This is a genomic window from Actinomadura rupiterrae (genome assembly GCF_024172125.1).
GTDB classification, from domain to species: domain Bacteria; phylum Actinomycetota; class Actinomycetes; order Streptosporangiales; family Streptosporangiaceae; genus Spirillospora; species Spirillospora rupiterrae.
Genome location: NZ_JAMZEA010000017.1, coordinates 113,844 through 167,269, shown reverse-complemented (window position 1 = coordinate 167,269; position 53,426 = coordinate 113,844). Strand labels below are relative to the sequence as shown.

At 69.3% G+C, this 53,426-nt stretch carries 59 protein-coding genes, 1 pseudogene and 1 CRISPR repeat array (1 of these 61 only partly in view); of the genes and pseudogenes, 22 read left to right on the top strand and 38 right to left on the bottom strand.

The features are described from left to right. Positions 1-714, top strand: the 3' portion of a protein-coding gene (gene pdxR, locus FHU30_RS42380; RefSeq protein ID WP_253883388.1) for a MocR-like pyridoxine biosynthesis transcription factor PdxR. Its footprint begins 708 nt before the window's first position; 714 of the gene's 1,422 nt are visible here — the last part of the coding sequence; the start codon falls outside the window, past its left edge; its stop codon occupies positions 712-714. 2 nt (positions 715-716) lie between these two features. Here the strand turns inward: pdxR and FHU30_RS42375 are convergent, their stop codons facing one another. From FHU30_RS42375 to FHU30_RS42360, 4 genes are all read right to left on the bottom strand, one after another. Next, positions 717-1,703 carry a WD40 repeat domain-containing protein gene (locus tag FHU30_RS42375; protein WP_253883387.1) on the bottom strand — a complete coding sequence of 329 codons (987 nt, stop codon included), beginning with the start codon at positions 1,701-1,703 and terminating at the stop codon, positions 717-719. Between the two features lie 91 nt (positions 1,704-1,794). After that, positions 1,795-1,986 (bottom strand): hypothetical protein, encoded by a 192-nt coding sequence (locus FHU30_RS42370; protein WP_253883386.1) that lies wholly within the window; start codon positions 1,984-1,986, stop codon positions 1,795-1,797. A 118-nt stretch (positions 1,987-2,104) separates the two neighbouring features. After that, positions 2,105-2,725 carry a hypothetical protein gene (locus FHU30_RS42365; RefSeq protein WP_253883385.1) on the bottom strand — a complete coding sequence of 207 codons (621 nt, stop codon included), beginning with the start codon at positions 2,723-2,725 and terminating at the stop codon, positions 2,105-2,107. A 130-nt stretch (positions 2,726-2,855) separates the two neighbouring features. Further along, entirely contained in the window at positions 2,856-3,566 is a 711-nt protein-coding gene (locus tag FHU30_RS42360; RefSeq protein WP_253883384.1) for a helix-turn-helix domain-containing protein, read from the bottom strand. 12 nt (positions 3,567-3,578) lie between these two features. Between FHU30_RS42360 and FHU30_RS42355 the strand changes: the two genes are divergently transcribed. Together FHU30_RS42355 and FHU30_RS42350 are read left to right on the top strand one after the other, a co-directional pair. Continuing rightward, positions 3,579-3,941 (top strand): DoxX family protein, encoded by a 363-nt coding sequence (locus FHU30_RS42355; protein ID WP_253883383.1) that lies wholly within the window; start codon positions 3,579-3,581, stop codon positions 3,939-3,941. A gap of 60 nt (positions 3,942-4,001) precedes the next feature. Then, positions 4,002-4,481 (top strand): DinB family protein, encoded by a 480-nt coding sequence (locus tag FHU30_RS42350; protein WP_253883382.1) that lies wholly within the window; start codon positions 4,002-4,004, stop codon positions 4,479-4,481. Here the strand turns inward: FHU30_RS42350 and FHU30_RS42345 are convergent. Continuing rightward, positions 4,468-5,262, bottom strand: a complete 795-nt coding sequence (locus tag FHU30_RS42345) for a methyltransferase domain-containing protein (RefSeq protein WP_253883381.1) — start codon at positions 5,260-5,262, stop codon at positions 4,468-4,470. The two genes, FHU30_RS42350 and FHU30_RS42345, sit on opposite strands and share 14 nt — an antisense overlap. Before the next feature lie 79 nt (positions 5,263-5,341). On the opposite strand from FHU30_RS42345, the gene FHU30_RS42340 reads away from it, so the two are divergent. Then, positions 5,342-5,779: a MerR family transcriptional regulator gene (locus FHU30_RS42340; protein WP_253883380.1), complete on the top strand. Its 438-nt coding sequence runs from the start codon at positions 5,342-5,344 to the stop codon at positions 5,777-5,779. Between the two features lie 49 nt (positions 5,780-5,828). Here FHU30_RS42340 and FHU30_RS42335 read toward each other — a convergent pair whose 3' ends face one another. Continuing rightward, positions 5,829-6,737: a LysR family transcriptional regulator gene (locus FHU30_RS42335; RefSeq protein WP_253883379.1), complete on the bottom strand. Its 909-nt coding sequence runs from the start codon at positions 6,735-6,737 to the stop codon at positions 5,829-5,831. Between the two features lie 183 nt (positions 6,738-6,920). Here FHU30_RS42335 and FHU30_RS42330 point away from each other — a divergent pair, with 183 nt between their 5' ends. Further along, complete coding sequence (locus tag FHU30_RS42330; RefSeq protein WP_253883378.1) at positions 6,921-7,649, top strand: alpha/beta hydrolase; 729 nt, start codon at positions 6,921-6,923, stop codon at positions 7,647-7,649. Here FHU30_RS42330 and FHU30_RS42325 read toward each other — a convergent pair. Next, positions 7,625-8,605: a helix-turn-helix transcriptional regulator gene (locus FHU30_RS42325; protein WP_253883377.1), complete on the bottom strand. Its 981-nt coding sequence runs from the start codon at positions 8,603-8,605 to the stop codon at positions 7,625-7,627. The two genes, FHU30_RS42330 and FHU30_RS42325, sit on opposite strands and share 25 nt — an antisense overlap. Positions 8,606-8,721: 116 nt before the next feature. On the opposite strand from FHU30_RS42325, the gene FHU30_RS42320 reads away from it, so the two are divergent. Further along, positions 8,722-9,117, top strand: coding sequence for a RidA family protein (locus FHU30_RS42320; RefSeq protein WP_253883453.1), 396 nt, complete (start codon positions 8,722-8,724; stop codon positions 9,115-9,117). 62 nt (positions 9,118-9,179) lie between these two features. Here FHU30_RS42320 and FHU30_RS42315 read toward each other — a convergent pair whose 3' ends face one another. The 4 genes from FHU30_RS42315 to FHU30_RS42300 all read right to left on the bottom strand — a co-directional run bounded on the left by FHU30_RS42315 (position 9,180) and on the right by FHU30_RS42300 (position 12,765). Then, the gene (locus FHU30_RS42315; protein ID WP_253883376.1) at positions 9,180-9,917 is read right to left on the bottom strand and encodes a VOC family protein; all 738 of its coding nucleotides are present in this window, start codon (positions 9,915-9,917) and stop codon (positions 9,180-9,182) included. A gap of 62 nt (positions 9,918-9,979) precedes the next feature. Next, positions 9,980-10,747 carry an NAD(P)-binding domain-containing protein gene (locus FHU30_RS42310; protein ID WP_253883375.1) on the bottom strand — a complete coding sequence of 256 codons (768 nt, stop codon included), beginning with the start codon at positions 10,745-10,747 and terminating at the stop codon, positions 9,980-9,982. A 28-nt stretch (positions 10,748-10,775) separates the two neighbouring features. Next, positions 10,776-11,726, bottom strand: a complete 951-nt coding sequence (locus FHU30_RS42305) for an alpha/beta hydrolase (protein ID WP_253883374.1) — start codon at positions 11,724-11,726, stop codon at positions 10,776-10,778. Positions 11,727-11,754: 28 nt separating this feature from the next. Then, positions 11,755-12,765, bottom strand: a complete 1,011-nt coding sequence (locus tag FHU30_RS42300) for a threonine ammonia-lyase (protein ID WP_253883373.1) — start codon at positions 12,763-12,765, stop codon at positions 11,755-11,757. A 102-nt stretch (positions 12,766-12,867) separates the two neighbouring features. Between FHU30_RS42300 and FHU30_RS42295 the strand changes: the two genes are divergently transcribed. Further along, positions 12,868-13,368 carry an Lrp/AsnC family transcriptional regulator gene (locus tag FHU30_RS42295; protein ID WP_253883372.1) on the top strand — a complete coding sequence of 167 codons (501 nt, stop codon included), beginning with the start codon at positions 12,868-12,870 and terminating at the stop codon, positions 13,366-13,368. A gap of 36 nt (positions 13,369-13,404) precedes the next feature. On the opposite strand, the gene FHU30_RS42290 is transcribed toward FHU30_RS42295, so the two are convergent. Continuing rightward, the gene (locus FHU30_RS42290) at positions 13,405-14,454 is read right to left on the bottom strand and encodes a helix-turn-helix transcriptional regulator (protein WP_253883371.1); all 1,050 of its coding nucleotides are present in this window, start codon (positions 14,452-14,454) and stop codon (positions 13,405-13,407) included. 102 nt (positions 14,455-14,556) lie between these two features. On the opposite strand from FHU30_RS42290, the gene FHU30_RS42285 reads away from it, so the two are divergent. Both FHU30_RS42285 and FHU30_RS42280 read left to right on the top strand, forming a co-directional pair. Next, entirely contained in the window at positions 14,557-15,402 is an 846-nt protein-coding gene (locus tag FHU30_RS42285; RefSeq protein ID WP_253883370.1) for an SDR family oxidoreductase, read from the top strand. Between the two features lie 180 nt (positions 15,403-15,582). Beyond that, the gene (locus FHU30_RS42280) at positions 15,583-16,320 is read left to right on the top strand and encodes a dienelactone hydrolase family protein (protein WP_253883369.1); all 738 of its coding nucleotides are present in this window, start codon (positions 15,583-15,585) and stop codon (positions 16,318-16,320) included. A gap of 86 nt (positions 16,321-16,406) precedes the next feature. Here the strand turns inward: FHU30_RS42280 and FHU30_RS42275 are convergent, their stop codons facing one another. The 3 genes from FHU30_RS42275 to FHU30_RS42265 all read right to left on the bottom strand — a co-directional run bounded on the left by FHU30_RS42275 (position 16,407) and on the right by FHU30_RS42265 (position 19,472). Further along, a complete protein-coding gene (locus tag FHU30_RS42275) occupies positions 16,407-17,189 on the bottom strand; it encodes a hypothetical protein (RefSeq protein WP_253883368.1) in 783 nt (260 codons plus the stop codon). A 95-nt stretch (positions 17,190-17,284) separates the two neighbouring features. Next, positions 17,285-18,241: a cyclase family protein gene (locus FHU30_RS42270; protein ID WP_253883367.1), complete on the bottom strand. Its 957-nt coding sequence runs from the start codon at positions 18,239-18,241 to the stop codon at positions 17,285-17,287. Positions 18,242-18,353: 112 nt separating this feature from the next. After that, positions 18,354-19,472, bottom strand: coding sequence for an FAD-dependent oxidoreductase (locus tag FHU30_RS42265; RefSeq protein WP_253883366.1), 1,119 nt, complete (start codon positions 19,470-19,472; stop codon positions 18,354-18,356). A gap of 96 nt (positions 19,473-19,568) precedes the next feature. Here FHU30_RS42265 and FHU30_RS42260 point away from each other — a divergent pair, with 96 nt between their 5' ends. Both FHU30_RS42260 and FHU30_RS42255 read left to right on the top strand, forming a co-directional pair. After that, complete coding sequence (locus tag FHU30_RS42260) at positions 19,569-20,324, top strand: TetR/AcrR family transcriptional regulator (protein ID WP_253883365.1); 756 nt, start codon at positions 19,569-19,571, stop codon at positions 20,322-20,324. 126 nt (positions 20,325-20,450) lie between these two features. Further along, entirely contained in the window at positions 20,451-22,040 is a 1,590-nt protein-coding gene (locus FHU30_RS42255) for an MFS transporter (RefSeq protein ID WP_253883364.1), read from the top strand. 1 nt (position 22,041) lies between these two features. Here the strand turns inward: FHU30_RS42255 and FHU30_RS42250 are convergent, their stop codons facing one another. Then, positions 22,042-22,710, bottom strand: a complete 669-nt coding sequence (locus tag FHU30_RS42250; RefSeq protein WP_253883363.1) for a TetR/AcrR family transcriptional regulator — start codon at positions 22,708-22,710, stop codon at positions 22,042-22,044. A gap of 142 nt (positions 22,711-22,852) precedes the next feature. On the opposite strand from FHU30_RS42250, the gene FHU30_RS42245 reads away from it, so the two are divergent. From FHU30_RS42245 to FHU30_RS42230, 4 genes are read left to right on the top strand one after another with little or no spacing between them, the layout of a single operon-like run. Next, positions 22,853-23,245 carry a GntR family transcriptional regulator gene (locus tag FHU30_RS42245; protein WP_253883362.1) on the top strand — a complete coding sequence of 131 codons (393 nt, stop codon included), beginning with the start codon at positions 22,853-22,855 and terminating at the stop codon, positions 23,243-23,245. Then, positions 23,242-24,141 (top strand): ABC transporter ATP-binding protein, encoded by a 900-nt coding sequence (locus tag FHU30_RS42240; protein ID WP_253883361.1) that lies wholly within the window; start codon positions 23,242-23,244, stop codon positions 24,139-24,141. Before FHU30_RS42245 ends, FHU30_RS42240 begins: the two co-directional genes overlap by 4 nt. Then, positions 24,138-25,106, top strand: coding sequence for an ABC-2 membrane transporter-related protein (locus FHU30_RS42235; protein WP_253883360.1), 969 nt, complete (start codon positions 24,138-24,140; stop codon positions 25,104-25,106). The genes FHU30_RS42240 and FHU30_RS42235 overlap by 4 nt, the downstream gene beginning before the upstream one ends. 51 nt (positions 25,107-25,157) lie before the next feature. Continuing rightward, positions 25,158-26,039 carry a PhzF family phenazine biosynthesis protein gene (locus FHU30_RS42230; RefSeq protein ID WP_253883359.1) on the top strand — a complete coding sequence of 294 codons (882 nt, stop codon included), beginning with the start codon at positions 25,158-25,160 and terminating at the stop codon, positions 26,037-26,039. Positions 26,040-26,046: 7 nt separating this feature from the next. Here the strand turns inward: FHU30_RS42230 and FHU30_RS42225 are convergent, their stop codons facing one another. Beyond that, positions 26,047-26,535 carry a MarR family winged helix-turn-helix transcriptional regulator gene (locus FHU30_RS42225; RefSeq protein ID WP_253883358.1) on the bottom strand — a complete coding sequence of 163 codons (489 nt, stop codon included), beginning with the start codon at positions 26,533-26,535 and terminating at the stop codon, positions 26,047-26,049. Positions 26,536-26,610: 75 nt separating this feature from the next. Here FHU30_RS42225 and FHU30_RS42220 point away from each other — a divergent pair, with 75 nt between their 5' ends. From FHU30_RS42220 to FHU30_RS42210, 3 genes are all read left to right on the top strand, one after another. After that, positions 26,611-26,949, top strand: a complete 339-nt coding sequence (locus tag FHU30_RS42220; RefSeq protein ID WP_253883357.1) for an antibiotic biosynthesis monooxygenase family protein — start codon at positions 26,611-26,613, stop codon at positions 26,947-26,949. A gap of 17 nt (positions 26,950-26,966) precedes the next feature. Beyond that, positions 26,967-27,590, top strand: coding sequence for an isochorismatase family protein (locus tag FHU30_RS42215; RefSeq protein ID WP_253883356.1), 624 nt, complete (start codon positions 26,967-26,969; stop codon positions 27,588-27,590). Positions 27,591-27,694: 104 nt separating this feature from the next. Next, positions 27,695-28,240 (top strand): GNAT family N-acetyltransferase, encoded by a 546-nt coding sequence (locus FHU30_RS42210; protein WP_253883355.1) that lies wholly within the window; start codon positions 27,695-27,697, stop codon positions 28,238-28,240. A gap of 37 nt (positions 28,241-28,277) precedes the next feature. Here FHU30_RS42210 and FHU30_RS42205 read toward each other — a convergent pair whose 3' ends face one another. From FHU30_RS42205 to FHU30_RS42190, 4 genes are all read right to left on the bottom strand, one after another. Further along, positions 28,278-29,210, bottom strand: a complete 933-nt coding sequence (locus FHU30_RS42205; protein WP_253883354.1) for an alpha/beta fold hydrolase — start codon at positions 29,208-29,210, stop codon at positions 28,278-28,280. Positions 29,211-29,362: 152 nt separating this feature from the next. Further along, positions 29,363-29,785, bottom strand: a complete 423-nt coding sequence (locus FHU30_RS42200) for a nitroreductase family deazaflavin-dependent oxidoreductase (RefSeq protein ID WP_253883353.1) — start codon at positions 29,783-29,785, stop codon at positions 29,363-29,365. A gap of 44 nt (positions 29,786-29,829) precedes the next feature. Continuing rightward, entirely contained in the window at positions 29,830-30,735 is a 906-nt protein-coding gene (locus tag FHU30_RS42195; protein WP_253883352.1) for an alpha/beta hydrolase family protein, read from the bottom strand. Positions 30,736-30,930: 195 nt separating this feature from the next. Further along, positions 30,931-31,410 (bottom strand): RrF2 family transcriptional regulator, encoded by a 480-nt coding sequence (locus FHU30_RS42190; RefSeq protein ID WP_253883351.1) that lies wholly within the window; start codon positions 31,408-31,410, stop codon positions 30,931-30,933. Positions 31,411-31,551: 141 nt separating this feature from the next. Between FHU30_RS42190 and FHU30_RS42185 the strand changes: the two genes are divergently transcribed. Beyond that, complete coding sequence (locus tag FHU30_RS42185; protein WP_253883350.1) at positions 31,552-31,998, top strand: MFS transporter; 447 nt, start codon at positions 31,552-31,554, stop codon at positions 31,996-31,998. Here the strand turns inward: FHU30_RS42185 and FHU30_RS42180 are convergent. The 10 genes and pseudogenes from FHU30_RS42180 to FHU30_RS42140 all read right to left on the bottom strand — a co-directional run bounded on the left by FHU30_RS42180 (position 31,929) and on the right by FHU30_RS42140 (position 40,170). Continuing rightward, a complete protein-coding gene (locus FHU30_RS42180; RefSeq protein ID WP_253883349.1) occupies positions 31,929-33,380 on the bottom strand; it encodes an ASCH domain-containing protein in 1,452 nt (483 codons plus the stop codon). The two genes, FHU30_RS42185 and FHU30_RS42180, sit on opposite strands and share 70 nt — an antisense overlap. Positions 33,381-33,400: 20 nt before the next feature. Then, on the bottom strand, positions 33,401-33,973 hold the full coding sequence (locus FHU30_RS42175) for an AAA family ATPase (RefSeq protein ID WP_253883348.1): 573 nt from the start codon (positions 33,971-33,973) through the stop codon (positions 33,401-33,403). Further along, positions 33,970-34,932 (bottom strand): hypothetical protein, encoded by a 963-nt coding sequence (locus FHU30_RS42170; protein WP_253883347.1) that lies wholly within the window; start codon positions 34,930-34,932, stop codon positions 33,970-33,972. Before FHU30_RS42170 ends, FHU30_RS42175 begins: the two co-directional genes overlap by 4 nt. A 238-nt stretch (positions 34,933-35,170) precedes the next feature. Next, positions 35,171-35,746, bottom strand: a complete 576-nt coding sequence (locus tag FHU30_RS42165) for an SMI1/KNR4 family protein (protein WP_253883346.1) — start codon at positions 35,744-35,746, stop codon at positions 35,171-35,173. 6 nt (positions 35,747-35,752) lie between these two features. Beyond that, positions 35,753-36,340: a recombinase family protein gene (locus FHU30_RS42160; RefSeq protein WP_253883345.1), complete on the bottom strand. Its 588-nt coding sequence runs from the start codon at positions 36,338-36,340 to the stop codon at positions 35,753-35,755. Positions 36,341-36,498: 158 nt separating this feature from the next. After that, positions 36,499-37,125: an SMI1/KNR4 family protein gene (locus FHU30_RS42155; RefSeq protein WP_253883344.1), complete on the bottom strand. Its 627-nt coding sequence runs from the start codon at positions 37,123-37,125 to the stop codon at positions 36,499-36,501. A gap of 70 nt (positions 37,126-37,195) precedes the next feature. Further along, positions 37,196-37,822, bottom strand: coding sequence for a hypothetical protein (locus FHU30_RS42150; RefSeq protein WP_253883343.1), 627 nt, complete (start codon positions 37,820-37,822; stop codon positions 37,196-37,198). 91 nt (positions 37,823-37,913) lie between these two features. Then, a pseudogene (locus FHU30_RS47855) lies at positions 37,914-38,462 on the bottom strand (TniQ family protein); the annotation flags it as partial. Then, positions 38,459-39,436 carry a TniB family NTP-binding protein gene (locus tag FHU30_RS42145; protein ID WP_253883342.1) on the bottom strand — a complete coding sequence of 326 codons (978 nt, stop codon included), beginning with the start codon at positions 39,434-39,436 and terminating at the stop codon, positions 38,459-38,461. The pseudogene FHU30_RS47855 and the gene FHU30_RS42145, both read right to left, overlap by 4 nt. Next, the gene (locus FHU30_RS42140; protein ID WP_253883341.1) at positions 39,433-40,170 is read right to left on the bottom strand and encodes a Mu transposase C-terminal domain-containing protein; all 738 of its coding nucleotides are present in this window, start codon (positions 40,168-40,170) and stop codon (positions 39,433-39,435) included. The genes FHU30_RS42145 and FHU30_RS42140 overlap by 4 nt, the downstream gene beginning before the upstream one ends. Positions 40,171-40,248: 78 nt before the next feature. Then, positions 40,249-40,640: direct repeats of the CRISPR family, unit length 28 nt; unit sequence GGACCATCCCCGCGTGCGCGGGGAGCAC. An 892-nt stretch (positions 40,641-41,532) separates the two neighbouring features. On the opposite strand from FHU30_RS42140, the gene FHU30_RS42135 reads away from it, so the two are divergent. The 3 genes from FHU30_RS42135 (at position 41,533) to FHU30_RS42125 (ending at position 46,065) form a co-directional block, all read left to right on the top strand. After that, the gene (locus FHU30_RS42135; protein WP_253883340.1) at positions 41,533-42,774 is read left to right on the top strand and encodes a cupin domain-containing protein; all 1,242 of its coding nucleotides are present in this window, start codon (positions 41,533-41,535) and stop codon (positions 42,772-42,774) included. 829 nt (positions 42,775-43,603) lie between these two features. Continuing rightward, entirely contained in the window at positions 43,604-45,439 is a 1,836-nt protein-coding gene (locus tag FHU30_RS42130) for an ABC transporter ATP-binding protein (RefSeq protein WP_301324436.1), read from the top strand. Next, entirely contained in the window at positions 45,436-46,065 is a 630-nt protein-coding gene (locus tag FHU30_RS42125; protein WP_253883339.1) for a hypothetical protein, read from the top strand. The genes FHU30_RS42130 and FHU30_RS42125 overlap by 4 nt, the downstream gene beginning before the upstream one ends. A 675-nt stretch (positions 46,066-46,740) precedes the next feature. Here the strand turns inward: FHU30_RS42125 and FHU30_RS47505 are convergent. The 7 genes from FHU30_RS47505 to FHU30_RS42100 all read right to left on the bottom strand — a co-directional run bounded on the left by FHU30_RS47505 (position 46,741) and on the right by FHU30_RS42100 (position 53,424). Next, complete coding sequence (locus FHU30_RS47505) at positions 46,741-47,877, bottom strand: sensor histidine kinase (RefSeq protein ID WP_253883338.1); 1,137 nt, start codon at positions 47,875-47,877, stop codon at positions 46,741-46,743. 332 nt (positions 47,878-48,209) lie between these two features. Next, positions 48,210-48,341 (bottom strand): hypothetical protein, encoded by a 132-nt coding sequence (locus tag FHU30_RS46710; RefSeq protein ID WP_301324435.1) that lies wholly within the window; start codon positions 48,339-48,341, stop codon positions 48,210-48,212. A gap of 126 nt (positions 48,342-48,467) precedes the next feature. Continuing rightward, on the bottom strand, positions 48,468-49,622 hold the full coding sequence (locus FHU30_RS42115) for a cupin domain-containing protein (protein ID WP_253883337.1): 1,155 nt from the start codon (positions 49,620-49,622) through the stop codon (positions 48,468-48,470). 150 nt (positions 49,623-49,772) lie between these two features. After that, positions 49,773-50,981 (bottom strand): cupin domain-containing protein, encoded by a 1,209-nt coding sequence (locus tag FHU30_RS42110; RefSeq protein ID WP_253883336.1) that lies wholly within the window; start codon positions 50,979-50,981, stop codon positions 49,773-49,775. Positions 50,982-51,226: 245 nt separating this feature from the next. Next, entirely contained in the window at positions 51,227-51,565 is a 339-nt protein-coding gene (locus FHU30_RS47850) for a helix-turn-helix domain-containing protein (RefSeq protein WP_372504063.1), read from the bottom strand. A 90-nt stretch (positions 51,566-51,655) separates the two neighbouring features. Next, positions 51,656-52,507: an ABC transporter permease subunit gene (locus FHU30_RS42105; RefSeq protein ID WP_253883335.1), complete on the bottom strand. Its 852-nt coding sequence runs from the start codon at positions 52,505-52,507 to the stop codon at positions 51,656-51,658. Positions 52,508-52,512: 5 nt separating this feature from the next. After that, positions 52,513-53,424 (bottom strand): ATP-binding cassette domain-containing protein, encoded by a 912-nt coding sequence (locus tag FHU30_RS42100; RefSeq protein ID WP_253883334.1) that lies wholly within the window; start codon positions 53,422-53,424, stop codon positions 52,513-52,515. Between the last annotated feature and the right edge of the window lie 2 nt (positions 53,425-53,426).

Sequence of the window (53,426 nt, the reverse complement as noted above, 5' to 3'; positions counted from 1 at the left end):
GACGAGCACGGCTTGCGGGTGGACGCGCTGGCCCGCACTGGCTGCCGGGCCGTGCTGGTCACCGCCGCGCACCAGTACCCGACCGGCGTCGCCCTGTCGCCGGAGCGCCGCGCCGAGCTGCTCGACTGGGCGCGCGCCAGCGACGGCCTGGTCATCGAGGACGACTACGACGCCGAATACCGCTACGACCGTCCCGCGCAGGACGCGCTCCAGGCGGCCGCCTCCGATCACGTCGCCTACCTCGGCACGCTCAGCAAGACCCTCGCGCCGGCGCTGCGGCTCGGCTGGATGGCCGTCCCGTCCGCGCTGCGCGGCGCGGTGGCCGAACGCAAGCGCCTGAGCGACCGCGGCTCACCCACACTCCCCCAGGCCGCCTTCGCCGACCTGCTGCGCAGCGGCGCCTACGACCGCCACCTGCGCCGGACGCGCCGCCTCTACAAAGGCCGTCGCGCGACCTTGATCGAGTCGCTCGCGCACCACCTTCCCGAGTGGCGTCCGCAAGGGATCGCGGCCGGGCTGCACGTCGTCCTTCGCCTCCCGGACGGATGCGACGACGCCGAGGTCACCGCACGCCTCGCGCGGGCGGGCATCCGCGTGGCGGCGCTGTCGTCCTACGTCCACGAACACCCCGCCGATCCCGGGCTGGTCCTGGGCTGGGCGCGACTCAGCCCGGACCGGATCCGCAACGCCATCGCGGCCATCGCCGACGCCTGACGTCAACCGACGAACCATGCCTCGATCGCGCCGTCGCCCATACCGGAGGTGATGAGCGCGCGGCCGTCCGGGGTGAAGGACCCCGCGACCAGCCCCGCCGTGGACGTCCACCTGATCCCGCCGTCGGCGGCGTCGAACAGGACGGCCAGGTCGTCGTCGGCGACGAACACCAGCGGCCCCCGATCCGTCCAGGACGCCTTGGCCGAGTACGTCGCGACCGGGGTCGAGGCGTCCATCGCGAGCGCGGGATCGGCGACCGGAACCAGCGAGCCGCCCGTCACCCGTCCCTGCTCCACGTCCATCACGCACGCGGTCGGGCGATCGTCTCCAGCAGCCACCAGACCGGACGCGTCGGGCGCGAACGCCAGCGCGTTGACGCTGCTCAGACCCGTTTCCCACATGGACAGCAGCTCACCGGAACCGACATCACGCACGGCGACCTTCCCCTCCGGAAAGGCGTAGGCGAGCAGCCGTCCAACGGCGTCCAGCGCGACCGCGCCCGTCCCACCCTCGGCGCGCAGAACCGTCCGGGCGCTGCTCGCCTCGGCGACGAGTACGGACCCGGTCTCGGTGCCGCCGCACGCGACCAGCCGCCCGTCAGCGCTCTGGGCGACGCGTCCGAAACTGATGTCGTCGGAGACCGCGCCGGCAGCGTCGAGATCGAGCGCGTACCGCAGCGCACCATCGACGCCGTAGACGACCGGGCCGACACCTTCTCCCAGGTCGGCGAACCCGACCGCCACCTGCGAGCCGTCCGGGCTGAACATCGCATCGACGGCCGTGGCGTCCGTCGCCAGGGTCGCAACCAGCAGCTCACGCTCGGGATCGGACGCCTCAAGGCCCGGCCTGAGCAGCAGCACCTGCCCGAGGTCGTTGTTGCCGGTCGCCCCGGACCCGGCCAGCACCACATCAAGCCCGTTCGGACAGGCCGCGGCGCTGACGTTGAAATACTCGCCGAGCCGGCACAGCGTGCGATGTTCGAGACCCATGGACGATCATGCTTCCACGCGCGCCCGACCAGAACACCCCGTTGACGCCCGGCGCCGCGAACCGGGCGCCGGACGTCAAGCGACCGGGACGCTAGGTCCGTCCCACCCCCATGGCGGTGCCGTCGCCGTCGGTGGAGTTGTGGCCGATGGCCGTGCCGTCGGGGGCGGGCGCCGCGTGGGTCTGCGGCGCGGCGCGGACGGCCCCGTACTCGATCGCCGTGGCGAAGGCCAGCAGCCCGGCCAGGGCGACCGCGGGGGCGATGAACCGTGCTCTGCTCCTCATGGGATTCCTCCTCATCGCGATCCTCCTCTGAGAGAAGTGACCGTCAACAAGGAGATAGGCGCGAGGGTTACACCCCACCAGGTCAAAGCTCGCCCTGACCGGAGCCGGACGCGCCGCCCTAGAACTTGAAGGCCTCCAGCTCCGCGTGCCGGACCGTGTAGCCGCCCTTCGTCACCGGCGCGAACGGCGCGGGCGCCATGCACGTGCCGACCGGGTTCTCGCCCATCCCGCCGGGCTTGCCGTTCCAGAAGTTCATCGCATCCCAGGACAGCCCGACGCGGTCGCCGCGCTTCCCGCCGTCGTACACGCTGAACCCGACCCGCTTGCCGATCAGCTGCTTCGCGCCCGGCAGCGCCGGATCCACCTTGCGCATCAGCGCCGTCACGCTCGCGGTGTGCGGACCGGTCACCAGGCAGTCGACCTCCCCGACGGCCCAGTAGGTGTGCTTGCCGGCGGCCGAGTAGTGCCGCACGGTCACCGTCCCGCGCGCGTCGGTCGGCAACCCGCGCTCCATGTGCGGGTAGGGCAGCGGCTTGGTCCACGGCGCGCCCTGGACGTTGAACTCGAACGAGCGGACGTCGGCGTCCTTGACGTAAGGCAGGACGAAGTCGGCGCGTCCGGTGATGCTCGCCGTAGCAGGCTTGGCCTTCTCGTCAGCCTGGGCGGCCGCCACCCCGGCCACCGAAACGGCCGCAACGGCGGCCACGCCCACAGCAGCGGTCTTGCGAAGGGACTGCATTGGTTTCTCCCTGCTCATCGTTTCCAGTCCCAAGATCTTCTTCCGCACCCCCACCCCCGAAGATCACCCGCAAGACCCGACCCCCTCCCTCCCGGGAGGGAACCCCCGTTCCCGCCCACACCCCTCCGCGCTACCCCGCACTACCGTCCGAGCAGCGCGAACTCGTGCTGTGCGGTTTGAGGGAGGCGGGGGTTCGGCCCAGGAGGGATCGTGTGGTTCTTGCCATGTGGGACTGGTCGGCGAAACCGGCTCGGGCCGCCGCGTCGGCTGCGGTCGCGTGGCGGAGGCCGGTGACGGCGCTGCGGAGGCGCGTCCACTGGCGCAGGCGGACGAGCGGGATGCCGACGGACGCCCGGACCAGCGCGCGCAAGCGAGGTGCCGACAGGCCCAGGCCGGCGGCGATGTCGGTGAGGGGCGTACTCGGGGCGGCGGCGAGGGCTTGGGCCACGCGCGGGTCGAGGGTGGGGGTTTGGCCGGTGAGGGTCGTGATGGCGGTCAGCGACGGAGCCTCAAGAAGGGCCTGGACGACGTCCGGGTCCAGGGTGGTGAGGCCCAGGTCGGGCGGGAGGTTCCATGCGTCGATGAACAGGGCCGTGAAGGCGGAGTCGGTCGCGCAGGCGTGAGCGTATTGCGGCGGCACGATCACGCCGGGGGCGGTGATGGGCCGGGCGTGGGTCGGGTGGACGGTGACCAGGCCGCCGTCCGCAGGCAGGACGACCTTGAACGCCGGGTGCCGGTGTTCGGCTACGCGGAACGGGCGCGCCTCGCTGAACAGGGTGATCCCGCTCGCGACGGTCAGGCGGCGATCGTTTTGTTCAAGCCGCGGAAGGGCGGGCCGCACGAGGGTCGTGCCATGCAGAATCTCATCGCTGACGCGCTGGGCGCCTTCCTGATCGTTGTCGGGGTCGCGCATTTCGTTCTTCCCGGGTACTTCCGCTCGCTGGTGCCGTCCTGGCTCGGAGCCGCCGGGGCCATCGTCGCACTGAGCGGGGTGGCCGAGATCGGGGTGGGCGGGCTCGTGCTCGTCCGGCCCGTGGCGGGCGGCTGGACGGCCGCTGTGCTGATCACCGGGTATCTGGTGTCGCACTTCGACGCGCTTCGGCATGCGAGTCGAGAGCGGGGACGGCTGCTCGATCGGCCTGCGGGGGTGGCAGCGCGGTTGGTGGTCAACGGCCTCTACATCGCATGGGCGGTCGTGGTGGCGACCGTCCACTAGAGCTTGCCGGAACCGCAAGTTTCCGTGCCAGATCGTCGGGCTCCTGGCGACAGTGGGCGCATGGCTACCAGGACACGTCGCGATTCCCCGCCGCCGCGGACGGGGAACAGCGAGTTCGAAACGTTGCGCGGGTTCCTCGACTACCTGCGGGCCTCGATCGCCGCGAAGGTCGAGGACGCGCCCGAGCCGGACGTGCGGACGGCGCTGGTGCCGTCCGGCACGAGCCTGCTCGGCCTGCTCAACCACCTGACCTTCGTCGAGCGCGCCATGTTCCTCGGGGAGGAGGTCACCGACTGGCAGCGGACCTTCCGAGCCGCTCCCACAGACACCGTGGCCGATGTGGTGGCCCGCTATCGCGACGTGGTCGAGCGGGCGAACGCGGTGCTCGACGGGTGTACCGATCTCGGTGCACCGGTCCCCGGGCGGAGGCGGGGGCCCAGTGTCCGCTGGGCCCTCGCGCACATGGTCGAGGAGACCGGGCGGCATGCGGGCCACGCGGACATCCTCCGCGAAATGATCGACGGCGCTACCGGCCGCTGAGCGCAGGACGGGTGGCGGCGGTCAGGAAGAACGGGAGCGCCAGGAAGAGGCGGTCGCGACTGCCGCGGTCGCGCTGCTCGGCGATCCAGGCTTCGGCCTGCTCGTCGCTGATCGCACCGGCCGCGCGGACCTTCCCGGCGAGGTCCGCGAGGATGGGCACCGCCGACGCGCCGGTGAAGATCCAGGTGCGGGTCTCGACGGTGACGTCGGTGAAGTCCGCGTCGAGCAGCAGGTTCCGGGAGCCGCGGACGACGCGGGGCGTGCGGACCAGGTCGGCGCGGGCGTGCACGATGGTCCGGGTGAGTTCGGCGTCGCCGGATTCGATGAGGATGGTGTCCCAGTCCTGCCCGAGGAGCACGATGCGGCCGCCGGGAGCGAGCACGCGGCGCGCCTCGGCGACCGCGCGGGCCGGGTCGTCCAGGACGTGGAAGACCTTCTCGGCGCGGTAGCCGTCCAGGGAACCGTCGGCGAAGGGCAGGGCGTAGGCGTCCGCGAGGCGGAAGCCGGCGCCGGGCCAGCGCTGCGCGGCGACGCCGATCATCCGCTCGTCGGGGTCGACGCCGACGACGCGCGCGCCGCGCTCGGCCATCTCCGCCGCCGCGCGCCCTGCGCCGCATCCGACGTCGACCACCGACGCGTCCGGGACGAGGCCGAGCAGCTCGTAGGAGCGCGCCCGCAGCTCGCGCGCCCCGGGCGCGGTGTCGCCGATGTCGAGGATCTTGATGAGGGCGTCGGTCTCGGCGCTCGTCCGGCCCGTCGCGGCCGTCTGTGAGGTGTCCATGCCGGGGAGCCTGGGCCTTCAAGTGCACTTGAAGTCAAGCGCCCTCCGGGCGGTCGCGTTCCAGTACGCTCGAAGGCCCATGGGTGAGCAGTTGACGATCGGCGAGCTGGCGAGCCGGACCGGCGTCGCCACCTCCGCGCTGCGCTACTGGGAGGAGATCGGGCTGCTGCCCGCGCCCGAGCGCGTCTCCGGCCAGCGCCGCTATCCGCCCTCGGCGGTCGAGAAGGTCGGCGTGGTCCTGCTGCTCCGGGGTGTCGGCCTCACGCTGCGGGAGATCAGGACGTTCATCGCCGCGCGTCCGGCGGACGGCGACGGACGCCGCGAACTGTACCGGCGCAAGCTCGCCGAGCTGGACGAGCGGATCGCGAAGGCGCAGACGGCGCGCACCGCCATCGCGCATGGCCTGGCCTGCCCGCACGACGACATCTTCGAGTGCGACAACTTCACCAGCGGGGTCGCCGCGTTCCTGGCGGGCGCGTCCCTCGAAGAGGCCCACGCGCGGGCGCACGAGCGCTGACCGCGCCGCGGCTAGGGCGGGCGGTGCTCAGCTCCAGCCGTCCATCTGCTCAGCTCCAGCCGTCCATCTGCTTGGTCAGGTCGGACGCGATCTCGACGGCGATCTCGATCGCCCGGGCCGCCAGCGGCGAGTGGGTGCGCCCGGCCCGCCAGTGCAGGCAGACCTCGCGCGGCGGCAGCGCCGGGTGCAGCCGGTGGACGCTGAGCCGGTCGTCGGACTCGACGCCCGCGGCGTGGACGGCGAGCCACGGCAGCACCGCCGAGCCCATCCCCGCGCGGACCATCGACAGCAGCGTCTCGTTGCCCGCCGTCCGGAAGACGATCTTCGGGTCGGCGCCGGCGCGGCGCAGCGCGTCCTCCATCCACGGCTGGTCGCAGGTCGCCAGCCAGGCAACCATCGGCACGCCGTCCAGGCGTTCCAGCGGGACGGGGGCGCCGGTGAAGGCGCCGTCCGCGGCGACCAGCAGGTACGGGTCGTCCAGCAGCTTGACGTGCTCGACGTCGCCGTCCAGCGGACGGTCGTAGAACAGCAGGTCGAGGTCGCCGATCTGCGGCGCGTCCGGCTCCTCCTCGAACAGCCTGATGTCGCAGCCGGGGTGCTCGTCGCGCAGCCTGCTCACCAGGACCGGGAGGATCACCGCGGAGGTGCTCTGGAACGTGCCGATGTCGATGCGGCCGTCGCCGGACTGGAACCGGTCCACGGCCTCGGCCAGCGCCGCCGCGCCCGCCAGCAGGTCGCGGCCGTGTTCGAGGACGACGGCGCCGAGCGGCGTGATCCGGACCGTCCGGGGACCGCCGGGACGGTCGAACACCGGCCCGCCGACCGCCTTCTCCAGCGCGGCGATCTGCTGGCTCACGGTCGACTGGGTGTAGCCGAGCCGGTCCGCCGCGCGGCCGAACGATCCCTCATCGACGACCGCGGCCAGCGCGGCGAGGTGCCGCAGTTCGACGTCTCTCACGGGCGACACCCTACGCACCGGCCATCGGCACCAGCGATCAAAACGATCGGACACTATCGCTTTTCTCGATGCCACCGCGTCCGTAGCGTGGTGCCCGCGGCGGCCGGCGACGGCCCGCTCCGAGACCGGCGACGAGGGAGAGATGGCGATGACCAGGCACGACGCGACGGCGGGGAGCGTCCGATGAGCACCTTCGTGTTGATCCACGGCGGCGGCGACGTCGGCTGGTACTGGCACCTGGTGGAAGCCGAGCTGCGCGCCCGCGGACACGATGTGGTCGCCCCCGACCTGCCCGGCGACGACGATTCCCACACCCTGACCGACTACGCCGACGCCGTGGTGGAGGCCGTCGGCGCCAGGCGGGACCTGGTCGTCGTGGGGCACTCGTTCGGCGGCTTCACCGCGCCGCTGGTCGCCGCCCGGCTTCCCGTGGACGTGCTCGTCCTGCTCGCCGGGATGGTTCCGCTGCCGGGCGAGCCGCCGGAGCAGTGGTGGGCCAACACCGGCTGCCAGAGCGCGGTCGCGGAGCAGGCCGAGCGCGACGGTGGCCTGACGGGCCACCCCGATCCGCACGTCAGCTACTACCACGACGTGCCGCGCGAGCTGGCCGACGAGGCGATGAGCAAGGAGCGCGCCCACCCGTCCAGCGCCGCGATGGCCGCCCCCTGGCCGCTGGACGCCTGGCCGGACGTCCCGACCCGGTTCGTCCTGTGCACCGAGGACCGCTGCTTCCCGCCCGACCTGTTCCGGCGCGTGGTGCGCGAGCGGCTCGGGATCGTCCCGGACGAGATGGCGGGCAGCCACTGCGTCGCCCTCAGCCGTCCCAAGGAGGTCGCGGACGTCCTCGAAGGCTACGCCTCAACCGCGCGGACGAACTCCGAGGACCGTCAGTTCTCCGGCGGGCGCTCGTAGAAGGCGGCCATCGCGGCGGCACGTTCGCGTAGGGACGTCCGCAACCACTCCGGCTCCAGGGCCTCCGCGCCGGCGCCGAGCTGCCACAGCGCCCAGACCGCGTGCCGCGGGTCCTGGAAGGTCACTTCCATGCGCAGCAGGCCGTCCGGATCGGGTTCTTCCGTCCGGACGGCCAGCGCGGTGCCCACCAGCTCCTCACGCCGGGACGGCTTCACCCGCACGAGCACGCTGACCTGATCGTCCCCGGCCCTGAACCGCTCGCTGCGTTCCCGCCACGCCTGGTCCAGATCGACCCGCTCGGGACGCTGCGCGGGTTCGGCGAGTTCCTCGGCCGCCAGGACGCGCGACAGCCGGTAGGTGCGGTCCTCGCCGGACCGCATCGCCAGCAGGTAGCCCTGGTCGCGCACGGTGACCAGCCCGACCGGGTCGACCGTGCGCCATTCGGGGTCGCGGCCGAACGGCGCGTAGTGGATGCGCAGCCGGCGCCCGCCGAGGACCGCGCGCCGGACCTCCGCCATGACCGTGTCGGGCACCTCGTCGGTGACCGCCCGGCGCGAGAGCAGGTCGGTCTCGGGGTCGATGAGCAGGCGCTCGGCCGCGCCGGCGGCGGTGTCGCGGTGGCTGCCGGGCAGCGCGTCCACCACCTTGAGCATCGCCGAGGCGAGCGCCGAGCCGAGCCCGAACGCCTGCGCGCCGCGCCGGGTCCCGGCGACCAGCAGGGCCAGCGCCTCGTCGTGGTTCAGGCCGGTCAGCTCCGTCCGGAAACCGGGCAGCAGGGCGAAACCACCGTGCCTCCCGCGTTCGGCATAGACCGGGACACCCGCCGCCGACAGCGCCTCGATGTCGCGCAGGACGGTCCGGGTCGACACCTCCAGCTCGCGGGCCAGCGCGGCGGCCGACATCCGGCCGTGCCGGCGCAGCAGGAGCACCAGCGAAACCAACCGGTCAGCGCGCATGCGGAAACGCTACCCGAATACATGACAGAGGTTGTCGTGATTGAACGGGAGGCTAGCGAGGCGCCGCCGGAGATGGCGGCACGATCCCTAACGCATCGAACGGAGCTGATATGGCAGTGGAGCGAACGGCGGTCAACCCGTGGCCGTGGTCGGTGGAGATGGGCTACGACCAGGGCGAGCTCGTCTCCGGTCACACCCGGACCCTGTACTGCTCGGGGCAGACCGCGATGAGCGCCGAGGGCAAGCCCGAGCACCCCGGCGACATGGCGGCGCAGCTGGCGCTGAGCCTGGCCAACCTGGAGGCCGTGCTCGGCGAGGCCGGCATGAGCCTCGCGAACCTCGTCCGGCTCAACGTCTACACCACCGACGTCGACCAGCTCTTCGAGCACTACGGCATCCTGGCCGCGCGGCTGGGCACCGCAGGGGTCGCGCCGTCCACCACGATGCTCGGGGTGACGCGGCTGGCCATCCCCACCCTGATGGTCGAGCTTGAGGGAACCGCCGTCGCGTGACCCTGCGAGCGCCGCCTCCGGACGTCCTGCCGGAGGCGGCGCTCGCAGGCCGCTGCGTTCTTTCAGCGCGGGCTGAGGAGGCAGAACTCGTTGCCTTCGGGATCGACCAGGACGCGCCAGTGCAGGTCGGACTGGTCGATGCCGGGGTCGGTGGCGCCGAGGCCGCGCAGCCGGGCCTCCTCCGCCTCCAAGTCCTCGCCGGGGTAGGGGCAGACGTCCATGTGGACGCGGTTCCACACGGTCTTGGGTTCGGCGTTGCGGACGAACTCCAGGTACGGGCCGACGCCCTTGGCCGAACGCATGGTCGCCGTGTCGTCGGTGACCTCGTGCAGGGTCCAGTCCATCGCCTCGTCCCAGAATCGGGCCAGGGCACGCGGGTCCGCGGCGTCCACGACCACCGCGGCGATCGGGCCGGTGTCCTTGTAGATCTCGCGCGGCTCCAGGACGCAGAACTCGTTGCCCTCCGGGTCGGCCATGACGACCCAGGGGACGTCGCCCTGGCCCACGTCGGCGAGGGTCGCGCCGAGCTCCCGCAGCCGCGCGACCAGCTCGGCCTGGTGCGCGGCCGAGGTGGTGGCCAGGTCGACGTGCACGCGGTTCTTCGCCGTCTTGGGTTCCGGACGGTTGATGAAGTCGATGCAGACGGCGGACGGGTCGGGGTAGTCGAACCCGAACGGAACGACTCCGGTGCCGATGGGCTCGCCGCTCTCCAGCGCCCACCCGAGGGCCTCCGCCCAGAACCGGCCGAGCGCCGTGGCGTCATGGGCCTTCATATTGATCTGCACCAGTCGTGTTGCCATGCCCAGGATCGTAAGGGATCCCGCCCCCTTGATCCGCCGCCGCGATTCTCCCTGGTCAGGCGTCAGCTTTCGAGTTGGGCGAGCAGCTCGTCCAGGGCGCGGGTGAGTGCTGCGGAGTTCTCAGGTGTGAACCATGTGGTGCGGATGCGTTCGTTGTTCCCCTTCGGCGTCTCGTGGTCGGCTGCTAGCTGTTGCAAGTTGCGGGTGTCGTCGCTCAGAGCGCGTCCGACCTGCTGGAACAGGCCGCGGACGTAGCTGTTCGCACCCTCGGCGTCGATGCCCTGGCCAACCGCCCACTCGGTGAGCGCGGCAAGGTAGGCGTAGTGGGTGGTCAGCGTCCCGGTCAGTGCGGAGAAGACGTTGAAGGCCGTCTCGTCCGCGACGGGCAGCGCACCGCCGAGGCGCTCGAACAGGGCGTCCGCCACCGGGTGGGACGGGTAGGTCACCGTGAGGGAGCGGCGTTCGCGGATGGCGGGCAGCGGGATGGCCCGGACGAGCGCCGCGCCAGTGGCCAGCAGCTCGCGCAGTTCGTCATTGCCGACGCCGGACATCACGTTGATCACGAGCCGGTCGTCCGGCACCGCGAGCCCGGCCAGCGCCTCGTGCCGGTCCTGGCGCCGGACGGCGACGATCACGATCTCGGAGCGGTCCACCACCGCCTGGTTGCCAGGGCACACCTGGACACCCTCGTAGCGTCCGGCCAGTTCCGCGGACGTGCGGGCGCCGCGAGGCGAAAGGAGCACCTCGGGCGCGGCTCCGGCCTCGTGGTGCAGGCCGTCCACGATGGCGCGGCCGATCTCCCCCACGCCGATGATCCCGATGCGTTTCACTGCGCCTTCCTTCCTGGTCGCGGCGACATTACCGGGCACTCTGCGGAGCGAGCGAAGCGCGGAGGAAATCGAGGATCTCCGCACAGGCGGCCTCGGCCTGCGGCTCCACACTGGGGAGGCTGAGGAAGGCGTGCGGCGCTCCGGGATATTCCGCCAGGCGCGCGGACGTCCCGGAGGCTTGGAGCCGCTCGGCATAGCGGCGGCCGTGGTCGGCGACCGGGTCGTGCGTCGGGATCACCACGAGCGCCGGCGCCAGCCCGCCCAGGTCGTCCGCGTGCAGCGGCGACAGCCTCCGCGGTTCCGCGGGCGGCGGGCCGGCGAACCGCTGGATCAGCCGCAGCTGCGGGACGGCCAGCGTCGGAGTGTCGGCGTGCTGCGCGATCGAGGCGTGGTCGAACATCGTCCCGGTCATGTCGGTGACGGGGTTGACCAGCACCTGCGCTCGCAGCGCCAGACCGGACGCTCGCGCCCGGAGCGCGGCCAGGGCGCAGATCAACCCGCCGCAGCTCTCGCCGAACACGGCGGCCCGCGCAGGGTCGATGCCCCACTGCGCGGCATGGTCCACCATGTGCTGGAGCACATCCCAGCCGTCGTCAACGGCGTTCGCAAGCGGAGTCTCCGGTGCGAGGAGGCGGTGTTCGACCGAGACGACGAGCGCGGGTAGCCGCGCGGCGAGACGGCTGTTCACCCAGTCGCTCTGCGCCGCCGTCCCGACGAAACCGCCCCCGTGGACGTGCAGGACGAGCGGCAGCGCGTCCTCTTCGCTGGGCCGGTACACGCGGACCGGCAGGTCGCGTCCGGGCAGCTCCACCGTCCGCCAATCGATCGTGACCCCCGGATCCGGTTCGCCGAGGATCGCCCGTGCCGCCTTGGACGCCCGGAACCGGTTCTCCGCCTCGCGGTAGGCGACCAGCTCCGCCGGGCTCATCGCGAGCCAGTCCGGCGCCGCCGGACGCTCGGCGGCAGTGATCTCACTCATGACGTCTCCTTCAATTTAGTTAGGTGACTTACTTGGTGGCCAGCCGGGCTGCCAGGTCCCGGAGCTGTTCGGGGCGCGGGTTGGCGCCGGTCAGCACCGTCGCCAGCCGGTCGCCGGCGACCGTGCCCTCGGCGATCGCCGCCAGTCCCGCCGCGCCCGCCGGTTCCAGGACGATCCCGAGCGTGCGCGCCGCCAGTTCCATGGCGTCGGCGATGGCCTGGTCGCTGACCAGGACGACCTCGTCGACCACGACGCGGGCCCGCTGCACTGAGGCGTCCAGCGGAGCGCGCACCGCGATGCCGTCCGCGAACGTGCGGGTGCGGTCGAGGCTGACCGCGTGCCCGGCGCGCAGGCTTTCCCGCATCGAGGGGGCGCCCTCGGCGTTGACACCGACGATCCGGGTGCCGGGAGCGCGCTCCTTCATCCAGCGCCCCACGCCGTTGATCAGCGCGCCGTCGCCGACCGGGAGCACGACGGCGTCGAACCCGCCGGCCGGTGCGTCGCGGGTCAGCTCGACCCCGATCGTCCCGGCGCCCTCGGCGATCGCCGCCTGCAGGCCGTCCCGCAGGTGGACGCGATCGGGATGGCGCTCGGCGTGGGCGGCCGCGGCCTCGCGCGCCGACGAGCCGTCCGGTCCAGCCAGGACGACCCGGGCGCCGAACCTCTCCATCCGCGCCCGCTTGGCGGGGTTGACGGTCTCGGGGACGAACACCTCGACCGGCATCCCGCGGGCCCGTCCCGCGTAGGCGACGGCCTGCCCGAAGTTGCCCGAGCTGGCGCACACCACCGGCGTCCCGGGGGCGAGCGTGCTGAGCATCAGATCGGCGCCGCGCCCCTTGAAACTGCGCACCGGGTTGGCCGTCTCCAGCTTCACCGTGACCGCACGGCCGCCCAGGGCCTCGCACAGCTGCTCGTCCATGTACTGCGGGGTGTCGAGGAACACCGGATCGATCATCTGGACGGCCTTCGCGATGCGGCCCGCGTCCAGATCCATGCCCGGTATGCCCGGGGAGTCGTTGCGGGCTTCGTGCAGCGCCATGCGGAAGCACCTTCTCTCGGCGTCGTGCGGACCCGGCCGACGTTATTCGAACGTCCGATCGAACCGATTGAGTAATTTCGCGCCCCGGCACAATAATCTTGCATGCCCGAAACGCCGACTCCCCGCCTGGACGAGACCGACGTCCTGCTGCTGGACCTGCTCCAGGACGACGCCGGACGCACCCTGTACGAGCTAGGCGACCAGGTCGGGCTCTCGCCGAGCGCCGTCCAGCGGCGGATCGCCCGCTACCGCAAGGACGGCCTCATCTCCCGGCAGGTCGCCGTCCTGGACCCGCACCGCGTCGGGCCGACCGTCCTCGCCACGGTCCTGGTGACGCTCGACCAGGAGTCGTTCGAGCACCACCGCGAGTTCGCCGAGCGGATGCGCGCGGAACCGCAGGTCCAGCAGTGCTACCAGGTCGCCGGGCCGTGGGACTACGTGGTCGTCCTGGCCGCGCGCAGCATGCGCGAGTGTGGCCGGCTCGGCAACCAACTGTTCAAGGCCGACGACAACATCAGGCGGTACGAGACGCTGGTCGCGTTCGACACCATCAAGACCGGGCTGACGCTCCCGCTCCCCGCCCCGCAACCCGGCCGCCCGTGAAACAGCGCGCCCTCGACTTGCTGGAGTGAGCGCGGCTCACTCGCGCGACCCTTCGCCGGGAGCTTCGTCCGTCCCGCCGTGCGAGGGCGCAGCGTGGTCGGCGGCGAAGGTGAAGGCTGCGGCGCGGTCGCGCAGGAGGGCGGCCAGCTCGGGCGAGTCGAGGACCTCGAACGGCCACCTGACCCAGAGCAGGCCGCCTGCGAGCACTTCGAGCCGGACGTCGGCGATGCGCCACAGCGTCGCCGGCCGTCCGTCCGCGGCCGTCGTCGGCGCGAAGTCCGCGGCGAAACCGCCCATGTACGCCTGGACCTGCTCGATCGGGGCGTGGATCAGGATCGTCGCGGCGTGCTCCCGGGGCGGGGCGCCGAGCCGGCTGGTGACGAACGCGACCGGGTCTCCCCCGGGCACCTCCTGCGGTTCGAAGCGCGCGCCGGTCGCCGCGGCCCGCGTGATCCGGTCGACGCGCAGCACCCGCCATCCGTCGTCGAGGTCGCGGCACACCAGGAACCAGCGGGTGTGCCGGGGCACCAGGGCCGCCGGCTCGACATGGCGCGCGGTCTCGCGGCCGGGGGTGGGGCCGCCAGTGTTCATCACGGTCAGCCGGACCCGCTCGGCGTCCCGGCACGCTAGTGCCAGGACGCCCAGCACGTCGGCGTCCAGCGGCGCGGGGTAGGCGCCGGCCGCCGCGTTCGGCGTGCCGCCGAAGGCGACCGAGGAACGCAGCGCCCGCACCCGCCGCCGCACCGCCGCGGGCATCACCTGTTCCATCTTGGCCAGCGCGGTCAGCGCGACCTCGCCCCCGTCCGCAGCGCCGCTGGCGGCGGACGAGGCGAGGGCGGCGGCCACGGCGAGCGCCTCGTCCGGGGTGAACACCAGCGGCGGCAGGTCGCCGCCGGTGGACAGCCGGTAGCCGCCGTCGGGGCCGCGCCGCGCCTCGATGCGGTAGCCGAGCGCGCGCAGCCGCTCCACGTCCCGGCGCAGGGTGCGGCCGTCGACGCCGAGGCGTCCGGCGAGCTCGCCGCCGGCCCAGGACCGGCGGGCCTGCAGCAGCTCCAGCAGGTGCAGCGCCCGTTCGGTGGTGCTCACCGGTCGAACCTAGCGGAAATGCGGACAGGAATTGACCTAAGCCCTCCCTAGGTTGGTGGTCGAGCCGGACGGACCGGCCCGAACCCTCCGAGGAGAACCGTCTTGACCATCCTTGTCACCGGCGCGACCGGCGCCGTCGGCCGCCACCTCGTCACGACCCTGCTCGCGCGCGGCGCCGACGTCCGCGCGCTGACCCGCAAGCCCGCCGATGCGGATCTGCCGGACGCGGTCGAGGTCGTCGCCGGCGATCTGGCCGACGCCGGCACGCTCGGCGCGGAGGTGTTCGACGGCATCGACCGCGCCTTCGTCTTCCCCGCCCAGGGCGTCGAGGCGTTCGTCGGCGCCGCCACCGGACACGGCGTCCGGCGCCTCAGCCTGCTGTCGTCCCTCGCTGCCGCGAAGGAGTTCCCGCGCGACCACGGTTCGGCGAGCCAACTCCACCACAGCGCCGTCGAGGACGTGGTGACCGTCAGCACCGACGCCTGGACGATCCTGCGGCCCGGCACCTTCGCCAACAACCTGCTGTCGTGGTCCTGGCAGATCCGCTCAGGCGCGCCGATCCGAGCGCCCTACCTCGCGTCGGCGCAGGCCCCCGTCCACGAGTACGACATCGCCGAGGCCGCCGCCGAGACGCTGCTGACCGACGAGCACCTGGGCGACGCGATCCCGCTCACCGGCCCGCAGGCCCTGACCCGCTCCGAGCAGGTCGCGACCATCGCCGAGGCGCTGGGACGGGACGTCCCGCTGGTGGAGATCACGCCCGAGGAGTTCAGGGCCGAGGCCGGGCGGTTCATCCCCGAGCCGGTGATGAAGATGCTGCTCGACTACTGGCACGACACCCTCACCGTCCCGGACGTCCCCCGTCCCGTCACCGCGGTGACCGGACGGCCCGGGCGCACGCTGGCGGAATGGGCCGCCGATCACCGGGCCGACTTCGAAGGCGCCTGACCCGGATAAATCGGTTGGTGGCCGCCGGAGACCGCTGCTACCTTCCAGGAGGCCGTGCAGAACGATGAGGAGGTGGTACCCGTGAACCTAACGACATGGGTGCTCCCCTCTGGGGTCACGGTCGGACGGTAGGTCGTCGTCCGGGAGCGCCGTTCAAGAGCACTCCCGAAAGGCACGACCATGCGTTTCACTTCCGAGCAGCGCCTCGACGACGGCGTCCTCGAACGCGAATTCACCCTCGGCGACGTCCCCGGCATCCTGTGGACGCCCGCATCGGCCTCCGCGTCCGCGCCGGTCCCGCTGATCCTGCTGGGCCACCCCGGCGGGCTGGGCCGGATGCGGCCGCGGCTGCTGGGCCGGGCCCGGCACGCGGCGGCGCAGGGCTTCGCCACGGTCACCATCGAGCTGCCCTTCACCGGTGACCGGCCCTCGTCGCCCGCGGCCGACCAGGCCCGCGCGGACGTGCGCGCCGCGCTGGCGGCCGGTGAGCCCGTCTCCGACGAGATCATCGACCGGCTCATCCTGCCGCTGCTGGACCACGGCGTCGGCGAGTGGCGGGACACCCTGGACGCCTGCCTCGCGCTGCCCGAGATCGGCGGCCCGGTCGCCTACTCGGGCGGCGTGATCTCCATCGGCGTCCGGCTGGCGGTCGTCGAGCCGCGCATCGCAGCCGCAGGCCTGTTCGCCGGGAGCTTCATCCCCCGCACCATCCTGGAGGAGGCGCGGCAGGTCACCATCCCGCTGCACGTCCTGCTCCAGTGGGACGACGAGGGCAACGACCGGCAGCGGGCCCTGGAGCTGTTCGACGCCTTCGGCTCCAAGGAGAAGGCGCTGAACGCCAACATGGGCGGGCACACCGGCGTCCCGCGCTGGGCGGGTGAGGACGCGGCCCGCTTCTTCGCCCGGCACCTGAGCTGACCGCGGCCGGACGCCGCTGCCTAGAGGAGCGGCGTCCGCCGGGATCGGGACGGGCGCTGTGGTGCGCCCGTCCCGATCGACCGGGGTCAGTCGGTCTCGAACTCGGCGACGACGAAGTCGACGGCCTTCTTACCGTGGGCCGTCACCAGGGCGCCGAGCTTGCCGGCGTAGGCGTGCTTGACCGCGTCGAGGTCCTCGAAGGACTGGGTGATGTCGTTGCGGGTGGTCATGATCGCCCGGTACTCGTAGCTGCCCGGGTCGATCTCGGGCTCGTCCTCCTCGTCGGTCATCCTGGCCTTGACGCGCTGGGCCGCCAGGCCGAACACGCTCAGCGCCTGGTTGGCCCGCAGGGCGGCCGAGGCGTGCTGGCGGGTGGCGCTGTAGACGCCGTCGTTCACGTCCGTGACGAGATCGCGGAGCGTGTCGGCAGCCTGCCGGGAGTTCTTCAGCTCGGCGTGGTAGGCGAGCGTGCTGAGCCGGTTGAAGAACTCGTAGAACGGCAGCACGTGCAGCTCGAACTCGTGCAGCGCGATGGCCGCGAGCGCCCCGGCCGAGGTCGCCTTCACCGGGTTGATCCACACGTTGACGTGCGCGCTGCGCAGCCTGGTCGCCCACGCGATCAGGTTGTCCGAGCTGGGGCCCTCGGAGATCATCCTGGCGAACGGCTGGTTGGTGCCCGCCTCGTACAGCGCGCAGTACGTCCAGCCGGACACCTCGCCGAGCCCCTGCTGGGGCGCCTCGTCCGTGCTCAGGAAGTCCACCGTGAACGCGGTGGAGTCGTGGATGGAGGCGGCCTTGCCCGCCTCGACGCTGTGGGTTCTCACCACCGTGATCGCCGCCCTGGCGGCCTGGTCGGACGTGAAGGGCATCGTTGCTCCTCTGCCACAGGCGGGGGGCCCTGATCCTCCGTCCGCGCCCTGGCCATGGCAACCTACCGCCAGAGCCACAAGAACCTGCCCTGCGGTCAGAAGGTGGCGATGGGGTTGACCGGGCTGCCCGATGTACCGGCCAGGCGGACCGGGGCGACCGAGAGGTGGAAGTCCCACTGGCCGAGGTCGGCGGCCGTCCGCGCGCATTCCTCCAGGTCGCAGTTGTCAAGCATCCACAGCCCCATCGCGACGAGGCTCACGGCGTGCACGGGCATCAGCACGTCGGCGTAGCCCGAGGGCTGGACGTCCTGGGGGGTGTCGGCGCCGATCAGCGCGACTCCGCGTTCGTGCAGCCACGGCAGGCAGGACGCGTGCCAGCCGGCCTGGGTGATGCCGCCGGCCGCGCCGCCCTCGTGCCGGGCGCGGCCGCCGCCGGTCCGCAGGAGCACCGCGTCGCCGGGGCGCACCTGCACGCCCTGGCGGCGTTCGGCCTCTTCCAGGTCGTCGGGGAACACGCCCTCGCCCGGTTGCAGCCACGGCACGTCCCGGACCGCCGCGACGTCCAGCAGGACGCCGCGGGTGATGATCCCGTTCGACGCCGCCGTGACCGCCGCCCATGCCGATCCGGTTTCGGCGTCGACCAGCGAGTGCGACCGCCCGTTGTACATCTTGCCGTCCCAGAAGATGTGGCACGGCGAGTCGATGTGGGTGACGGTGTTGTTGTGGAACATGATGCCGAGCTGCTCGTTCGAGAAGCCCCACCGCCGGTCGTTGCGGAACCCGGGCACCGGCATGTTCTCGGCCCCGGGCATGTCGGCGGCGCACGGGCAGGACGTCGTCGAGCGCTCCATCTCCCCCGGCACGGCGATGTCCCATGCGCACGACACGCTCCGGCCGTGGCGCACGGCGCGCGCCGCCGCCAGCCGGACGTCGTCGGTGATGTGGTTCAGGGTGCCGAGCTCGTCGTCGTCGCCCCACCGTCCCCAATTCGACAGGGTGTCGAAGTATCCGAGCACGTCGTCCTGCGTAGGCATCGTCCGCCCTGCCGCCATCTCGGCACCAACTCCTCCGGAAACGCGGTTCGAGGCCGCTGACCTGGCATGACACCAGCACGGCCAGCTGATCAGGATGTAGGCTACGCCACACCTGCGACACGTTCCGGAGTCAGACTTCGGGGGCGAAGGCGGCAAGCCTGTCGAGGCTGCTGCGGACGGCCTCCGCGCCGTACTCGAACATCCGCCGCTCGTAGTCGTCGACCGCGCCGAGCAGATCGCGCCGGCCTGCCTCGGCCTCGACCAAGCGGCGGCGCAGCAGGTCGGCATCGCGCAGCGCGGTGTTCGCGCCGTTGCCGCCGGTCGGGGAGGTGGCGTGGATCGCGTCGCCGAGCAGCGTCACCGGACCGGGCGCCCAGCGCTCCCCAGGCTTGACCACCCGGATGGACAGCAGGGTGCTGTTGTCGGGGTCGGCCTGCTCGATCAGCGCGCGCAGCTGCGGGTGCCAACCGTCCATCCTGGACAGCACGGCGTCTTGCGGGGTCAGGTCGTCCATCGAGGCGTCCGGCGGCAGGATCATCGCCCAGCGGACGTAGTCGCCGATGTCGGGCAGCGTGACCTCGGGGGCCAGCCGCTCGGCGGCCTGCTTCGGCGGTGTGCCGAAACGCATCGCGCCGAGCAGCAGGCTGACGCCGTCCCCGGCGATCTTCGAGCCGTACGCCTTGGACAGGTCGTCGAACTCGCCGGTCAGCGGAGTGCGGCCGATGACGAACCGGACGCCGGTATCGGTCGGGACGGTCTGCGGCGACAGCACTCCGCGGACGGCCGAGGCGACGCCGTCCGCGCCGACGAGCAGGTCAGCAGTGGCCGGATCGCGGCGCTCGAACCGGGCCCGGACCTTGCCATCGGCCAGGACGTCGTAACCGGACAGCGCGGCGCCGGTGTGCACGGTGAGGCCGGTCAGCAGCAGGTGGCGCAGCACCTGCCGGTCGACCACGATGCCGGTCCGGCCGCAGCCGGGGAGCCTGCCGATCTCGTTCAGCTGCGGGTCCAGGACAAGCTGGTCGGCCGAGGCGTCCATGACGATCTCGTCCAGCAGCGGGTGCCAGCGTTCGGGCAGGCAGTCGCGCACCGCCTGGAAACCGGTCGGGTCCAGCACGAGCCGGTAGCCCTGGAACCGCGCGACGATGCCGGGATCGCGCTCGAACACGTCCACCTCGATCCCGGCACCGCGCAGGCCCTGCGCGAGGGCCAGCCCTCCCAGACCGGCCCCGGCAACGGAAACTCGCATCCACACCTCCAGGTTCAGCGGTAACGAACTAAGTTCGTCTCAACGATCTAAGTTCTACGTAACGAACTTAGATCGTGTCAAGCTATAGTGATCGCCATGCCCGCCGAGCCCCGCCGACGCCGCGCCGCCCGCCACGCCCAGCCCGCGTCCGAGGCCGCCGCGCCGGCACCGGCGCCGCGCAAGCAGCCGATCACCCCCGAACGGATCACCGACGCCGCGCTGGAAGTCGTCGCCACCGAGGGGTACGACGCGCTGACCATCCGCCGCGTCGCCGGTGTGCTCGGCACCGGTCCGTCCTCGCTGTACGCCCACATCGTCAACAAGGCCGACATCGACGACCTGCTGATCGGGCGGCTGTGCTCGGAGCTGGTGCTGCCCGAGCCCGATCCGGCGCGGTGGCGCGAGCAGATCCGGGACGTGTGCGCCCAGATCCGCGACCAGTACCTGCGCTATCCGGGCATCTCCCGGGCCGCGCTCGCGATGGTCCCGACCAACCTGGAGACCCTGCGGGTGAACGAGGCGATGCTCGCGATCCTGCTCGCCGGGGGCGTCCCACCGCAGACCGCCGCGTGGGCGATCGACGCCCTCTCGCTCTACGTCGCCGGCTACGCGCTGGAGGCGTCCATGGTCCGGCAGCGGCAGAACACCCCGGACGCGTCCTGGGTCCTGACCCAAGACCAGCTGGTCGAACGCTTCCAGGCCCTCCCCGAGGACACCTTCCCCAACACCCGGCGCTACGCGACCGAACTCACCTCCGGCACCGACCACCAGCGCTTCGACTTCGCCCTCGCCCTGCTCCTCGACAACCTCCCCCAGAATCCCCCCGCCTCCGGAACTGGAGTTCCTGAGTAGCCGGACCGCACGCCCCTCATCGCGGCACGGCCTGCCCTGCTCATGCTCTTGCCCCTGTCGCGAACGTCACGCGAAGAAACTGATGATCTCATCAATACTGGTGAAATCATCAGTTAGCGTGGAGGCATGAGATCCGGTGATGCTTCGACTTCGACAGGTGTCGGCGCGGCGCGGACCGGCGGGGTGCTGTTCGCGATGTGCCTGTCGCTGGTGCTTGTGGTGGCCTCGGTGTCGGCGCTGAATCTGGCGCTTCCCGATCTGGCGGTCGGGTTGTCGGCGTCGAGCTCGGCGCTGACCTGGATCGCCGACGGCTACACGGTGGCGCTGGCGGCGCTGGTCCTGCCGCTGGGCGCCGTGGGAGACCGCTTCGGGCGGCGCAAGGTGCTGCTGGCCGGGAACGTGGTGTTCGGCGCGGCGTCCCTGGCCGCGGCGTTCGCCGACTCGACTTCGATGCTCATCGTCTGGCGCGTGGTCATGGGCGCCGGCGCGGCGATGATCATGCCGGGGACGCTGTCGACGATCACCGCCTCGTTCCCCGTGGCGCAGCGGTCCCGCGGGGTGGCGGTCTGGTCGGGGTTCGCCGCGGCCGGCGCCGTCCTGGGCATGCTCGCCGCCGGCGCGCTGCTGGAGGCCTGGTCGTGGCGGTCGATCTTCGTCGCGAGCGCGGTCGTCGCGGTCGCCTCGGTCGCGGCGGCCGCCTTCCTGGCCCCCGAGACCAAGGACCCGTCCCCGGGCCGCTTCGACAGGACGGGAACGGCCGCGACGGCGGTCGCGGTCGGCGGTCTGGTCTTCGCGATCATCGAGGGCAACGAGAACGGCTGGACCGAGCCTCCCGTGCTGGCCGCCGTGGCGGTCACCGTGCTCGGCCTGGCCGCCTACGTGTTCTTCGGGCTACGCGCCGCCGAACCCCTGCTGGATCCGCGGCTGTTCCGCAAGGCAGGCTTCCGCGCCGGGACGCTCAGCGTGCTGGTGCAGTTCCTGGCCCTGTTCGGGTTCTTCTTCATCGGCCTGCAGTACCTCCAGCTCATCCTTGGCTACAGCCCGTTCAAGAGCGCCGTCGCGCTGATCCCCGTGGGGGTCGTGGTGCTGTCGGTCTCCAAGGTCGCTCCCCTGCTGGTCGAGCGGGCCGGTGTCCGCTGGGCGCTGGCCGGTGGCCTCATGCTCCTCGCCGGCGCGATGTTCTGGCTGGCCCAGCTGGACGCCTCCTCCGGCTACCTGCCGTTCCTGGCGGGCCTCATCCCTGCGGGCGTCGGCATCGGCCTGACCGGCGCCTCGGGCACCAGCGCGATCGTGTCCTCGCTCGGACCCGAGCAGCAGGGTGTGGCCTCGGCGATGAACGACACCACCCGCGAGGTCGGATCGGCGATCGGCATCGCGGTGATGGGATCGGTCTTCAGCAGCCACTACCGCGACGCGCTCCCCGCAGCGATCGGCAAGCTGCCGCCGCCAGCCGCCGAAGCGGTCCACAGGGCGCCCGCCGCCGGCCTGGAGGCGGCGGCACGCCTGGGCAGCGCGGGACCGCAGACCGCGGACTGGGTCAAGGACGCCTTCATGTCCGGGCTGTCGGCATCGCTGACCGTCGTCTCGGTCATTCTCGCCGTCGCCGCGCTCGCCTGCGTGCTGGTCGCCCCCGGCCGCCGAGCCGGCGGGACGGGCCCTTACGGACCGGAGCATGCGGAGGCCGAAGCCGAGGACTCCCCCGTCCTCGCACGCTGAGTCAGCTGCTCCGGGCTCCGGTTTCAGGCTGGAGCGGGGCGAGGGGCAGCGCCGCGATCCGGTGCGCCTCCTGCGCGTCCATACCGAACATCCGCAGCACATTCACCGTCAGCGAGGCCGTCGCCGCGTCCATGTCCATGTCGGGGAAGGTCTCCAGCAGCTGCAGCAACCCCAGGAGCGCGCCCGCGGCACACGCCAGGGCGATCAGCGGATCGTCCACGGTGAACCGGCCCGCGTCCCGCGCGGCCTCGATATCCCGCAGCGCGCTCGCCGCCATACCGTCCTGGCCGGTCACGTAGGACAGGCCCGTCTTCAGCAGGATCCGCGCCATCTGCGGATGCGTGCGTCGCAGCCGCACCGTCAGCCGCAGCGACGCCGCGAACACCTCGGCCGGATCGTCCAGGGCGGACGTCGCACGATTGATCAGGGCCGTGTGCTCGGCCAGCGTCTCGGCGATCGCCGCGTCGAAGAGCTCGGCCTTGCTCTGGAAGTGGTTGTAGAACGACCCGAATCCCACGTCCGCCGCATCGGTGATCGCCTGGATCGACACCTCGGCCTGGCCCTGATCGGCCAGGATGTCCCGGGCCGCGGCGATGAGCGCCGCCCTCGTCCGCGCCTTCCGGCGGTCAAGCCGCGTCTGCGTCGCCCCGTCCCCCTGCGTTCCCGCCACACGACGACCCTAGTGGACGATCGTTCCTGATGCCGTCATCACCAGCGCCCTCACTCCTCGCTCGGCCGAGGCCACGACGGGCCCTTGACGGCAAGCAGGCATGGATCAATACTCTAGTTACTTAGATATTTAGGTGGTTGTGGTGATCAGTCTTCGGATCGAGGGCCGGACCGGGGTGCCGCCTTACCTGCAGATCGTCCAGCAGGTGCGGCAGGCGCTGCGGATGGGCCTGCTGGAGCCCGGCGACCGGCTGCCGACGGTGAAGGAGGTCGTCGGCGAGGTGGCGGTCAATCCCAACACCGTGCTGAGGGCCTACCGCGAGCTGGAGCACGACGGGCTGGTGGAGGGGCGTGCCGGTCAGGGCACGTTCGTGGTCGGCCTTCCGGCCGGCCCGCCGCCCGGCACGCACACCCGGCTGGGACGCAGCCTGGCGCGGTGGGTGGCCGAGGCGCGCGCGGCCGGGCTGGACGACGAGGCGATGGAGTCGCTGCTGCGCGTCACGCTGCGGGCTGCCGAGGAGGAAGGAGTGGCATGAGCATGGCGCACCCCCCGGCCGTGGAGACCCGCGGGCTGACCAAGCGGTTCGGCGCCAGGACGGCGCTGGAGGACTGCCGCATCGAGGTGCCGGCGGGCCGGGTGTCGGCGCTGATCGGGTCGAACGGCGCCGGGAAGACCACGCTGCTGCGGACGCTGTGCGGCCTGGCCCGTCCGAGCGAGGGTGAGGCCGCGGTGCTGGGCCGCCGCCCCGACCCCGACGACGCGGCGTTCCTGGCCGACATCGGTTTCCTGGCCCAGGACGTCCCGCTGTACCGGCGGATGACCGCCGCCGACCACATCGCGCTCGGCGGACACCTCAATGCGCGGTGGGACGCAGATGCGGCCCGGGAGCGAATGGGCGCGCTGGGCATCCCTCTGGACCGGCCGGTGGCGAGGCTGTCAGGTGGGCAGCGCACCCAGCTGGCGCTGGCGCTCACGCTGGCCAAGAAGCCGCGCGTCCTGCTGCTGGACGAACCGGTGGCCGCGCTGGACCCGCTCGCCCGCCACCAGTTCCTCGCCGCGCTCAGCGAGGCGGTCGCCGAGGGCGACCTGACCGTCCTGATGTCCTCGCACCTGGTGCACGACCTGGAGCGGGTCAGCGACCACCTCGTCCTGCTGGATGCGTCCCGCGTCCGCATGGCCGGCGACATCGACGACATCCTGGCGCGGCACCGGGTCCTGATGGGGCCGCGCCACGACACCACGGCGATCGAACGCGACCACACGGTGGTCAAGGCCACCCACACCGCTCGCCAGAGCACCCTGCTGGTGCGCATGGACGGCCCGTTCCAGGACCCCCGCTGGGAGGTGTCCGAGCCTGACCTGGAGGAGCTGATCCTCGCCTACATGGGCCGCTCGCCCGCCCTGCTCGCGACGACCGGAGAACTCCGATGACCTGGCTCGTGTGGACGCAGTACCGCAGGCAGTTCACCTACACCGCCGCACTGGTGGGGGCCCTGGCGGTACTCCTGATCGTCACCGGCGCGGTGATGAGCTCCGACTACCACTCGGCGCTGGCCCGGTGCGGCACCGCCAGGGACTGCGGCGACCTGGGGTTGTTCCAGGGCAGCGGCTGGTCCGCGCTGACCACGACGGTGCCCCTGACCGTCGGCGTCCCGGTCCTGCTGGGGGTCTTCTGGGGCGCCCCGCTGCTGGCCGGGGAGTACGAGCAGGGCACCCAGCAGTTCGTCTGGACCCAATCGGTCCCCCGCCGGCGCTGGCTGCTGGCGAAGGTCGGCTGGGCGCTGGCGGCCGCCGCCGTGTGGGGCTCGGTCGTCGCCGCGTCGGTGACCTGGTGGTCGCGGACCGAGAACGCGCTCGGCCACCACCGGTTCGACCCGTTCAAGTTCGACGTGCAGGGCGTCGTCCCGGTCGCGTACGCGGTGTTCGCGGTGGCGCTGGGCATCGCGGCCGGAGCCGTGCTGCGGCGCACCCTGCCGGCGCTGGGCGTGACCGTCGCCGGATTCACCACGCTGCTGCTGGTCCTGCAGAACTTCGTCCGGCCGCGCTACCTGCCGGAGAAGACCGCGAACCTTCCCCTGTCCCGCCTGCACGGGGGCCTCTTCAGCGGGTCCTGGCAGTTCGGCGGGCAGGTGCTCGACCCCTCCGGCAAGGTCGCCGGCCACGTCATCGGCGGGAACGACTGGAACGTCCAGCAGGCCGTCCCGTCCCGCTGCCTCGTGAACGATCCCGACAGGGTGCGGCGGTGCCTGTCCGCCGACGGATACCGCATGGTCGTGCACTATCAACCGGCCTCCCGGTACTGGACGTTCCAGTTCATCGAAGCGGGCATCTTCCTCGCTCTCGCCGCCGTCCTCGTGTTCATCGCCTATCGATGCATCACCAGGCGGGATGCCTGAGACATCTCGGCTAGATTCCCCCTTGCAAGTCGAGCGTCTAGAGGTGGGTCGATGTCCTGGCCGGATGTCACGGTGGTTGATGCGTGCGTGCGGCGCGACGGGCGGGGCGGCAGTCCCACGGCCGTCGCCGACGACGACCCCGGCGCGACGGACGCGGAACGGCGTGCGGTAGCTGCTGCGGCCGGCGCCTCGCACGCGGCGTTCCTCGGACCGGAGCGGATGCCGGACGGTGGTTGGCCGGTCCGGTTCTTCACTGCGGCCGCCGAGCTGTCGGGCTGCGGGCACGGCACCGTTGCCGCACAGGCCGTCCGGCTGGTCCGCACCGCGCTGGACGAGCTGAACGACCGCCAGCACACCGGCGGGCGCACGTTCGACACCGTCGCGATCCGCCGGCCCACCGGCATCGAGGTGTGGTTCGACCAGGGCCTCGTCGCGCTTCGTGACCCGGCACCGGACGAGCGGGCCGCGATCGTCGCCGCGCTCGGGCTCACCGCGGACGGCCTGCATCCCACCGACGAGCCACGGATCGCCGCGCCCGGCACACCGCGCATGCTGGTCCCGGTCCGCGACAGGGCGGCGCTGCTCGGAGTCCAGCCGGACTTCGGCAGGCTGGCAGCGGCGTGTCGGCGGTTCGGACTCCTCGGCTGTTTCGTGTACGTACCGCCAGTGGACGATCGGCCGGGTGCGGCGCGGATGTTCGCTCCGGCGATCGGTGTGGACGAGGACGTCGCCAACGCCAACAGCACCGGCTGCCTGGCCGCCCACCTGCTCGATACAACAGGGGCGCGGACGGTAGCGATCGAGGTGGAGCAGGGTGACGCGCTCGGCCGTCCGTCCAGCGTGCTCGCTTCGGCCCGGCGCGGCCCGGCGGGCATCACGACCCGCGTCGGCGGGCTGGCGGTGGTCCGCGACGGGCACCGAGGCCGCGACTAAACCCTGGTCAGTAGTTCTGGACTTCGTGGGCCCAGGCCATGAGGCCGGCCACGAAGCCCTCCCGGTCCCGGGGGGCGAGGGTGTCGAGCACGCGCAGGATCGGGGCGGCGCGGACGGCGACGAAGCCCTCGACGGCGGCGCGGTGGGCGTCCGCCAGGGAGACCAGGGTGCGGCGGCGGTTGGCGGGGTCCTCCTCGCGTTCCACCAGGCCGGCGCGGGACAGCGTGCCGACGAGTTCGCTGACGGTCGACAGGGTCACGCCCATCCGGGCCGCGAGTTCGGAGACGCCGAGCGTGCCCGAGGCCGCCAGCTGGGGCAGGACGGCCCCGTGCCGGGCGGTGAGCCGGTGCTTCCTGAAGATCTCGGCCAGCTCGGCGGGCATCTCGGCCGGGCCGCGCCGGAAGTAGGCCTCCACCAGGGGCACGAAGCCCAGCACCTCCCGCACCACGTCGGCCTCGGGGAGCCGGGGCTCAGGGGAGGGCGGGTCGCTCGTCACGGGGCCCAGTGTATGGTCTTGGAAGTCCAAACAGTTTGGATATCCAAACAGACATCCTGCGAAGGAGTCGGGCACATGCACGATGCGCACCAGGACGACGGGGTGACGTTCATCAACGTCATCGAGATCCCCACCGAGCAGGTCGAGGCGTTCGTCGAAGGCTGGCGGCGGCGCGCGGACCTCATGAGCGCCATGCCCGGGTTCCGCGGCTACCGGCTGCACCGGGCCCTCTCCGGCGAATCCCGCTTCCAACTCGTCAACGTCAGCTACTGGGACAGCGCCGAGGCGTTCCGCGCGGCGACGGCGAACCCGCGGTTCCAGGAGGGGATACGGGCCCTCGAAGCCGACGCGCGGCTGCAGGTCACCGCCCATCCTGCCCTCTACCAGGTCGTCGTCAGCGACGACCTCGACTGACCCCCAGGGAGGATCAGATGAACCGGAACCTTGAACCGATCACCCGGCACAACACGGCCGTACTGCTGGTCGACCACCAGGTCGGCCTGCTGTCGGGAGTGCGCGACAAGCCGGTGGAGGAGCTCAAGCACAACGTCGCGGCCCTCGCGCGAGCGGCGACCGTGCTGTCCCTGCCGCTGGTGGTCACCACCACCGCCGCCGACGGCATGTGGGGGCCGACCGCTCCCGAACTCGTCGACGCCCTGCCCTCCGACGTGAAGATCATCGATCGTTCCACGGTCAACGCCTGGGACGACGAGCGCGTCCGCGCCGCCGTCGAGGCGACCGGACGGCGCAAGCTGATCATCGCCGGGCTCTCGCTGGAGGTCTGCGCGGCGCTGCCCGCCTACTCCGCGACCGCCGCGGGGTACGACGCCTACGTGGCGATCGACGCGTGCGGAACGTTCAGCCGCACCAAGCGCGAGGCGGGACTACTGCGCATGGCCCACGCCGGCGTCCTCGTCAGCGACTACAGCAGCCTCATCGTCGAAGCGCTCGCCGACAACGCCGACATCAAGGCCAACGCGGTGTACGAAGCGCTGGACATGCCGTTCGCCACCCTGGTCGGCCAGATGGCCGCCGCCTACGGCGCCCGAACCTGACCCGACCGCTCCTGCCTCGGGCGAGCGTTCACGAAGCCTGACACCGCCTTCGTGAACGCTCGCACCCCGAACCGTGAGGACGTCAACACATCGCAAGGAGCGTCATGAACCTCGTCCTGTCCGCGGAGCCGACCGCGAGCGCCCCCGCGGTGCTCCTGCGTCCATGGCGCGCCGAGGACGCGGCGTCCCTCGCAGCGGCCCACCGCGACCCGCTCATGCGCGACCAGCTGACCACCCCCTTGGCCGACCAGGCGGACGCCGCTCAATGGATCAGGGATCAGGACGCCGCGTGGGCCAACCGCACCCGCCTCAGCTTCGCCGTCCTGCAGGATGCCCCGACCGGACGGCTGGTCGGCCACGTCGTCCTCAAGAAGACCTCCGCTTCCTCAGCGGAAGTGGGCTACTGGACCTCGGCCGAGACCCGAGGCCAGGGCATCGCTCCTCGTGCCCTTGAGGCCGTATCCCGATGGGCATTCGGCGAGCAGCGCGTGATGCCACTGACCCGGCTCGACCTCCTCCACGCCATCGACAACCACGCCTCCTGCCGGGTAGCAGAAAAATGCCACTACCCCCTCAATTCCCTCCTCCCCGCCCGCCCTCCTCAGCTTCCAGCCAGACACCTCCACACCCGAACATGCAGCAACGCCTGACCCGTCTTCGCTCCTTTTGCCGCGTCCAGCATCCTGGTCAGGTGCCGCTGGAGGGGGTGGTGGAGGGCGGGGGGTGGCCTTTGCGGAGGATCTTCTGCCAGGTGCGGCGGTTGTAGATGCCGGGAGCGGTGGTGGTGATGAAGGTGGTGAGGAGGTCGGCGAAGCGGGTGGGGTCGTGGTGGTGGGGGAAGTGGCCGGCGCCCTCGAACAGTTCCAGGCGGCTGCCGGTGAGGGATCGGTGGGCGATCTCGGCGTGGCCGGCGGGGATGATGCGGTCGCGGGTGCCCCAGATGATCAGCGTGGGCAGGTTGACGGCCAGGTAGCTGCGGTCGAGCATCGTGATGGCCTGGCCGCGGACGTCGGCCGCCGCGCGGATCGTCCGCAGGAACGCGCGGCGGGCGGTGGGGTTGGCGAACTGGGCGTACCGGGTGAGGGCGTAGTCGAAGTCCGGGCCCAGTCCCGCGGCGCCGAGCAGTTTGGCCAGCGGAGCCGCCTTCAGGACGGCGGTGCGGATCGGTGCGCTGGACAGCAGGCGCAGTCCGGGGCCGGCGCCGGGAGCGGACGCCAGGCGGAACACCGGGTGCACCTGCGGTCCCATCCCGGCGCTCGCGACGAGGACGAGCCGCTCGCAGCGTTCGGGGAACTGGTAGGCGAACTGCATGGCGACGCCGCCGCCGAGGGAATGGCCGACGACCGTCACCCGGTCGACGCCCAGGACGGTCAGCAGGTCGCGCATCCCGCAGGCGTAGGCGGCGACGGCGTAGTCGGCGCGCGGTTTGGCCGATGCTCCGTGGCCGAGCAGGTCCGGTGCGATGACCGTGAAACGCTTGGCTAACTCGTCGAAGACCGGCAGCCAGGTTTCCGAGCTGTCGGCGATTCCGTGGATCAGCAGTAGCGCAGGGCCGTCCCCCGCTCTCCGGAACGCCCTCCGGTAGCCATGGACGTCACGGAACTCCAGCTCGACGGTCATGCCCGCAGGCTGGACCGCGTTCGTTTCACCGCTGCGACACCCACGTAAGCGCTCTGTTAGCACCCGGCCCCAGGACTCGCCGCTCGCCTCGCCCTGCCAGCTCGGCGTTGAGGTTGGCGATCGATGCCCTGGACGGCGTGCGGAGAGCGGGACTATTTCCGCTTGAGTTCGAGGACGGGAATGGTGCGGATTCCGGCGGTCTTGCTCTCGTAGTCGGCGAAGCCCGGGTAGCGCTGGGCCTGCACGGCGTAGATGCGGTCGCGCTCGGCGCCCTTCACTTCGTGCACGCTCACGTCGTAGGTCTCGGTGCCGACCTCGACGGTGCCGTCACCGGCGGCGGTCAGGTTGAGGTACCAGGCCGGGTCGGTGGGCGCTCCCCCGTTGGAGGCGAAGACATAGATGCTGTCGGGATCGGTTTCGTTCGGGAGGTACATCGTCGGGGCGACGTACTCGCGATGGGTTTTGCGGCCCCGGTGGTGCAGCAGGACGATCGGAGCCCCCTCGAAGGGGCCGCCGACCTTGCCCTCGTTCGCCCGGAACTCCGCGATGACCTTCTCGTTCCAGTCGTTCGGCATGTCGAACTCCTCTCGTCCACGTCCCGGGGCAGTTGGTCAGGCGGCTATTTCGTGTGCTCGTCGAACCAGTCGATCATCTGCTCGGGGTGCTTGACGAAGTAGGTGTAGCCGTCCCAGCGGGCGGTGCTGCCCTCGATCCAGAACAGCTTCTTGTCCTCGACCGGGAGGGCGTCGTAGATCGACTGCACGTCGGACGGCGTGGTCAGCACGTCGTCGCGGACCTGGGTGATGAAGGTCGGGATGTGGCAGTTCCCGGCGGACTCCAGCGGCGAGAGCTGGTCGATCGTGAAGCTGGTGACGATCTTGAACTGCCGGTCGAGGTCGCCGAACTTGTCCGGGGCGCCCATCATCTCCAGGTTGCGCTCGGCCATGGCGCGCGGCGCGATCGGCTGCGGGGAGACGATGCAGCGGACGTCCGCGAACAGCTCGGGGTACCGGCTGACCGCGCGGAAGGTGGCGTTGCCGCCCATGCAGCGGCTGAGCAGGCCGATGGTCATGCCGCGGGTGTCGGGACGGGACTTGACGTAGTTCATCGACCCGACCACGTCACGGGACTCGTACAGGCCCCAGGTGAAGAGGCCGCCGTTGGCGGCGCCGCTGTGCCCGAAGTTGCGCGAGTCGTAGGTCAGCACGTTGTAGCCGGCCTCGTGCAGGTTCTTGTAGTCCGGCACGTAGTTGACCTCGAAGTCGTTGCCGCCCGGAATGGCGAACTGCGGCAGGTTCGAAGGCACGCCGTAGCGGTTGAGCTGCATCGGGTGGTTGGCGATCACCAGCTTGTCCGAGCCCCGGCGCGGGATCCACCACGCCTCCAGCGGGACGCCGTCCTGCGACGGGAACGTGATGTCCTCGTACGCCAGCCCGTACTCGTCCGGGGTGTGCAGGATCGGCGCCCGGCTCGGGGTGGCGAAGCCCTTGGCCAGATCCGCGATCATTTCCGAGACGTCCGGCATGGCACTCCTTCAGACCTTGAGGAACGGTGCTCCGCCGAACCACCCGTCCGCCCGGCAGCAGTCTTGTGACCAAGACCGGCGAAATCGGCCCTACCCATCGAAGACGCTGGTCAGACGGGGTGGAAGGCACCGCTGAAGGTGCAATGGCAGGTCATTCCTCCGAGGTGGGAAGCCCTTTAACCAGCGAGCCGAGCCCTAGCGGACGGTGGCCAGCCACCGGGTGACGGCGGCCATCGCCGTGCCGTCGCTGTCGGCGTCGATGCGGGTGGCGAGGTCGGCGATGGTGACCTGGCTGAGGGCGTCCGCCCAGGCCTGTTCGGCGGCGGCCATGGCGCGGGCGATCGCGCACGGTCGTTCGCATCGTTCGGCCGGGAGGGCGAGCGGGCCCTTCTGCCGGATCTCGGTGCAGCGGTAGGCGGGCCGGTCGCCGTCGATGGCCCGCACCACCTCCAGTGCCGTGATCTGGGCGGCGGGCCGGGTCAGCTCGTATCCGCCCACCTGTCCGGCGATGGAGCGGACGATGCCGGCGCGCGAGAGTGCCTGCAGGTGTTTGGCCAGGTAGGCGGGGGGCGTGCCGTGCAGTTCGGCGAGCCTGGCCGCGGGGACGGGCGCGCGGCTCTGGCTGAGGGTGACGCAGCTGTGCAGCGCCCATTCCACCCCGTTGGACAGCTTCATGGCCGCCAGCCTACACAACCCGGACACTTGCTGTCCGAGTTGTGATATATCTCGGATAAAAGTTGTCCGAGATCATCGGAGGAGCTCATGACAGCGACCGCTTCGCGCCCCGGCCGGGCCCCCGGCAGGACGACCCTGGGTATGGCGGGACTGGCGATGTTCATGGCGGCGGCCAACCTGCGGCCGGCGATCGCCGCGGTGTCCCCGCTCGTCGACCGCATCCGCGCCGACCTGGGCCTGTCGGCGACCGGGGCGGCTCTGCTGACGACCGTCCCCACGCTGGCCATGGGGTTGTGCGCGCCGCTGGCCGCCACGGTGGCGCGCCGGTTCGGGCTGCAGCGCGGCGTCCTCCTCGGCCTGGTCGTCATCGCCGCGGCCACCGCGGCTCGCCTCATCCGGGGGTGGGGAACCTGCGGACAGCCGTTGGCGCTGAGAATGATCTTGGTGGATGGTCGGAGTGAAGCGGCCCGCCTCCGTCGGTGTCGGGGGCGGGCCGTGCGGGGGGTGCTGGGTTCGGGTCAGGCTGGTGCGTTGAGGAGTTCGATCTCGATGGCCAGGACGCCGAGGGCTTCTTTGTCGGGGCCGTAGATGCGGCGGATGTTGGCGAGTTGCTGGTCGCGGGGGCTGGTCGGGTTGACGCGTTCGGGGCCTTCGGTGTCGAGCATCTCCTCGAAGGTTGCGTACCGGGCGACGCGCTTGACCTTGGTGAGGGCGTCGTCGCGGCCGCACACGAACCGGATGTGGTCGCCAACCTTCAGGGTGCGCAGGTTGGGGTAGCAGACGCGGACCTCGATCGTCTTGGTCCCGGCCGCGACCAGGTCGAAGTAGCGGCGGTAGAGGTTCATCTCGCGCGCCCTGGGCGTCGTTGTGGTTGCGGGTCGGCCGGTCATGATCCTGTCCAGTTCGGCGGTGGTGTAGGAGCGGTAGAAGTGCTTGGGGTCGGCGAGCATCCGGCCGACCAGCCAGACCATCGCGTCCACGAAGGAGTCGGTGTCGCCGTCCCAGTCGGTGACGTCCAGCATCCACGGGCGCGCGCCGGGCGGCGGCGCCACCCTGCCGTCGCGGATCAGGGACTTCGACAGCTTCGCGCCGGTGTCTGTGAGCACCATCGGCGTGAAGACCCGGGGCGGCGGGGCCAGGCCGGGCAGCTGGGCGAACGCCTCGTCCACCAGCTGGCAGCCGTACGCCCAGTCGCCACCCTTCACCATCACCGGCAAGGTGACGTGGTCGCGGACGGCCAGGCGCTCCTTGACGAGGTTCCGGTACAGCGTGGCCAGGTCGAGGTAGGCGCTGGTGTCGGCGGTGACCGCGACCTCGTAGTCGCCGTGATCGGTGCACACCGCGGCGAAGTCCGCGCCACCCGACCCGGCCCGCAGCAGCCTCGTCCGCTCGGCCCGCTTCTCCGCCCAGCCGCACTGCGGGCAGGGCAGCCGGAGGTGGACCTGGCCGTGCGAGGGCGCGAGCGGCCACCGGATCTGATCGAGCCGCCCCAGGGTCGCCAGGAACTCGTGGCGGAAGGCGGGGTCGGCCTGCTGGGCGGTGTAGGTCTCGATCTCGTAGTCGACGCCGGTCGCGTCGGCCAGGGAGTCGAACATCGCCCGGTAGTACTTGCCGAGCAGGTCCTCCACCCCGTCGGCGCCCAGGGCGTGGAAGTAGGTCTGCTGGTAGGCGTGGTGGGTCTCGGGGTCGAGGCGGACGTCGTAGGGGGCGTTGTCGAGGGCTCCGAACCGGACGATGGTGTCGACGCCGAAGGCGCGTTTGGTCTGCTTGGCCAGCAGGAACGCCGCCGTCTGCACCAGGGAGGTGCCGAGGTGGGGCGCGCCGTTGATCTGGGTGCCGACGCAGAACGCGACCCGGTCGGGATTGGTGGCCTGCAGGCGCGGGCGGACCATGTCCACGCTGCGGAGCATCGCGTTGGCCAGGACGTTGTTCGGGCTGACGATCTCCAAGCTGCTGCCGTTGCTGCTCATAAGGGATCGGGCCCTTCTGGTCAGATGGCGGGGACGGGGAGCTGGGCGCAGATGAAGTCGATCCGGCGGCGCGGTTCGTCGGCCGCCACGAAGATCGGCTTGTAGCCGGCGTCGTAGTAGCCCTGCACGATGAGTTCGTGGACGCGGCGGATCTCGCGTTCCTTGGCCCACACCAGGTCGTCTTCGGAGTCGAAGTCGTCCAGGGGGTCCAGCACGAACACCGCGTCGTAGCGGTAGAGGCGGGTGGCCTCCTCCAGTTCGGGGTAGGGGCGCAGGCCGAAGAAGGCGTCCCACCCGTACCCGTCGGGGATGCCGCGGTTGTAGAACCGCAGGCCCGCCTTGTGGTCGCAGAACTCGGCGACGAACGCGTGAAGGACGTCGCGGGAGTACTCCTGCCGGTCTCCGACCTGCAGGTGGCGGCCGAGCCGGTCGCGGTGCTTGCGGTAGATCTCCCGCGCCGGTTCACCCTCGGTCGAGGGGATCTCCATCTCGTGGAGCAGGTCGAACACCGCCTCCTTGCCCGAGGACGGGCCGCCGGTGATGACGTACCGGCGCGGCGGGGTGTTGGGGTTGAGCAGCTGGTCCAGGCTCATGCTTGCGGTTCCTCATTGTCGGGGCCGGCCCCGCAGGGGGCACGGCCGGTCAGGGCCCGTCGCCAGGTCGCGATGAGCCGCGGGCCGCCCTGGGCGCAGGCCAGGGCGGTCATGAAGTCGAGCAGGCTGGCCTCGGGGGCGGCGGCCTCGATCAGGAGCAGCTCCTGGGCGGGCGTCAGCTCCGGAGTCCACCCCGCCGCGGCGGCGATCTGAGCCGGGCCGAGCAGCGGCCCGGCGTCGACTGCGGTGTCGGCCACAGCGTGCAGGAGCACCTGCCCGTAGGCGGCCTGGTACCGGGCCGTGGCGTGCAGCACTAGGGCGTGGCGCCACAACGCGCCCGCTGCCGCCGCGACCAGGTCGTCCTCGCCTGCGTCCATGCTGACCAGCGCGGCGATCCGCAGGAGCTCGGCGCGCAGCAGGTACACCGCGCCCCACAAGGCGGCCAGGGCCTGCTGGTGCTCGACGGCCTCCCAGGCGAACACGTCGGCGGGCAGGACCAGGGGCCGGTGAGCGGGGTGCAGGACCGGCGCGACCACCGCCGAGGCGTCCCCGGCGCGGCCGAGCTGCCCGACCAGCAGGCTCCAGATCTTCGGCTCGATCCGCTTGCGGAAGTGGTGCAGCTCGTACCCGCTGGCCGCCGCGGCCGCCGCGCGCCGCACGGTCAGCCGCGCGCCCACCGTCGAGGGATCGGTGCCCAGCAACAGCCGGGCGGCGGGGGCCAGCTCGTGCTGCAGCCGGTCCACCTCCTGGCGCAGGGCCGCCTCCAGCGCGCGGGCCAAGCTGACCCGGTCACCCGGATCCAGGGCCCGGGAGCGAACCGCGGGCAGCGCCAGCAGATGCGGGCCCGCGCGGTCGGCGTGGACCGGCAGCCCGTACCGCACGACCGCTCGCATCTCCTCCAACAGCTCCAGCAGGGGGCGCTCCTGCTGATCAGGCGGGGAGATCTTGGAAGGGGTCATGCTCTCAGCATCTCACGTCACGCCCAGAAAATGCCCATAATCGTGCCCACGAAATGCCCAATCAGCCGTCCCGGAAACGGTCGGTTCCGGGACGATCCCACGCCAGGTTCCGGGACGGATTTCGGGACGCTCTCACCAGGGCGGCGGCACCGAAAATTGTCGATTTCCGAAGTCGACTTCACGGATGTCAGAAGCCCTCTGCACAGAGAGGGGCTGATCGAGCTGTGGTCCCGCCGAGTCAGGTTGCTCGTCCTGTGGTGAGCCAGGTGTTGTACCAGGGGCGGAAGCTGATGCCAAGGGGGTGGATGCCCGCGTCACTGCATCGGGCGTCCAACCAAAGGTTGCCGCGCCCGGGTCCGGTGATGACCAGCCGGATGATGTAGCCGCAGCCCTCGTGGACGATCGGCAGCGATCCGGTGATGTGGTCATCGTCCTCGTAGCCCGGTGTGTCGTGGGGCGAGTCCCAGGATCGATGGTGCGGGAACGCGGTGCGCAGGAAGTCTGGATAGTCGCTGGGCAGTACGTCGGGCGGCGGGTAGCTGTCAAGGGGGAACAGCCCGTAGTACGGCCCGGCTCCGCCGTTGCCGACCTGCAGGAGGAAGTCCCGGTAGTCACCGGGCAGACGGATACCGTGCCGGGTCTCGAAGGAAGCTAGAACAGCCTGGGACAGCGGCGAGTTCAAGGTGTACTGGTGGGCGCGGGCGCCGAAGGCATTCAGGTCTGGGTCGGCACGGCGCAGTTCGGCGAGCTCGGTCCGGACCTGGCGCCGGTTCCACATCCGATTCTTACGGATCCCCATGTCGCTGAGTCGCATCTGGCCTCAGAAGTCCCCCACACGCTTGGGTGCTCGGTCCAGAACGCGGTACACCGTCGCGCGCCCGACGGAGAAGACCTCCATCAGCTCGGCGATGGTGTATTCGCCGGTGGCGTGCATGCGCACCAGCTCGGCCTGCTGCCGCACGCTGAGCTTGGGTGCCCGGCCCTTGAGCTTGCCGCGGGACCGGGCGATGGCCATGCCCTCGCGGGTGCGCATCTTCAAAAGGTCGGCCTCGAACTCGGCGAACACCGCGAGCATGTTGAAGAACATCTTGGACATGGGGTCGGCGGGGTCGTAGATGCTGCCGCCCAGAGAGAGGCGGATGCCGCGGGCGACGAGGGTGTCGCCGATGGTGCGGGCGTCGGGGACCGAGCGTGCGAGCCGGTCGAGTTTGGGGACGACCAGGGTGTCGCCGGAGCGGACCGCGGCGAGGGCCTGGTCGAGGCCGGGTCGTTCCCGGTTGGTGCCGGTGAGTCCCTTGTCGAGGTAGATGCGGTCCTCGTTCACGCCGAGGCCGGTGAGGATCTCGGTCTGGGCGGTGAGGTCTTGCAGGACGGTCGAGCACCGTGCGTAGCCGATCAGTTCTCCCACCCGGCGATCGTACCGTTTAGGCCCCCTTCACCGGACAGATTCGCGGACTACCTATGTGAGACGACATCACCGCAGGTCGCGATCTCGTGAACGGGATGGTCGTGGTTGTCCGGTGAGCGTTCCCCTGACGGACACTCCCAGGCCGGTTCTTGTGAAGGTCACTGGATACCTCGGTCCCAGTACAGAACGCCGTCCTGCGGCACGTGAGGGCGGAGCCCGTCGAGTGGGGTGTCGTTCTCCAGCGCGTCGGCGACCTCGGCCAGCATGTCGGCGATCCCCGCCCACCGCGGCTCCAGGTCGGTGGACACCTTGTCGAACTCGCGGACGCATCCATGCAGGGGCCCGGTCCGCAGATCGACGAACAGGGTCTCTCCACCGACACCTCCGGCGATGGGCAAAAAGCCCGGAAGCCACATCCCGGCCTTGCTCCCTGCGGGGCCGGCCTGGGCACCGACGAAGTCCTCCTCCGCCAGCCATCCCCGCTCGATCGTGTCGTCGTGCCAGACCTGCCACCAAATCCGGCGGCTGCGCAGGGCATGCTGGATGCTGCACGGATAGAAGCGCGGGATCAGGTACAGGTCGCGCCCTCGGCCGGGTCGCGTGGTCCCGTCGGCCCGCCGCCACCAGTGCACCAGGTCGCCAGGCAGTTCGGCGCCCACCGCTTCTTGCGCCTCTGCCAGGTCTGCGGCGCTAGCCGGCCCGCCAAGAAGCTCCGCCGACCTGGGTGCGTGTCGCGCGAGCCAGGCCACAATGCGATCCCATGATTCGTCAACGGCCGCAGTCACGAGCTCATGATCGACAGGGATGGCGGGATTCTCAACCCCACTTCCCCACGCGGACGCACTCTCACCGATGTCAGCAAGAAGGGTGCCCCGGTGGCCTGGGCAGCAGGTCGTGGCGACCGAGGCGTCGGGCGTCGGGCAGGGCGGCAGCGTTGAAACCGATGGTGATCAGAAGTTGCCGGTTGCGGTCGAAGTCCTCGAGTGTGTGGCAGGGCTCGGTGAAGGCGGCGAGGACTCCTCGAGGCGACGCGGGCACCTTCCGTTCGCGGGAGGCGAAGTACTTCACGACCTTCTCCCAAGCCTCGTCATAGACGGCCTGTGGTGGGGGCGGCGGCTCGCCGTCGTAGACGTGCTGGTGCGGCTGGATGGTGAGCAGGTGGCCGAGGGTGCCCTGGGCGGTGATCTGCCCGGTGCCGATGAGGTGGAGCGCAGTCGCGGCGGCCTCCAGCATCCATCCCTGGCAAAGGGGGTCGAGTGACTCGTAGGGCCGCCAGACCTTCAGGCCCGCTCGGCGGGGATAGCCGGCGGTGTCCCAGATCAGTTCGAGCGCGGTGGCCGAGCGGCGGCGCACCTTGGAGGTGGAGATGCTGACCTCGTCCAGCAGGGTGCGAAGCATCCGCAGCCAGACACCGACGTGGACCGGCCTGCGCGGCAGGGTGACGATGCCGGTGGCCAGGCCCCGGTGGGTGAGGTCGTCCATGGCCAGGACGTGATCGCGGACGTGCTGAGGGGAAGCGCCCCCCCTTCCAGGTGGCGTAGGCGACGTCGTGGTGGTCTTCCAGGAGGCAGCGATGCTCGGTGCAGGAGCGCATGAGCGCGAGGGTGGCGGTGAGCGGGGTTCCGCGGCTGGGGTCGGCGTGGCAGAGCGGGCACAGGCGGCTGGGCACGTGCCGGATCGGCGATTCGGCAGGCAGCCAGGGCAGCCATCGCCCGACCACGTTGGTGCCGGCCTCGCCGCGGCCGAGTAGCACCGAGTCCTGCCGGGCGTAGGTGTGGAACGCCTCCGGGCCCTGGTTGGGGTCCAGAGTGTCGGCCAGCCATGGCACCCACCCGGCGATCGTCATCAGGCGTATGTCTGCCAGCGCCACGCCGGTCCGCGCCGCGACGGCCTGCAGGACCGGGGCGGCCGGGGCCCAGTCCAGGTCATCGGCCGCGGAACCAGTCCTGGAGCTGGGCGCGGGAAGCAGGGCAGAGGCCGGGCCGAGGTTGTGTTCGACCAGCTGTCGGACCGAAAGGCCGTAGGGCTGGGCGAGGCGATGCAGCCAGGAGGTCAGTGCCTCGCCCGGGTGGGGTGGTGGGTGCAGTGGCCACCGCCTGGCGCGGCCAGCGCCGGAGTTCATGCGAGTTCGCGCTCGAACATCGCCCGCCGCTGGGTCGGGCCAGCGTAGGAGGCCAGGAGCAAGGTCCGCTGGCTGATCGCTTCCTCCCCGGACTCGATCGCGGCTACGGCCGCCTCGGTGAGCAGGGCGGTGAGTTCCCCGATCGTTCCCTCGCTACGGGTCAGCAGATACTCGGCCATGTCCGGGGTGGCGATGAGGGAGGGGCGGCGCAGCGGGAACGCCGCGGCGAAGCTGGCCAGCAGTTTGCACGCCTGCTCATCGGGCCTCCAGCTGGGCAGCACGAACGGGGCGAACCGGTTCTCCAGCTGGTCGTCGGAGCGGATCGCCAGGTAGGCGTCCCTGGTGCCGACGCCGACCAGTGGGATCTTCAGCTCGTTGCCCAGGAACCGCAGCAGGTTGAGGAATTCCCGGCGGGCGGTGCCGTGACCGGCCAGCGTGTTGTGCAGCTCGTCGATCACCAGCACGCGTACCCCGGTCTGGCGCAGCAGCCGCAGTGTCAGCTGTTCCAACTCGGCCAGCCGCTGACCGGGACGCAGCGGCGCTCCGAGCGCGGTCAACAAAGCGGTGTAGAAGCGCGACACCTTCGGGTCCGAAGGCATCTGCACCGTCAGCACCGGGATCTCCTCCCAGTCCGGATGCCAGACCGGCGGATGAGCGCGACGGAACTTCTCGATGATCATCGATTTGCCGTTGTTAGTAGGCCCGAGCAGCAGCAGGTTCGGCATCCGCTGCTTGGCCGGCCACGCCAGCAGCGCCTCCAGCCGGGCCAGGGCCTCGGTGGCGCGGGTGTAGCCGATCCACCGGTCCGCCCGCAGATACGCCATCCGCTCAACATCCGGCAGCCGGGCGATCTGCTGCGCGGCCTGGTGGAGATGCGACAGATCTTCGGCCGCCACGAGCTCCGCCTCCAGCACCGGATCGGCCGGCTCATTCGCGCCGGCACCAGGCGGCCCCGCGCCCGGATCCGAGGTCACCACTGCTCGATCACCTCGAACGGCTCGGCCGCCACCGCAGCATCGCCGGGGGCGGGAGGACTCGGTACCGCGGCTGGGGCCGGGGAGGGTGGCGTCTGGCGACGGCGCTCCAGGTCCCGGCGGGCCCTGCGAGCTCCGCGGGTCCTGGCAGCGGCTTCCTCGGTGAGGCGCCGCATCTGCTCCACCATCTGGAACAGGGAATTCTCATCCACCTGAGCGCGCCCCTGCTCACGGAGCCGGTCGATGGCGGCCTTGTTCTCCCAGGCGCTGATCGGCGGCCGTGACAGCGTCCGGTACGGCACCTGCACGTACGCCGTACCGTCGGGATCCAGGGCCCAGATCCGGGAGATGTCACGGGGATCACGGCGCAGCACGAACTTGTCCAGCCCTCCCCGGCGGGCGATCCACGGCTTGAGCGCGTCGCTGTAGTACTGAACGTGGTCGAGTTGGAAACCGGTCCGGGTCATCGTCCGCCGGAACACCGGCAGGAAGTCGACCAGGAAGGCCAGCTCGCTGGCCACCGTGACCGGACGGCCGCCCTCGGCCACCCCTTGCTCCCAGCGGCCGGCCGGGGTCTGCCCCAGGGTGCCGTGGACCTGGCCGTGGTAGACCGCCACCGCCAGCGCCAGCCACCGGTTCAGCTCGGCCAACGTCAAGACAGCCGAGGCGTCACTGTCGTAATCGCCGCGCTCGGCCGGGTTGGAGAAAGTGGTGCCCGGCAGTTGGTGCACCATCTGCCATGAATGCCGAGGCCACAGCCCGGCTGCTGTCCCCGAGGCTGCTGCTGGTCCCCCGCTACCACCCGGAGTACTGGACCATCCCCGCGCGCGCGGGGAGCACCCTGGTCGTGATCTGGCCGCCCTCGGCGGGGCGGACCATCCCTGCGCGCGCGGGGAGCACGCACGGTTGTGCAATTCCGCGCGCCTGCACGCGGGACCATCCCCGCGCGCGCGGGGAGCACAACGGCCCCCAGAACCGAGGTGACCTTGGCGGGCCCATCCCCGCGTGCGCGGGGAGCACTCCGGTCAGAAGGGATCGGGCAAGACCAACGTCGGACCATCCCCGCGTGCGCGGGGAGCACACGACGTACTGCCGCAGGTCGGCGATGTTGCCGGGACCATCCCCGCGTGCGCGGGGAGCACCGGCGACACCCCCGACTCCGCTGTGTCGCAGGGGGGACCATCCCCGCGTGCGCGGGGAGCACTCCTGATGACCTGGGTGTTTGCCTTGGTTCAGGGACAGTTTCGAGTACTTTCGGCGAGACCGGCAAATCGGACATGCATCAAGCGCTGCCACCCGCGCACCGCAGGACATCGCCTGAGCGAGAATCATCTCCCGGCGACCTGCGGGATGCGGTCACCTGAATACGGCATCAAGAGCGGTGTGCATGGCGAAGCACGCTTGTTTGGCCCCCCGCTTCAGCACCCCAGCGCGATCTCGCGTGTGCGTAGGGGTGTCCTGCCTCCAGTGGGCTCCGCACCCACCCGCCTCAGGTGCCGGCGTTCCCCGAGACCGCCTTCGCCCCACCGGACAGGTCTGGGCGGTACAGCGCGGGATGGCGGACTGGGGGCGGCCGGGTCCATGAACCATCTGGCCGCTGGGAGACACGGTCGAGGCGAAGTCGGCGGTCGACAGCAGGTTGTGCCGACGACATCTCGTCGATACCTGTGTCCGTATGAGGTCAGAGGTGTCCTGAGATGTCAGTGTTTACCACGATGCACGACTCGCCAGGAGTCCGCTCGCTCCCTTGTACGAGCATCACGCTGCGTCATATTTTAGTGCACGCTAACCATCTTCTAGGGTTCCCTTAACTGTTCTGTTGCTGACAGTAATTTCACTTGTCATAAAATACTAAAGACTACGGTGCGTGAGGTCATGACAACAGCATTTACAGACAGATACTGCCCGTGGCAGCATCCAGATGAGACCTAGATCGCTGCCGCAGCCCCGAAGCCACACTTACCCATCGTTCTATGAACGTCTTTACGGAGGAGGCGGGCTAGGAAAATCGTGCTGAATTAAGGAGGTGCTTCTTTCGTCCGGTGTTGCCGAGTTGGGCGCAGTTCGAGACCTATCGACTCCTGGGAGCGTGTAAGATGCCCGAAGAAAATGCGGTGCACGAAACGATCAAAGCGGCCAGTTCCTACTACACCTTGGCTCGCCTTATTTCGCCGGTAAGCGTTGAAGAGTTCAAGAACCAGTACTATGAACGCGAGCCGCTTCTGATCCAGCGTGGCGATCGAGAGTACTACCGAGACCTCTTTACGCTCGCTGACCTGGACAGAGCCCTCATGGTCACCAACCTCCGGGCGGACAGTATCCGAGTGGTGGTGGACGGCGAGGAGACTCCGATATCGAAGTTGTTGGCATCGTCCGACGACGAGCGGCTCCGCGGTAACGAGCTCGAATTGATCTACCAGCGGTTTCGAGAAGGTTCTACCATTGTAGCTAATGCGATCAATGAGCGGCATGAAGGCCTGATGCGGCTCTGCCGCTCGCTCGACAATGATGAGAACTTCAATCCTCAGCTCAATATCTACTTGACCCCTCCTGAGAGCCGCGGCTTCCGGCCGCATTACGATACCCACGATGTGATGATCGTACAGGTCCACGGCTCTAAAAGATGGAATCTTTATGGTGCGGCTGCAGAATTGCCGTTGAGGAATCAGACTTGGCGTACTCCTGAGGAGGGGCCAGGGGATCCCACGCATGAATTCACGCTGGAATCGGGTGATCTCCTCTACCTCCCGCGTGGAACGGTGCACGCCGGCACCTCCACTCATGAGGCGTCAATGCACGTGACGATCGGAATCCACCCGGTGCTCTGGGCCGACGTTTTCAAAAAGGCTATACGGTCGGTCGTTGAAAACGACATAGCCTTTCGTCGCGCGCTACCGATCGGCTTCACTCATGACGGCGATGCAAGAGCCGCGGCGGAGGGCCTGGCCAAACAACTGGCCGCTGCCCTGCTCGACCAGCTCCCCACCCCTGAGCGCATGGTTTCGAGTTCAGTCTGGGACCGCGTCGTAGACCAGCGACACCCTGAGCTGCGTGGTCATCTGGTCGACCTTCAGATGGGCCAGATCACCGCAGATTCCCTCATCCGCCGGCGTCCTGAGGTCCAAGCACTCCTTGGGCGAGACGGCGACGCGGTGACCCTGTCGTTCCACGGCAAGTCAGTACGCTTCCCTGCGCGGGTGTCTCCCGAGCTACGCGATGTCGTCGAGAGAGACGGCAGGCCGTTCAAACCATCCCAGATCGCAGGCAACCTTGATGAATCAGGTCGCTCCGTGCTGGTGGCGATCCTGCTAAAGGAAGGCTTCCTCACAGCCGCGTAAAGGGGCGTGCCCGCTCCTTGGCTCGGGGCAGGGCAAAGTCGGCTCCTCATCAGCAGCAGCGAGCGGACGCCGCTGTCCAGCGTGTTGCCAGCGCGCCTCGCCTGTGCTCGGCCGACCGAACCTTCAGCCCTGCCCATGCATGCCAAGAAGCTCATCGCCACCTGGACCGGTGCCGGCCGGAAGGACGCGGCACGGAGTGACGGCGATGATCGCGATCACCCACGGGGCGGTTCAGCCTTCCAGGGCCTCCCGAGGCGTCTACTCGCCCCTGAAGGTCAAGAAAGGCCTGCATTTCCACCGAAGTCGTTCACGGCCTAGCAGAACGGCCTGCACACCGCGCCGTAAATTCATGAACAGCTTATTGCGCCATGCCGGGCAATTCTTTGGAACTCTGGCACGGGTGAATCGTCATGCATATAAACTGCAGGCGGACCCATCTTGTTTTCTGGCCCGATATTTGCGGTGAATGGTCTTGTCGCCAGGCCTGCATCGGGATAGATTGAAAAAGTCAGATTCGACAGAGGTCAAATGGCGGCCTCGCGTAAAGAAAGGTGAGTGGGGTATGCCTACCACGCTCGGAATGGACGAAGTCACCGTTACTCGCGTGCCGGGGCCGACTGTCGCCGGCGCTTGGGACGACTGTGACCCCTGGGACGGTTCCAAGAGCGACAGCAACCACGGGGAGCCGTACCCGGACGACCGCAACACCTGGGACTGCTGAGCTGATACTTCAGCCTTCGTGGCGCGACTAAAAGACTGAGACCTAACTTGCCGTTGCCACGACCCCGCTGCCGGGTGCCCATTCGAGGAAGGTCGTCACAGTCCTTGAATGGGCGCCTGGTTTTCCCCTTTTCGTGCACCCCTGCCGGTCGATCAGGATGGGAGAGGCAGGTTGTCGAGCGCAGAGCGGCCGATTCCGGTTAGGCGAATTCTTGGGCTCTTCCGCCATTACTGGGCGATGTCTTTTGTCATTGCGGTGCTGATCACCGCTTCAGCGGGTGCCTCCCTTACCACTCCCCTGCTGCTTCGTGAGGTCATTGATGACGCTTTCCCTCAGCACAAAACAGGGCTTCTGTCGCTGCTTGCTCTGGGGATGCTCGCGGCATCAACGATCGGCGGCGCCTTGAGTGTCGTGCAGATGACGTTGTCCGCGACCGTCGGTCAGCGGGTGATCCATGACCTGAGATGCAGGGTTTATTCTCACCTTCAACGCATGAGCCTGGCCTTCTTCACCCGCACCAAGACAGGAGAAATCCAGTCCCGGATCGCAAGTGACATCGGAAGCCTGCAAGGCACCGTCACCAACACGATCAGCTCGTTGGTGTCGGGCGTCACCACGGTGCTGGCGACGGTCTCGGCCATGTTCTTTCTGGACTGGCGCCTGACCTGCGTCTCGCTGGTGATGCTGCCCATGCTCGTGTGGGTCAGCAGGCGGGTAGGACGGACCAGGCGAAAATTTTCGGGCCAGAGGCAAGAGCAGCTCGCCGACATGTCGAGCACCCTTCAGGAATCACTGTCGGTCAGCGGGTTCCTTCTCGGTCGGACCCTTGGCCGCTCACAAGTACTGACGGACGAGTTCAGCGCACAGTCCAACCGGTTGGTCGACCTGATGGTCAAGTCAGCCATGGCCGGCCGGTGGCGAGCCTGGACCGTGCAAGTGGTCCTCTCCGCGATGCCGGTCGCCGTCTACTGGGTTGCCGGCTTCACCAGCAGGCACGGCGTTTTCCTGTCGATCGGCACGCTGGTCGCCTTCACGACCCTGCAGCAGACCCTGGTGGGCCCTGCCATGAGCCTCCTGCAGCTCAGTATCTCGGTACAGAGCGACTTGGCACTGTTCGCCCGTGTCCTGGAGTACCTGGACCTCCCCATCGATGTCGCGGAACCGGCGGAGCCGCAGCCGTTGCCCCACCCGCGCGGCGACGTGACGTTCGAGGGGGTCTGTTTCAGCTACGAGGGGACTGCTGCGCCTACACTGCGTGACATCAATCTTTCGATACCGGCAGGCAGCAGCCTGGCGGTGATCGGAGAGACAGGCTCAGGGAAGACGACCCTCGGGTATCTGATCCCCCGTCTCTACGACGTGGATGACGGGCGCGTGACGATCGACGGCATCGACGTCCGAGACCTGTCCTTCGACACTCTCACCGATGTCGTCGGAGTGGTCTCCCAGGAGAGCTACCTGATCCACGCCACCATCGCCGACAACCTCAGACTCGCCAAACCCGACGCGACCGACGACGAGCTGGTGGAAGTGACCAAGGCGGCGCAGATCCACCACAGGATCACAGCGCTCCCGGAAGGCTACGAAACCCTCGTGGGCGAGCGAGGGTACCGGTTCTCCGGCGGGGAAAGACAACGGCTCGCCATCGCCAGAACGATGCTGCGCAACCCCCCGGTGCTCATCCTCGACGAAGCGACCAGCGCTCTGGACACCCAGACCGAGGCCGCCGTGCAAGCAGCCCTCGACCAGTTGGTGCAGGGACGTACGACCATCACCATCGCGCACCGGCTATCGACGATCCGCCACGCCGACGAGATCATCGTCCTCAAAGACGGGACGATCGCCGAGCGGGGAAGCCATGCGGAACTGCTCGCCCTCGACGGCGAGTACACAGCGATGCTGGCCAGGACCGAGCAGCAGCAAGCCGGAGCAGCGGCCGCATGATCTCACCAGGCACCTATCTCCTGCACGACGGGCGCTGCCGCCGGTGCGTGGTACTCGCAGACGAGCTGGAAACCGTGTTCTCGGGCGCGGTCGGTCTCGCCGACCTGAGGGACCAGGAGTACCGCCGGCTGCTCGACCGAGTCCGGCCCGGCTGGCGGTTCGAACCAACGCTGGTCACCGTACGAACCGCGAACACGCGGGCAGTCGTTGGGCTCCGGCTCCGTCTCCGGCTGATCCGGGTCCTTGGTATCAGGCGCAGCGTTCAGGCAGCACGTGTCGCTCGCAGGCATCGGGTCCCGGCGATCGGTTTCGGTGCCCTGGGTGTTCGCCCGCACCCAGCCGCCACCCCAGAAGAGATCAGCGCAGTCGGCGCGCGCACCATGGTGCGCCTCCAACCCAACGTGGACGTGAAGCTGCGCCTCCAGAAGGAGAGCGTGGTGGTGTGCATTCTTGAGCGGGATATATCTCTGCCTGGGCACGTTCAGAGCGAGGTGGACTTCATCCTCCAGACCAAGGGGGCCACGTTCGCGGTCAAGGACATACAGGGGAGGCTGGACATGAAGGGCCGCATCGTCTTGACGCAACTGCTGTTGCGAGAGCGGGTCCTGGTGACCGTCGCGAGTTAGGCAAGCATGAAGTCCCACTGCAGTTCGAAGACCTGCCGCAGCCGTCGGTCTCGTCCACACCACCAAGAAGCATGCCGACTCGCCGCCACCCATCTTCGAGGTCGTCAGCGCGTCCGGCCCGCCGCGCCTGGTGGTTGACCCGGTCCATGCCCGATGCCAAGGGGCAGCACCTCGCGCGCTCGAGGCGAGGCAAGTGGGTGCCTTCAGGCTGGGGACAGGGCACGTGAGGTGTTCAGCGTTGGCGGGCTGAGTCCCGCGTGAGCTCGGAGACCCTTCGCGAGTTCCAACAGCGCGATGCCGGCGACCAGCTCAGTGCGTCGCGCCACCCTGAGCACGAAGCCACCGGGCCCGGTGAAACGACCGCCTGCGTCCGCCGAGACCCCTGGCTGTCACCATCAGGGTCTCCAGGACTCCAGGACGGCCAGAGGCGAGGAGGTAGGGAGGACCGCCTGCACGCTGTCCACGCCCTCCACGCGGACATTCGGCTTGCGCGAACGCGGCGCCGTGGCAGGTCTGCGGCGCGGTGTAACCTGCCTCGTTTCGCGCGCCCGACACCGACGAGGGCGAGACCACCGGCCGCCGTATCAGCCAACGCCCCGGTCAGGCGACACTCTCAAGCACACGCGGACGGCTGCCCGGGCCTCAGTGGTGAGGATACGAATGTCGGCGACTGCGTCATGCACCTTCCTGGGGCTCTGGTCTGTCTGCCAACGGGAAGCGGGCGGTGACGCGGAACCCCCCGCCCGGGCGTGCGCCGACGCTGATGTCGCCGCTGTAGAGGGCTGCACGTTCGCGCATACCTATCAAGCCATGCCCAGGCCGGTTTGGGCTGCTGGGACCGGTGCCGTTATCGGTGACCTGGATCTGCAAGTGTTGCCGGGTACGGCTGACCGCCACCCACGCCTGACTGGCGTGCGCGTGCTTCAAGGTGTTGGTGAGCGCTTCCTGGATGATGCGGTATGCGCTGAGCTGCAGGCCGGGCGGCAGATCCTCGTAACGGTCGGGGAGCGAAAGCTGGATCGACAGACCTGCCGATCGGATCGAGTCGAGCAACGTGCCCAGGCCGGCCAGCGTGGGCGGCAGGTAGGGCTCGGCAGGGTCAGGGCCCGAACGCAGCGCTCCGACAAGTGCACGGATCTCGTTCAGCGCGGCCCTGCTGGTGGTCTCTATCAGGGCCAGCGATGCGGCCGCCTCTTCAGGATGCGTTGCGACGATGTGGCTGCCGACGCTGGCCCGCAACGCGATCACGCTCATGCTGCCGGCCATGACGTCATGCAGCTCACGGGCGATCCTCAACCGCTCGTCGGTGACCGCCTCCCGCAACCGCGCTTGCTCTCTCATCTCGGCCTGCTCCATCAGCTCACGCTGGTAGTGCCGGCGTTGTCGCACCCACGTCCCCGCGCCCCAGGCGATTACCTGGATCAGGACGACCAAAACCAGCCATTCCTTCTCAGGCTCCGTCCGGCCGGAAGGTATCGCCGACCGCAGGGTGAGCATGACGGCCGCGGCCATCTGGACCATCACGGTCACTGCGAGCGACACTTTGACGCGCCGGGTGGTCGCGACGATGTACACCGCCAGCGCGGCCCCGAGCAGGAACTCACCGCGGACTCCGAGATAGGTCATCACCAGCGACGACATCGTCGCCGTCACGGCCGCCACCACGGGATATCTGCGCCGGCCTGCCACAGCGGTGCCCAGCAGGGTGGCACATGAGGCGATCAGCCATGCCGGTGGCGGCAGCAATGACCTGGTCGCCCCAAGCACCACGTCGGCAGCGAGCGCCAGCCCCGCCAGGACATCCACGGCCACCAGAGCAGGCAACGGAAGGGTGGCAGGCAACAGACGAAGGGCAGGCGCCATGGTCCAGTCACGATCATCATGGGTAACCGACGTTGCTCGGTCCACCCTGAAAGCCCCCCATAGAAAAAGTGCTCAAGTGAGGTTAGCTCATCGGCGAGACAACCGGAATCCCCCTGCGGACCTCATCACGTGACCCGCCAGCGACCGCGGCCATGTCTGCCGCCATCAGATTCGGGATAATAGGAAGTCAATAGACAGTTTAATCCCCCTTCTGGCTGACAGCGAGCGGTCGCCAGAAGGGGGTTCAATGCTACTTCGATAAACTTGCTGAACAGTGAAGACTAGCGGTCCCAATCGTCAAATATTTCGTCAATCGAGCTGATTTCATCATCGTAGGTCGGGTCGCCGTACATTACTTCAGCTGGGCAACCGCCGACCACGCGGATGTCTTCGTCATTAAGTGTTCTGGCCATGTGAGCAGATCTCCCTGAGATAGAGTGGTGATGGCGGTACTGCAAATATCCTCTTCCCGGCATAGCACCCTTCGCCGGGGCAAGGAAGTCATGATAACTCCAACGGAACGCGCCCATGCCAGCCGGTCAGTCGATCGACAGAAATCCTTCTCGTATCAGCTTGCGTAGCAGGACGAGGCGTCCGCCCTCGTCCAAGTCCCCGGGGACCTCATCCGCAGTAAACGACCCACCTGCGGTCTGAAGAATGAATTCGAGCTCTACTGAAAGATCGGCGGGAAGCCGGAGTGTCTTGTTGTGGAAACTCAGCCCCGCCACATCATCTGCTCGCTGAAATGCGTATCGTACTCCAGCCCGGAGACGAACTCTGGTTGAGAGCGAGACCTGGTCGACTTGCTCCAGATCGATGAGATGCCCCGTCAGTACCGGATGGGATATGGAGGCCGCGCGCTGCAGTGCGGCCACACGAAGCGCACGTGGCGAAAGCTGCTTCCGGAGAGTGTCGATGAGAATCTCGAACTGAGCCTCGATGCGGTCCTGCTGCGCGCTATCGCGGTGAAAGCCCATAGGCAGACTGGTGCGAAATCCCACCTCGGACTCGAAGGCTTTCTGTACGGCTTCTTCGAGAATCGTCGCCCATGCCACCGGATGCACTCCGATGGCCACGTGAACAGATCCGGTTTGCTCGGCGACGGCTGAATGGATGGTGCCGCGTGGAAGATAAAGAAGATCGCCAGTTTCCAAGTTGAACTCTTCCCATGGCTCAGATGGGTCGAGCTCACCCAGATGAAACGGATTGCTTTTGAGTGGCAAGATTTGCTGTGCCTTGTGCAGTCGCCAACGTTTGGTACCGTGCACCTGGGCCACGAAAACGTCATGGACGTCGTAATGCGGTGCGAGCGCGCGGCCTCCACCCGGTGTAACGTAGACATTCGCCGCGAATCTCGCGCCCACTTGCTCGCCCAGTGAGCGAGTGAGGCGCTGTAAGGGCTCCCAGCGTTGCTGCAAAGAATTGAGCACGATGGTCGAGCCGTCGCGATAATGCTCATACATCCGTGCCAGGACGTTCGTCCCGGAGATCTCACCGCCCGAAGCGAGGGAAGAAATCGGCGTCTCCGTGCCGTCACGCACTATACGGAGGTCGCCGAAGTTGGCATTCGATAGGGAGATGATCCGGTCCACGTCTTTCACGGTCAGGATGCCTGAGTAGTACGATGGATCTTCTCGCTTGACGAGCAGGGGCTCCTTCTCCCAATGAGTTCGCTGAAACTCATCCGTGGTCACGGGAGCGATGAGATCGCCGAGATCGGAGATTGACCGTCCACTACCCGGGCCGCTTCTGGCTGCGGGAGTTCCTGTTCCCATTTACTTCCTCCCTTCAAAGCCTGGTCCCCTAAGGAGTGGGAAACGAGCGGACACGGTCCCAGCGCCGGCCTAGCAGGTCGTGAGGAGACCCTCCCGAAAGAGCATCCGCACCAGAACTAGGCACCCCGCCACATCCAGGTCCCCGGCAATGGACCGAGCTGTGAAGCCGGCTTGGCTGGTCTCGGCGATATACCGCAGCTCGGGGACGACATGAACAGGAAGTTCGACTGTCTTTCCGTGAAATGCAAGACGTGCGATGCTCTCGTCGACGGTGAGCATCATCTGCGTCTCAGAGCGGCGGCGTACCGTCGTGTCGAGGTCCACATCGTCAAGCCTTTGCAAGTCGAGGAGATGTCCATGGAGGTCAGGTGTGCGGTGATTGACCACAGCCTCCCGTGCGCTACGCGAGACAATGTCCTCCGGCGACATCTGGTCCCGCAGCCGGTCCGCTAGAAACTTCGCGATCTGCTCCGCCTCGGTCCTCACCTCGGCATCGTGCGCGAAACCCAGCGGCATGACTTTTCTGAACTCGATGTCGTTCTCCACGATGGCCTCCACCGCTCGTTTGATGGAAGCGGCCCATACCGGCGGATGGAGACCAACGGTGATATGCATGGAAGCCTCGCCGGTCGACGTTCCTTCATGGACCGTGCCCCGAGGAAGATAGACGACATCGCCGTCCGAAAGAGAGAACTCGGTCCGTGGCCGCCCGAAGTCTTTGGACTTATCGCATCGTTGTGTCGGAAGTGGAAGGTCGGCGTCCGCTCCGTACAGCCGCCAGGTCTTCGAACCGTAGGCCTGGGCCATCAAGACGTCGTGTGTGTCGTAATGAGCCTTGAAGCCGCGTGCGTTTGGAGGCGTCAGGTAGACGTTGACCTGCGCATGCAGGTTAGCTTCGAGATTGAGCCTCCGGCAGAGCCGCGCGAGCGGCGTCCACCGTTCCTGAATGCCGTTGATGATGATCGTGTGACCGTCCCGGTAATAACTGTAGAGCTTCTCCAGTTCGCTGCCCGGCGCCTCGCCGAGTTCGCTGACCGGTGTTTCTCTGCCATCGACAATGATGCGTGTGTTGTCCGCTCTGAAGTTTGACGTGGCGAAAACATCGTCCAGGTCTTCCATCGTCATGAGCTCGGCATAGTAGCCAGGATCTTCCCGCTTGACGAGCAGAGGCTTGCGTTCGAAATAGTTGGCCCTGAAGTCTGCTATTTCGATCGGACTTATCAGCCAGGCGAGTGCGGGTACCTCTACACTGGCCCTGAAGACGCTGGTGCGCTCCACTGTCTACACCTCACAATCTGGCGAAAGCTCCTCTGATCCAGCGACCATGCCGACTGTGCGGCATCTGATCTTCTTCGGGCGAGACAGTACATGAAGACACATCGCAGCGAACAGACCTCTTTCGGACTCCCGCTCGTATTTCTTGTTGAAAGCGCTGTCAAGCTGGGTGTTTCTCAGCCCGTGACCGCACGACAACAGTCGCATCTGATGCGAGATCTCGCATCAGATGCGACCGGTGGGGTCTGCTAGGCCAATCCGTTGACGCGACCAGCGGAAGAGCGAGGGCGGGGCACCTCCCGCAGCAGCCAAGTCCGCGGCTGCTCGGCTGGAGCACGGCACCCGCCTCGATGAGGGCAGGCCCCCTCGCCGCCCTCGGCCGGGCGAGCCCGCATCGGTACCTCGACAACGATGAGGTCGGCCGGCGTGCAGCCGAAGATGTCGCAGCACGCTGCCAACACACGCAGCGAGAGACGTTCTGGCGTGCCGCTGACGAGCCGGTGGACCTGTGAAGCCGACAACGTGATCCCCCGCTCAACCAGCAAAGGGATGAGCTTTGTCGTGGTGTGGATGCCGTGGCGTTCCATCACCTCTCGCAACTGCCAGCGGTATCCGATCTCACGAGATGGTTCCACCCGCCTGCCTCCCAAACCTTTCGCCGGTGCAGGGCCGATGACTCAGGCGTCCCGCCGGCCGATGACCACCATCGCAGCGACCAGGCTGACCAGCGGGAAGGCAACGATCACCAGCCAGGCCTCACGGGTGCTGGGAGCGCCGGCCCACGGCCGGTCGCTCATCAGGCGACGCAGGGCCGTCCCGGGAAGCGCGTTGTCGATCGCCAGCAACAGGCCCGAGGTGCCGCGCAGCAGCTGCGGCAGCAAGAACAGCACGGCGAACAGAGTGCTGACCGCCGCTGCGGCATGACGCAAGACCGCGCCCAAACCCAGCCCGAGTGTCGCCACGGCGATCAGGTAGACGACCGATGCGAACACCGCGCGGGCGGTCGTCGGATCGGTCACCGACAGCTGGATGTGCTGATGCGCCAGCAGCAGCTGTCCCAGCACATAGGTGACGGCCGTGGTGACCGCGCCGGCGAGCAGCGTGAACGTGGTGAGGGCGGCGGCCTTGGCCAGCAGGGTCACACGCCTGCCGGGTGATGCCGTGAAGGTGGTGCGGATCAGTCCGCTGGAGTACTCCGAGGTGATCGCCAGCACCCCAATGGACGCGAACACCAACTGGGCCAGCACCAGGCCGTCGAACACCGACGACAGCCGATCCGCATGCGCCCGAGCCGCAGGGTACCGGCCCCAGTCGCTGGCCAGGCTCGCGCAGGACCAAGCGCCGAACCCAGCGGACGTCACCAGGCCGACCAGGGTCACCCCATAGGTGGCCCGGACCGATCCGATCTTGATCCATTCGGCCAGGATCCGGTCGGCCGCCCGCGCAAGGACGGTTCCGTCACCCAAGGGGATCGCCTCCCGGCCGGGCACCGCCCTCGTGCCTGCCCGCGACCGCTGCTGGTTCGACACCGGGCTCACCTGACCTGGAACCTGGACTGGGCACTGCGACCGGTCAGCTCCATGAAGACCTCCTCAAGGGAACGATGATGGGTGGTCAGCTCCCTGATCCGGATCCCGTGCGAGGCCGCCAGGTCGCCCACCTGCTCAGCCGACAAGCCACGGACCTGCAGGGCGCCATCGGCGAGCAGCTCGGTGGTGGCTCCGCCGCTGCCGAGCAACCGCTCGAACCGCTCGATGCCACCGACGGCCCGGACCACCACGCGCGTGCCGCCGCGGCCGGCAACCAGGTCGGCCACCGGGGTGTCGCAGATCAGACGGCCGTGCCCGATGACGACGAGATGGTCGGCGGTGTTCTCCATCTCGCTCATCAGATGGCTGGAGACGAACACGACCCGGCCCTCCGCGGCCAGGCGCCGAAACAGGCTGCGCGTCCACTGGATCCCCTCGGGATCCAGCCCGTTGGTGGGCTCGTCGAACACGACGATCCCCGGATCCCCCAAGAGCGCCGCAGCGATCCCCAGACGTTGCCTCATGCCCAGGGAGTAACCACCGACCCGCCGACGTGCGGCGGCAGCCATGCCGACCTCCTCCAGCACGGCGTCGGCTCGCGCTGTGCCGATGCCGTTGCTGCGCGCCAGCGCGAAAAGATGCTGGCGTCCGGTCCGCCCGGGGTGGACGGCGCCGGCGTCCAGCAGCGCGCCCATATGCAGCAAGGGGCGCCGCAGCCGGCGGTAGGGCCGGCCGTCCACCAGCGCCTGGCCGCCGGACGGCGCGTCCAGGCCGAGGATCATGCGGAGCGTGGTGGTCTTGCCCGCCCCGTTCGGTCCCAGAAAGCCGGTCACCCGCCCCGGCCTGACCTCGAAGGACACATCGTCCACCGCAAGGACAGGCCCGTACCGCTTACTCAGATGCGACACCCTCAGCATCG

What these genes read in the sequence shown, in the direction of transcription:
- FHU30_RS42375 (WP_253883387.1), bottom strand. Translation starts at nt 1,703, where the DNA reads ATGGGTCTCGAACATCGCACGCTGTGCCGGCTCGGCGAGTATTTCAAC.
- FHU30_RS42370 (WP_253883386.1), bottom strand. Translation starts at nt 1,986, where the DNA reads ATGAGGAGCAGAGCACGGTTCATCGCCCCCGCGGTCGCCCTGGCCGGG.
- FHU30_RS42365 (WP_253883385.1), bottom strand. Translation starts at nt 2,725, where the DNA reads ATGCAGTCCCTTCGCAAGACCGCTGCTGTGGGCGTGGCCGCCGTTGCG.
- FHU30_RS42355 (WP_253883383.1), top strand. Translation starts at nt 3,579, where the DNA reads ATGCAGAATCTCATCGCTGACGCGCTGGGCGCCTTCCTGATCGTTGTC.
- FHU30_RS42350 (WP_253883382.1), top strand. Translation starts at nt 4,002, where the DNA reads ATGGCTACCAGGACACGTCGCGATTCCCCGCCGCCGCGGACGGGGAAC.
- FHU30_RS42345 (WP_253883381.1), bottom strand. Translation starts at nt 5,262, where the DNA reads ATGGACACCTCACAGACGGCCGCGACGGGCCGGACGAGCGCCGAGACC.
- FHU30_RS42340 (WP_253883380.1), top strand. Translation starts at nt 5,342, where the DNA reads ATGGGTGAGCAGTTGACGATCGGCGAGCTGGCGAGCCGGACCGGCGTC.
- FHU30_RS42330 (WP_253883378.1), top strand. Translation starts at nt 6,921, where the DNA reads ATGAGCACCTTCGTGTTGATCCACGGCGGCGGCGACGTCGGCTGGTAC.
- FHU30_RS42325 (WP_253883377.1), bottom strand. Translation starts at nt 8,605, where the DNA reads ATGCGCGCTGACCGGTTGGTTTCGCTGGTGCTCCTGCTGCGCCGGCAC.
- FHU30_RS42315 (WP_253883376.1), bottom strand. Translation starts at nt 9,917, where the DNA reads ATGGCAACACGACTGGTGCAGATCAATATGAAGGCCCATGACGCCACG.
- FHU30_RS42305 (WP_253883374.1), bottom strand. Translation starts at nt 11,726, where the DNA reads ATGAGTGAGATCACTGCCGCCGAGCGTCCGGCGGCGCCGGACTGGCTC.
- FHU30_RS42300 (WP_253883373.1), bottom strand. Translation starts at nt 12,765, where the DNA reads ATGGCGCTGCACGAAGCCCGCAACGACTCCCCGGGCATACCGGGCATG.
- FHU30_RS42295 (WP_253883372.1), top strand. Translation starts at nt 12,868, where the DNA reads ATGCCCGAAACGCCGACTCCCCGCCTGGACGAGACCGACGTCCTGCTG.
- FHU30_RS42280 (WP_253883369.1), top strand. Translation starts at nt 15,583, where the DNA reads ATGCGTTTCACTTCCGAGCAGCGCCTCGACGACGGCGTCCTCGAACGC.
- FHU30_RS42275 (WP_253883368.1), bottom strand. Translation starts at nt 17,189, where the DNA reads ATGCCCTTCACGTCCGACCAGGCCGCCAGGGCGGCGATCACGGTGGTG.
- FHU30_RS42270 (WP_253883367.1), bottom strand. Translation starts at nt 18,241, where the DNA reads ATGGCGGCAGGGCGGACGATGCCTACGCAGGACGACGTGCTCGGATAC.
- FHU30_RS42265 (WP_253883366.1), bottom strand. Translation starts at nt 19,472, where the DNA reads ATGCGAGTTTCCGTTGCCGGGGCCGGTCTGGGAGGGCTGGCCCTCGCG.
- FHU30_RS42260 (WP_253883365.1), top strand. Translation starts at nt 19,569, where the DNA reads ATGCCCGCCGAGCCCCGCCGACGCCGCGCCGCCCGCCACGCCCAGCCC.
- FHU30_RS42255 (WP_253883364.1), top strand. Translation starts at nt 20,451, where the DNA reads ATGAGATCCGGTGATGCTTCGACTTCGACAGGTGTCGGCGCGGCGCGG.
- FHU30_RS42240 (WP_253883361.1), top strand. Translation starts at nt 23,242, where the DNA reads ATGAGCATGGCGCACCCCCCGGCCGTGGAGACCCGCGGGCTGACCAAG.
- FHU30_RS42235 (WP_253883360.1), top strand. Translation starts at nt 24,138, where the DNA reads ATGACCTGGCTCGTGTGGACGCAGTACCGCAGGCAGTTCACCTACACC.
- FHU30_RS42230 (WP_253883359.1), top strand. Translation starts at nt 25,158, where the DNA reads ATGTCCTGGCCGGATGTCACGGTGGTTGATGCGTGCGTGCGGCGCGAC.
- FHU30_RS42220 (WP_253883357.1), top strand. Translation starts at nt 26,611, where the DNA reads ATGCACGATGCGCACCAGGACGACGGGGTGACGTTCATCAACGTCATC.
- FHU30_RS42215 (WP_253883356.1), top strand. Translation starts at nt 26,967, where the DNA reads ATGAACCGGAACCTTGAACCGATCACCCGGCACAACACGGCCGTACTG.
- FHU30_RS42210 (WP_253883355.1), top strand. Translation starts at nt 27,695, where the DNA reads ATGAACCTCGTCCTGTCCGCGGAGCCGACCGCGAGCGCCCCCGCGGTG.
- FHU30_RS42205 (WP_253883354.1), bottom strand. Translation starts at nt 29,210, where the DNA reads ATGACCGTCGAGCTGGAGTTCCGTGACGTCCATGGCTACCGGAGGGCG.
- FHU30_RS42200 (WP_253883353.1), bottom strand. Translation starts at nt 29,785, where the DNA reads ATGCCGAACGACTGGAACGAGAAGGTCATCGCGGAGTTCCGGGCGAAC.
- FHU30_RS42195 (WP_253883352.1), bottom strand. Translation starts at nt 30,735, where the DNA reads ATGCCGGACGTCTCGGAAATGATCGCGGATCTGGCCAAGGGCTTCGCC.
- FHU30_RS42190 (WP_253883351.1), bottom strand. Translation starts at nt 31,410, where the DNA reads ATGAAGCTGTCCAACGGGGTGGAATGGGCGCTGCACAGCTGCGTCACC.
- FHU30_RS42185 (WP_253883350.1), top strand. Translation starts at nt 31,552, where the DNA reads ATGGCGGGACTGGCGATGTTCATGGCGGCGGCCAACCTGCGGCCGGCG.
- FHU30_RS42180 (WP_253883349.1), bottom strand. Translation starts at nt 33,380, where the DNA reads ATGAGCAGCAACGGCAGCAGCTTGGAGATCGTCAGCCCGAACAACGTC.
- FHU30_RS42175 (WP_253883348.1), bottom strand. Translation starts at nt 33,973, where the DNA reads ATGAGCCTGGACCAGCTGCTCAACCCCAACACCCCGCCGCGCCGGTAC.
- FHU30_RS42170 (WP_253883347.1), bottom strand. Translation starts at nt 34,932, where the DNA reads ATGACCCCTTCCAAGATCTCCCCGCCTGATCAGCAGGAGCGCCCCCTG.
- FHU30_RS42165 (WP_253883346.1), bottom strand. Translation starts at nt 35,746, where the DNA reads ATGCGACTCAGCGACATGGGGATCCGTAAGAATCGGATGTGGAACCGG.
- FHU30_RS42150 (WP_253883343.1), bottom strand. Translation starts at nt 37,822, where the DNA reads ATGGACGACCTCACCCACCGGGGCCTGGCCACCGGCATCGTCACCCTG.
- FHU30_RS42140 (WP_253883341.1), bottom strand. Translation starts at nt 40,170, where the DNA reads ATGGTGCACCAACTGCCGGGCACCACTTTCTCCAACCCGGCCGAGCGC.
- FHU30_RS42135 (WP_253883340.1), top strand. Translation starts at nt 41,533, where the DNA reads ATGCCCGAAGAAAATGCGGTGCACGAAACGATCAAAGCGGCCAGTTCC.
- FHU30_RS42130 (WP_301324436.1), top strand. Translation starts at nt 43,604, where the DNA reads ATGGGCGCCTGGTTTTCCCCTTTTCGTGCACCCCTGCCGGTCGATCAG.
- FHU30_RS42125 (WP_253883339.1), top strand. Translation starts at nt 45,436, where the DNA reads ATGATCTCACCAGGCACCTATCTCCTGCACGACGGGCGCTGCCGCCGG.
- FHU30_RS46710 (WP_301324435.1), bottom strand. Translation starts at nt 48,341, where the DNA reads ATGGCCAGAACACTTAATGACGAAGACATCCGCGTGGTCGGCGGTTGC.
- FHU30_RS47850 (WP_372504063.1), bottom strand. Translation starts at nt 51,565, where the DNA reads ATGGAACGCCACGGCATCCACACCACGACAAAGCTCATCCCTTTGCTG.
- FHU30_RS42100 (WP_253883334.1), bottom strand. Translation starts at nt 53,424, where the DNA reads ATGCTGAGGGTGTCGCATCTGAGTAAGCGGTACGGGCCTGTCCTTGCG.